The sequence below is a fragment of the Sphingomonas faeni genome (genome assembly GCF_024273235.1).
In the GTDB taxonomy this organism is placed as follows: Bacteria; Pseudomonadota; Alphaproteobacteria; order Sphingomonadales; family Sphingomonadaceae; genus Sphingomonas; species Sphingomonas faeni_A.
The window spans coordinates 57672-115342 of sequence record NZ_JANBVH010000003.1 but is presented as its reverse complement, the minus strand read 5'-3'; the positions used below and the strand labels follow the sequence as shown (position 1 = coordinate 115342).

General features: G+C 67.0%; 43 protein-coding genes and 2 riboswitches (2 of these 45 cut by a window edge). Of the genes, 18 read left to right on the top strand and 25 right to left on the bottom strand.

Annotated elements, in window-relative coordinates; translation table 11 throughout:
* The 5 genes in view from cobA to cbiE are tightly spaced (each overlapping or abutting the next) and all read right to left on the bottom strand, a layout consistent with a single transcriptional unit that may run on beyond the window.
* On the bottom strand, positions 1-584 hold the 5' portion of the coding sequence (gene cobA / locus NLI89_RS02350; RefSeq protein ID WP_254685542.1) for a uroporphyrinogen-III C-methyltransferase. 136 nt of this gene lie to the left of the window's left edge; the window shows 584 of its 720 coding nt (coding positions 1-584); it begins with the start codon at positions 582-584; its stop codon lies off the left edge, out of view.
* Positions 581-1888, bottom strand: a complete 1308-nt coding sequence (locus NLI89_RS02345) for a cobyrinate a,c-diamide synthase (protein ID WP_254685541.1) — start codon at positions 1886-1888, stop codon at positions 581-583. The genes cobA and NLI89_RS02345 overlap by 4 nt, the downstream gene beginning before the upstream one ends.
* The gene (cobM, locus tag NLI89_RS02340) at positions 1885-2670 is read right to left on the bottom strand and encodes a precorrin-4 C(11)-methyltransferase (protein ID WP_254685540.1); all 786 of its coding nucleotides are present in this window, start codon (positions 2668-2670) and stop codon (positions 1885-1887) included. The genes NLI89_RS02345 and cobM overlap by 4 nt, the downstream gene beginning before the upstream one ends.
* Entirely contained in the window at positions 2667-3059 is a 393-nt protein-coding gene (locus tag NLI89_RS02335) for a cobalamin biosynthesis protein (RefSeq protein WP_254685539.1), read from the bottom strand. Before NLI89_RS02335 ends, cobM begins: the two co-directional genes overlap by 4 nt.
* Positions 3041-4240 carry a precorrin-6y C5,15-methyltransferase (decarboxylating) subunit CbiE gene (gene cbiE / locus NLI89_RS02330; RefSeq protein WP_439144460.1) on the bottom strand — a complete coding sequence of 400 codons (1200 nt, stop codon included), beginning with the start codon at positions 4238-4240 and terminating at the stop codon, positions 3041-3043. Before cbiE ends, NLI89_RS02335 begins: the two co-directional genes overlap by 19 nt.
* On the opposite strand from cbiE, the gene NLI89_RS02325 reads away from it, so the two are divergent.
* Positions 4239-4988 carry a cobalt-precorrin-6A reductase gene (locus NLI89_RS02325; protein WP_254685537.1) on the top strand — a complete coding sequence of 250 codons (750 nt, stop codon included), beginning with the start codon at positions 4239-4241 and terminating at the stop codon, positions 4986-4988. The genes cbiE and NLI89_RS02325 overlap by 2 nt on opposite strands.
* Here NLI89_RS02325 and cobJ read toward each other — a convergent pair.
* The 10 genes from cobJ to NLI89_RS02275 form a co-directional block, all read right to left on the bottom strand.
* On the bottom strand, positions 4964-5713 hold the full coding sequence (cobJ, locus tag NLI89_RS02320) for a precorrin-3B C(17)-methyltransferase (protein WP_254685536.1): 750 nt from the start codon (positions 5711-5713) through the stop codon (positions 4964-4966). The genes NLI89_RS02325 and cobJ overlap by 25 nt on opposite strands.
* The gene (gene cobI, locus NLI89_RS02315; RefSeq protein ID WP_254685535.1) at positions 5710-6447 is read right to left on the bottom strand and encodes a precorrin-2 C(20)-methyltransferase; all 738 of its coding nucleotides are present in this window, start codon (positions 6445-6447) and stop codon (positions 5710-5712) included. The genes cobJ and cobI overlap by 4 nt, the downstream gene beginning before the upstream one ends.
* Complete coding sequence (locus tag NLI89_RS02310) at positions 6444-7073, bottom strand: precorrin-8X methylmutase (RefSeq protein WP_254685534.1); 630 nt, start codon at positions 7071-7073, stop codon at positions 6444-6446. Before NLI89_RS02310 ends, cobI begins: the two co-directional genes overlap by 4 nt.
* The gene (locus tag NLI89_RS02305; protein WP_254685533.1) at positions 7074-8219 is read right to left on the bottom strand and encodes a cobalamin biosynthesis protein CobG; all 1146 of its coding nucleotides are present in this window, start codon (positions 8217-8219) and stop codon (positions 7074-7076) included.
* A complete protein-coding gene (gene cobN, locus NLI89_RS02300; RefSeq protein WP_254685532.1) occupies positions 8216-11461 on the bottom strand; it encodes a cobaltochelatase subunit CobN in 3246 nt (1081 codons plus the stop codon). The genes NLI89_RS02305 and cobN overlap by 4 nt, the downstream gene beginning before the upstream one ends.
* Positions 11462-11467: 6 nt before the next feature.
* Positions 11468-12517, bottom strand: coding sequence for a cobalamin biosynthesis protein CobW (gene cobW / locus NLI89_RS02295; RefSeq protein ID WP_254685531.1), 1050 nt, complete (start codon positions 12515-12517; stop codon positions 11468-11470).
* 99 nt (positions 12518-12616) lie between these two features.
* Positions 12617-12830: riboswitch (cobalamin riboswitch) on the bottom strand.
* Positions 12831-13043: 213 nt separating this feature from the next.
* On the bottom strand, positions 13044-14093 hold the full coding sequence (locus NLI89_RS02290) for a HoxN/HupN/NixA family nickel/cobalt transporter (RefSeq protein WP_254685530.1): 1050 nt from the start codon (positions 14091-14093) through the stop codon (positions 13044-13046).
* Positions 14094-14275: 182 nt separating this feature from the next.
* Positions 14276-14492: riboswitch (cobalamin riboswitch) on the bottom strand.
* Between the two features lie 250 nt (positions 14493-14742).
* Positions 14743-16851 carry a S9 family peptidase gene (locus NLI89_RS02285; RefSeq protein WP_254685529.1) on the bottom strand — a complete coding sequence of 703 codons (2109 nt, stop codon included), beginning with the start codon at positions 16849-16851 and terminating at the stop codon, positions 14743-14745.
* Positions 16848-18923 carry an alpha/beta hydrolase family protein gene (locus NLI89_RS02280; RefSeq protein ID WP_254685528.1) on the bottom strand — a complete coding sequence of 692 codons (2076 nt, stop codon included), beginning with the start codon at positions 18921-18923 and terminating at the stop codon, positions 16848-16850. The genes NLI89_RS02285 and NLI89_RS02280 overlap by 4 nt, the downstream gene beginning before the upstream one ends.
* Positions 18924-18965: 42 nt before the next feature.
* A complete protein-coding gene (locus NLI89_RS02275; RefSeq protein WP_254685527.1) occupies positions 18966-20336 on the bottom strand; it encodes a cytochrome P450 in 1371 nt (456 codons plus the stop codon).
* A 105-nt stretch (positions 20337-20441) separates the two neighbouring features.
* Here NLI89_RS02275 and NLI89_RS02270 point away from each other — a divergent pair, with 105 nt between their 5' ends.
* A complete protein-coding gene (locus tag NLI89_RS02270) occupies positions 20442-21221 on the top strand; it encodes an SDR family NAD(P)-dependent oxidoreductase (protein WP_254685526.1) in 780 nt (259 codons plus the stop codon).
* 276 nt (positions 21222-21497) lie between these two features.
* Here NLI89_RS02270 and NLI89_RS02265 read toward each other — a convergent pair whose 3' ends face one another.
* Together NLI89_RS02265 and NLI89_RS02260 are read right to left on the bottom strand one after the other, a co-directional pair.
* Complete coding sequence (locus tag NLI89_RS02265) at positions 21498-23117, bottom strand: choline dehydrogenase (protein WP_254685525.1); 1620 nt, start codon at positions 23115-23117, stop codon at positions 21498-21500.
* A 57-nt stretch (positions 23118-23174) separates the two neighbouring features.
* A complete protein-coding gene (locus NLI89_RS02260) occupies positions 23175-23747 on the bottom strand; it encodes a TetR/AcrR family transcriptional regulator (protein WP_254685524.1) in 573 nt (190 codons plus the stop codon).
* Between the two features lie 101 nt (positions 23748-23848).
* Between NLI89_RS02260 and NLI89_RS02255 the strand changes: the two genes are divergently transcribed.
* The 7 genes from NLI89_RS02255 (at position 23849) to NLI89_RS02225 (ending at position 33832) form a co-directional block, all read left to right on the top strand.
* The gene (locus NLI89_RS02255) at positions 23849-25102 is read left to right on the top strand and encodes an acetyl-CoA C-acetyltransferase (protein ID WP_254685523.1); all 1254 of its coding nucleotides are present in this window, start codon (positions 23849-23851) and stop codon (positions 25100-25102) included.
* Complete coding sequence (locus NLI89_RS02250) at positions 25102-26640, top strand: acyl-CoA synthetase (RefSeq protein ID WP_254685522.1); 1539 nt, start codon at positions 25102-25104, stop codon at positions 26638-26640. The genes NLI89_RS02255 and NLI89_RS02250 overlap by 1 nt, the downstream gene beginning before the upstream one ends.
* The gene (locus NLI89_RS02245) at positions 26637-27734 is read left to right on the top strand and encodes an acyl-CoA dehydrogenase family protein (protein WP_254685521.1); all 1098 of its coding nucleotides are present in this window, start codon (positions 26637-26639) and stop codon (positions 27732-27734) included. The genes NLI89_RS02250 and NLI89_RS02245 overlap by 4 nt, the downstream gene beginning before the upstream one ends.
* Before the next feature lie 23 nt (positions 27735-27757).
* Positions 27758-28963 (top strand): acyl-CoA dehydrogenase family protein, encoded by a 1206-nt coding sequence (locus tag NLI89_RS02240; RefSeq protein WP_254685520.1) that lies wholly within the window; start codon positions 27758-27760, stop codon positions 28961-28963.
* Between the two features lie 104 nt (positions 28964-29067).
* Complete coding sequence (locus NLI89_RS02235) at positions 29068-29679, top strand: hypothetical protein (protein ID WP_254685519.1); 612 nt, start codon at positions 29068-29070, stop codon at positions 29677-29679.
* A gap of 142 nt (positions 29680-29821) precedes the next feature.
* Positions 29822-31231, top strand: a complete 1410-nt coding sequence (locus tag NLI89_RS02230; RefSeq protein ID WP_439144462.1) for a coniferyl aldehyde dehydrogenase — start codon at positions 29822-29824, stop codon at positions 31229-31231.
* Positions 31232-31423: 192 nt separating this feature from the next.
* Entirely contained in the window at positions 31424-33832 is a 2409-nt protein-coding gene (locus NLI89_RS02225) for a TonB-dependent receptor (protein WP_254685517.1), read from the top strand.
* A gap of 45 nt (positions 33833-33877) precedes the next feature.
* Here the strand turns inward: NLI89_RS02225 and NLI89_RS02220 are convergent, their stop codons facing one another.
* Positions 33878-35857: a PAS domain-containing hybrid sensor histidine kinase/response regulator gene (locus tag NLI89_RS02220; protein ID WP_254685516.1), complete on the bottom strand. Its 1980-nt coding sequence runs from the start codon at positions 35855-35857 to the stop codon at positions 33878-33880.
* A 1-nt stretch (position 35858) separates the two neighbouring features.
* The gene (locus tag NLI89_RS02215; protein WP_302675569.1) at positions 35859-37370 is read right to left on the bottom strand and encodes an ATPase domain-containing protein; all 1512 of its coding nucleotides are present in this window, start codon (positions 37368-37370) and stop codon (positions 35859-35861) included.
* A 137-nt stretch (positions 37371-37507) separates the two neighbouring features.
* On the opposite strand from NLI89_RS02215, the gene NLI89_RS02210 reads away from it, so the two are divergent.
* Positions 37508-38074 carry a DNA-deoxyinosine glycosylase gene (locus tag NLI89_RS02210; protein ID WP_254685515.1) on the top strand — a complete coding sequence of 189 codons (567 nt, stop codon included), beginning with the start codon at positions 37508-37510 and terminating at the stop codon, positions 38072-38074.
* Positions 38075-38152: 78 nt separating this feature from the next.
* Positions 38153-38785 (top strand): DedA family protein, encoded by a 633-nt coding sequence (locus NLI89_RS02205; RefSeq protein ID WP_254685514.1) that lies wholly within the window; start codon positions 38153-38155, stop codon positions 38783-38785.
* Between the two features lie 3 nt (positions 38786-38788).
* Here the strand turns inward: NLI89_RS02205 and NLI89_RS02200 are convergent, their stop codons facing one another.
* Positions 38789-40468: an alkaline phosphatase D family protein gene (locus NLI89_RS02200; protein ID WP_254685513.1), complete on the bottom strand. Its 1680-nt coding sequence runs from the start codon at positions 40466-40468 to the stop codon at positions 38789-38791.
* Positions 40469-40637: 169 nt separating this feature from the next.
* Between NLI89_RS02200 and NLI89_RS02195 the strand changes: the two genes are divergently transcribed.
* Positions 40638-43022, top strand: a complete 2385-nt coding sequence (locus NLI89_RS02195) for a TonB-dependent receptor (RefSeq protein ID WP_254685512.1) — start codon at positions 40638-40640, stop codon at positions 43020-43022.
* Positions 43023-43071: 49 nt separating this feature from the next.
* Positions 43072-45546 carry a PhoX family protein gene (locus NLI89_RS02190; RefSeq protein WP_254685511.1) on the top strand — a complete coding sequence of 825 codons (2475 nt, stop codon included), beginning with the start codon at positions 43072-43074 and terminating at the stop codon, positions 45544-45546.
* Positions 45547-45853: 307 nt separating this feature from the next.
* Here NLI89_RS02190 and NLI89_RS02185 read toward each other — a convergent pair whose 3' ends face one another.
* Together NLI89_RS02185 and NLI89_RS02180 are read right to left on the bottom strand one after the other, a co-directional pair.
* The gene (locus NLI89_RS02185) at positions 45854-46246 is read right to left on the bottom strand and encodes a MerR family transcriptional regulator (protein ID WP_254685510.1); all 393 of its coding nucleotides are present in this window, start codon (positions 46244-46246) and stop codon (positions 45854-45856) included.
* The gene (locus NLI89_RS02180; protein ID WP_254685509.1) at positions 46243-47928 is read right to left on the bottom strand and encodes a long-chain-fatty-acid--CoA ligase; all 1686 of its coding nucleotides are present in this window, start codon (positions 47926-47928) and stop codon (positions 46243-46245) included. The genes NLI89_RS02185 and NLI89_RS02180 overlap by 4 nt, the downstream gene beginning before the upstream one ends.
* A 131-nt stretch (positions 47929-48059) precedes the next feature.
* On the opposite strand from NLI89_RS02180, the gene NLI89_RS02175 reads away from it, so the two are divergent.
* The 4 genes from NLI89_RS02175 to NLI89_RS02160 all read left to right on the top strand — a co-directional run bounded on the left by NLI89_RS02175 (position 48060) and on the right by NLI89_RS02160 (position 53616).
* A complete protein-coding gene (locus NLI89_RS02175) occupies positions 48060-49196 on the top strand; it encodes a thiolase family protein (RefSeq protein ID WP_254685508.1) in 1137 nt (378 codons plus the stop codon).
* Positions 49196-51514, top strand: a complete 2319-nt coding sequence (locus NLI89_RS02170; protein WP_254685622.1) for a 3-hydroxyacyl-CoA dehydrogenase/enoyl-CoA hydratase family protein — start codon at positions 49196-49198, stop codon at positions 51512-51514. Before NLI89_RS02175 ends, NLI89_RS02170 begins: the two co-directional genes overlap by 1 nt.
* Positions 51515-51838: 324 nt before the next feature.
* Positions 51839-52249: a DUF2147 domain-containing protein gene (locus NLI89_RS02165; protein ID WP_254685507.1), complete on the top strand. Its 411-nt coding sequence runs from the start codon at positions 51839-51841 to the stop codon at positions 52247-52249.
* Between the two features lie 62 nt (positions 52250-52311).
* Positions 52312-53616: an OmpP1/FadL family transporter gene (locus NLI89_RS02160; RefSeq protein ID WP_254685506.1), complete on the top strand. Its 1305-nt coding sequence runs from the start codon at positions 52312-52314 to the stop codon at positions 53614-53616.
* A gap of 133 nt (positions 53617-53749) precedes the next feature.
* On the opposite strand, the gene NLI89_RS02155 is transcribed toward NLI89_RS02160, so the two are convergent.
* Both NLI89_RS02155 and NLI89_RS02150 read right to left on the bottom strand, forming a co-directional pair.
* Positions 53750-54277: a gamma carbonic anhydrase family protein gene (locus tag NLI89_RS02155; RefSeq protein ID WP_254685505.1), complete on the bottom strand. Its 528-nt coding sequence runs from the start codon at positions 54275-54277 to the stop codon at positions 53750-53752.
* Positions 54277-56397: a malate synthase G gene (locus tag NLI89_RS02150; RefSeq protein ID WP_254685504.1), complete on the bottom strand. Its 2121-nt coding sequence runs from the start codon at positions 56395-56397 to the stop codon at positions 54277-54279. The genes NLI89_RS02155 and NLI89_RS02150 overlap by 1 nt, the downstream gene beginning before the upstream one ends.
* Positions 56398-56490: 93 nt before the next feature.
* Here NLI89_RS02150 and NLI89_RS02145 point away from each other — a divergent pair, with 93 nt between their 5' ends.
* The gene (locus NLI89_RS02145) at positions 56491-57366 is read left to right on the top strand and encodes a LysR family transcriptional regulator (protein ID WP_254685503.1); all 876 of its coding nucleotides are present in this window, start codon (positions 56491-56493) and stop codon (positions 57364-57366) included.
* Here the strand turns inward: NLI89_RS02145 and NLI89_RS02140 are convergent.
* Positions 57321-57671: the 3' portion of a MarR family winged helix-turn-helix transcriptional regulator gene (locus NLI89_RS02140; RefSeq protein ID WP_254685502.1), read on the bottom strand. Its footprint extends 138 nt past the window's final position; the window shows 351 of its 489 coding nt (coding positions 139-489); its start codon lies off the right edge, out of view; its stop codon occupies positions 57321-57323. The genes NLI89_RS02145 and NLI89_RS02140 overlap by 46 nt on opposite strands.

The following is a 57671-nucleotide window of genomic DNA, read 5'->3' as shown; positions in this document are numbered from 1 at the left end:
AGAGCGGGCGTGTCCGGGGACAGGCCGTGCTCGATCAGCGAAGCGGCCAGCGCCGGGAAGGTGCGCTTGGGCATGAAGACCACCGTCGTCGCCTCGGGATCGGCGAGCGCGGCCATGTTGCGCTGTTCGGGGAGGTCGCCGGTGACGTCGTGGCCGGTGACGAACTGGACGCGGCGGGCACTGAGCCGGCGGGTGAGCGGGATCTGCGCGGCGGCGGCGGCGGCGCTGGCGGCGCTGATGCCGGGGATGATCTCGAACGGGATGCCGGCGGTCCTCAGCGCGACGATCTCTTCCTCGAGGCGGCCGAACATCCCCGCGTCGCCGGACTTGAGGCGGACCACGCGGCTGCCGGTCCGGGCGTATTCGACCAGCAGTTGCGAGACGTGCGCCTGGGTCGGCGACGGACGACCGGCGCGCTTGCCGACCGCGACGAGGTCGGCCCCCGGTCGGGCGTGGCCGAGGACCGCGGAGGACAGGTCGTCGAACAGCACGGCGTCGGCGGATTGCAACCGCGCGACGGCTTTCAGCGTCAGCAGTTCGGGATCGCCGGGGCCCGAGCCGACGAACGAGACGAAACCGGTCATGATGGGCTCGCGATCATGTGGAAGAAGCTACCGGTGACGTGGCCGCGATGCGAGCCGGTTTCGGCGACCGGATTGCCCTCGGCATCGGTGACGTGCGCGAGCGGTGCGTCCGGCTGGTCGATGATCGTCGAGTAATGGAACTCGTGTCCGGTGAGCGCGGCGCCTACCGCGAAGCCGCCCATCGGCGCGTGGAGCGTCGCACTGCGGTAGCCAAGGTGCATTTTCCGCTGGGCGTAGCTGGTGACGAGGCCGAGCAGTCCTGCCATCCGGTGACGCGTGCCGTCGGCGTCGATCAGCGCTTCGCCGAGTGCCATATAGCCGCCGCACTCGCCGTGAACGGCGCGCGTGCGTGCATGTTCGCCAAGAGATGTATGGAAGTTGCGCGCGTCCGCGAGCTTGCCCGCTTGAAGTTCGGGATAGCCGCCGGGCAGCCAGACCAGATCGGCATGCGCGGCCGGGGCTTCGTCGGCGAGCGGCGAGAACGGCAGGATCTCGGCGCCCGCCCGCCGCCAGCCTTCGAGCACGTGCGCGTAGGTGAACGAGAAGGCTGCGTCCTGAGCGAGCGCGATACGCTGGGCGGGTGGCCGGATCCAGCTTTGCGCGCCTGCCGCCCGGGCGCCGGCCGAAGCGGCGTCGCGGATTGCGGGAATGTCGACATGCGCGCGGAGGAACGTCGCATAGTCGTCGATGCGCGCGTCGAGGTCCGGGTGCTCGGCGGCCTGCACCAGCCCGAGGTGGCGCTCCGGCAGTTTCAGATCGCCGCGCCTTGGCAGTGATCCGAACACGCGGATGCCGACCGCGTCCATACCGCTGCGCGCCAGACGTTCGTGGCGGGGGCTGGCGACGCGGTTGAGGATGACGCCGGCGATCGGCACGCTGGGATCGTAGCGGCTGAAGCCGAGCGCAGTGGCGGCCGCGGACTGTGCTTGGCCCGACACGTCGATGACCAACACGACCGGCCAGCCCATCCTGCGGGCGATGTCGGCACTGGCGCCGTTGCCGGTTGCGCCCGGCTTCGCGACGCCGTCGAAGAGCCCCATCGAGCCCTCAGCGAGCGCGAAGTCGGCGTCGTCGGCATTGGCCGCCAGTGTATCGAGCATCGCGGCGGGCATCGACCAGCTGTCGAGGTTGAACGACGCGCGGCCGCTGGCGGCGCGGTGGAAGGCTGGGTCGATATAGTCGGGGCCGCTCTTGAACGGCTGGACCGCGAGGCCATCGTCGCGGAGCGCGCGAAGGAGGCCGAGCATGACGGTAGTCTTGCCGGTGCCCGAGGCGGGTGCGGCGATGAGCAGGCCGGGGGTCATGCGAGGTCTTCGGCGAACTTCGAGTCCGCGGATTGGGGACGGAAGCGGCGGTCATAGCCCTTCGCGTAGAGGCTGCTTTCGACGAAATTCTCTGCGGCCAGGGCTTTGCCGACGAGGATCAGCGCGGTGCGATCGGGTTTGCCTTCGATAGCCTGCGCGATCGTCGCGAGCGTGGCGCGCTCGATCTGCTGGTCGGGCCAACTCGCGCGCCACACGATCGCCACCGGGCATTCCGGGCCATGGGACGGCGTGAGGTCCGCGACGACCTGCGCCAGGTTGTGGACCGAGAGATGGATCGCGAGCGTCGCGCCGGTTGCCGCGAACGCGGTCAGGGTCTCGGCGGCGGGCATCGTGCTGGCGCGACCGGGCGTGCGGGTCAGCACCACCGATTGCACGAGTTCGGGGAGCGTCAATTCGACCTCCAGCGCCGCGGCGGCGGCGGCGAAGGCGGGGACGCCGGGGGTGATCGTGAACGGGATATCCAGGTCGCGAAGGCGGCGCAGTTGCTCGCCCATCGCCGACCAGATCGACAGATCGCCGGAATGGAGCCGCGCGACGTCCTGCCCGGCGTCGTGTGCGGTCTGGATCTCGCCGATGATCTGGTCGAGCGACAGCGGCGCGGTGTTGACGATGCGCGCGCCGGGGGGACAGTGATCGAGCATCGCCGTCGGGATCAGCGATCCGGCATAGAGGCAGACGGGTGATCCGGCGATCCGATCGCGGCCGCGCAAGGTCAGCAGGTCCGGCGCGCCGGGGCCTGCGCCGATGAAGTGGACGGTCATGCAGCGGGTCCTTCGACACCCGATCGGGCAATGGCGCAGGTGGCCATCAGGTCGGGCGAGATGTGGCGGGTGGCGAGAAGCTGCGCGCCGGGGCCGGCGGCCGCGAGGGCCGAGGCTTCGGCGACGCTGCCGGTCTGGCGGGCTTCGAGGCTGGCGATCGACTGAGTGTGCGTTTTCGGCACCTGCAACGCGTCGGGCGGTACGGCGATCACGGGTAGACCCAGCGCCTCCGCCAGTTCCGAAACGAGCGCCAGCTTGTCGTGGGGTGCCGCCAGGGTCGTCACAGGCGGGCACCCGTGCTGCGCCGCGGCGAGTGCGGTACGCAGCGCAGCGACGTCCGCGCCGGTGCGAAATCCGAAGCCGGCGACGATCACAGCGCGACGCTCCACTGGACGACGGGATAGCTCGCTCGCCAACCCCGGCGCGTGCCGAGCGGAGCGGCGTCGGACAGCTCTATCCGCATGAGCGTGCCGCCCTTCGCTGCGTGCCAGCCGGCCAAGAGCGCTTCGGACTCCAGCGTGACGGCGTTGGCGACGAGGCGGGTGCCGGTTGGAAGTGCTTTCCAGAGTGCGTCCAGCATCGCGTCCGAAAGCCCCCCGCCGATGAAGACGGCGTTGGGTATGGCCTGGTCTGCGAGGGCACCGGGTGCGCGGCCTTCGACGACTTGCAGCCGGTCGACCCCGAGGGCGGCGGCGTTGTTGCGGATGCGGTCGGCGCGGACGGGGTCGGCTTCGAATGCGATGGCGTTGGTGGATGGATGGGAGAGCAGCCATTCGATCCCGATCGAGCCCGAGCCTGCGCCGATATCCCACAGCATCTCGCCGGGTTTCGGCGCGAGCGCGGACAGCGTGAGCGCGCGGACCGGGCGCTTGGTGATCTGTCCATCATGCTCGAACCACGCGTCGGGCAGGCCGGAGGTTCGCGGTAGCACCGTGCCGTCGCCGGCAAACGCGATGCCGATCGCGACGGGATGCGCGATGTCGTCAAAGGCCAGCGTGGCGGCGGTCGCTTCGCGGATGCGTTCGCGGGGGCCGCCAAGGGCTTCGAGGATGTGGAGATGCGATGCGCCGAAGCCGAGATCGTCCAGATAGCAAGCGAGTTTCGCCACGGCCTCGCCGTCGCGGAGCAGGACGAGGGCGCGGCGGTCTGGTGCGATGTGCCGGCGAAGGCGTGACAGGGGCGCGGCATGGAGACCGAGACAGGCGGTGTCCTCGAGCGGCCAGCCGAGACGCGCGGCGGCAAGGCTGAACGTGGAGGGCGCGGGGTAAGCGACCCACGCGGTCGGTGCGAGGTGGCGCGTGACGGAGGTGCCTGCGCCGAACCAGAACGGATCGCCGGACACGAGCATCGTCACGCGCCGGCCGCGGTGCTCCAGCAGGCGGGGAATGCCCGCGTCGAACGGGACTGGCCAGGGCATGACCTCGCTCTTAAGGTCCGGAAGGAGGGCGAGGTGACGGGTTGCACCGGTCACCAAATCGGCCTCGGCGAGTGCTGCTTTTGCCGCCACGGACAGGCCGGCCGCGCCGTCTTCGCTCAATCCGATGATCGCCAGCCAGGGAGTGTCAGCCATGTCGAACATCCTGGTGCTGGGCGGCACGACCGAGGCCAGCGCGCTCGCCGCAATGCTGGCCGGGCGAGGCGATGCGGCCGTGTTGAGCTACGCCGGGCGCGTGGCGAACCCCAAGGTGCAGCCGATCCCGGTGCGGGTGGGCGGCTTTGGCGGTGTCGAGGGTCTGGTCGCGTATCTGCGAGCGCACGGCGTGACGCATCTCGTCGATGCGACGCATCCGTTCGCGGCGCGAATGAGCGCCAACGCCGTCGTGGCTGCGGCGCGTGCGGGGGTGGCGCACATCGCCTTGACTCGCCCCGCCTGGGTGCCCGGTCCGGATGATCGCTGGACCCGCGTGACCGATATCGAGGGTGCTGTTGCGGCGCTGGCTGGCCCTGCGCGGCGCGTGATGCTCGCGCTGGGTCGGATGCATGTCGATGCGTTCGCGGCGCAGCCTCAGCACGAGTATCTGTTGCGGTTCGTCGACGCGCCGGAGCAGACGCCCGGGTTGCCGCGGCATCATCTGGTGATCGATCGCGGACCGTTCGATGTCGACGGCGACCGGCGGTTGATGGCGGCGCACGGGATCGAGCTGGTGGTCTGCAAGAACGCTGGCGGCACGGGCGCGCAGGCTAAGCTGGGCGCGGCGCGTGCGCTCGGACTCCGCGTGATCATGATCGATCGGCCGGCCCTGCCCGCTCGGTTGGAGGTGCATGCGGCGGAGGACGTGCTGCACTGGCTCGATCATGGTGCCGACCGGGGCGTGTAGAGGATCGGGCCTGCCGGGCGGTCGATGATCCGGGTGAGGCTGGAGCCGATGATGATCATCGTCCGCATGTCGGCCATGTCCGCGCGGGCTTCGGTGAGGGGCAAGATGCGGAGGGTTTCCTCGGGCGTGGAGACGGCGCGGGCGAACAGCACCGGGCGGTCGTCGCGGCAGGTCTCGCGGAGGATCTCGAAGATGCGGATCAGGGCGTCGGGGCGCGCCTTCGATCGGGGGTTGTAGAAGGCGATCGCGAAATCGGCCTCGGCGGCGAGGCGCACGCGGCGTTCGATCAGCAGCCAGGGCTTCAGATTGTCGGACAGGTTGATCGCGCAGAAATCATGGCCGAGCGGAGCGCCAGCGCGGGCGCTTGCGGCGAGCATCGCGGTGATGCCGGGGAGTACGCGGACGTCGAGATCGCGCCATTCCTGCGGGCCGGCTTCGAGCGCTTCGAACACCGCCGCGGCCATGGCGAACACGCCGGGATCGCCCGAGGATACGACCACGACGCGGTGGCCTTGGGCTGCGAGCTGGAGGGCGTGTGTGGCCCGGTCGAGTTCGACGCGGTTGTCGGTCGGGTGGAGCGTGAGGCCATCGCGGGAGGCGACGCGCGCGACGTAGGGGATGTAGCCGATGACGTCGGTCGCTTCGCCGAGCGCGGCGGTGACTTCGGGCGTCACGAGGTTTGGATCGCCCGGGCCGAGGCCTGCGATCGCGAGCCAGCCAGTCATGGACGGCGCCCCTGGCCATGGATCAGCAGGATCGAGAAATAGGGCGTGATGGCGTCCGCCTCGCAGAGCCGCGTGACACGCTGATCGGCCATCGCGGCATATTCGACCAGCCATGCCTCGCTCTCGCGTCCGGCGGCGGCGACGGCGCGGCGGAGCTTGGCGAGGTGACGGCCGATCTTCATCACTACCAGCGCATCGGTGTCGCGGATGCGGCGGACCAGATCCTCCTCGGGGAGCGTGCCCATCAGCACCGTCAGCACGTCATCGCCCCAGGTGATCGGTGCGCCGCTGGCGGTCCAGGCGCCGGACATGCCGGTGATGCCGGGCACGACCCGGACCGGTGCGATCGTCTGGAGGCGGGTGTAGAGGTGCATGAACGAGCCGTAGAAGAACGGGTCGCCTTCGCAGAGCACGACGACGTCTTCGCCGGCGTTGGCTAGCGCCGCGAGGTGATCGATACAGGTTTCGTAGAACGCCGACAGGCAGTCGTTGTAGCGCGGGTCCGAGACGGGGATTTCGGTGGTGACGGGGTATTCCATCGGGAATTCGATCACGTCGGCGCGGAGCATGCCGTCGACTATCTTCCGCGCCTGCCCGGGCCGGCCCGCCTTGCGGAAATAGGCGATATGACGCGCGCCGCGGACGAGGCGATCCGAGCGGACGCTCATGAGGTCCTGCGCGCCCGGCCCCAAGCCTACGCCGTGGATCGTGCCGCCAGTTCGCAACGGTGTCATTCGGTGCCGCTCGCCAGCGCGTTGATCGCCGCGACGGTGATCGCGCTGCCGCCCATGCGGCCTTCGACGACCACGCACGGCACGGGTTGGTCGGTCCAGAGCGCGGCCTTCGATTCGACCGCGCCGACAAAGCCTACGGGGCAGCCGATGATCGCCGCCGGGCGCGGACAAGCGGGGTCTTCGAGCATGTTGAGCAGGTGGAACAGCGCGGTGGGCGCATTGCCGATCGCGACGACGGCGCCGGCGAGATGCGGGCGCCAGAGTTCGAGTGCGGCGGCCGATCGCGTGTTGCCCATCGTCCGGGCGAGCTCCGGCGTTTCGGCGGCGTGGAGCGTGCAGATGATGCGGTTGTCGGCGGGCAATCTGGCGCGGGTAATGCCTTCGGTGACCATGCGGGCGTCGCACAGGATCGGCGCGCCGGCCTGCAGCGCGCGGCGTGCTTCGACCGCGAAGTTGGGCGAGAAGCGGAGGTGCTGGGCGAGGCCGACGAGCCCGGCGGCGTGGATCATGCGGACGGCTACCGGCTCTTCCTCGGGCGAGAACCGGGCGAGGTCGGCCTCCGCGCGGATCATCGCGAAGGACTGGCGGTAGATCGCCGCGCCGTCGGTTTCGTAGGCGTACGGCATTCAGGCGGCTCCGAACTGAGCGAGGATCTGCGCGGCGTCGAGGCCCGCGCGGGAAGGTGGCGCGCCGGCGCGCGCGTCGAAGGCGAGGTCGTAGCGGCCGTCGCGACCGGTCAGCGTCACGTCGGCGGGGGCGGCGCGCGCGCATCCCTTGGCGCATCCGGAGACGTGGAGCCGGCCGGCGATGTGGGGGGTCAGGCGGTGTGCGAGGCTGCGGGTTTCGACGGTAGCTTGCGGACAGGCCGGTGCGCCTACGCAGGCGTCCGTGCGAAGTAACGGCGAGGATGGATCGGTGATGAACTGGGCGGGGTCCGGCTGCACCGCGAGCTTGGCATCCGTTTCGCAGATCGCGATGTGCCAGGGTGTCAGGCGGATCGCCTCGACGGCAGTTTCGGCTTCGAGGAAGCGGGTCAGTGCCGTCGCCGAGACCCGACCGAATGGCAGGCCGAGCGCGACGCCGAGAGGGTGCCGGCCGGGTTGGAGCCTGTACGCCGCTGGCGCGGATGACGTGATGCCGGCAGCCCAGTCCGGAAGCGGCGCGTCGTGTCTTGCCATGCGACCGCTCGCGGCGCCGCCGCTCTCCACGAACCATCGAGCAAGCGCGATCAGGTGGTCGACTTCGGTGCCGGGCGACAGCGGCGTGCCGAGGTCGCGACCGTCTGCGCGCAGGATCAATTGACCGGATGCGGCGCGCTCGATGCGGAAGTCGGCGGGAGCGTCCTGCAGCGTCGGCGTGGCGCCGACGTCGATCGCGAACCCGACCTTGCCGGGAAGACCCGGCAGTTCGGACAGGCGGGCGCGTAGTTCCTCGGCGATGCGGTGGGTGTCGTCGCTTGCGCGCCAGTCGGGTGCGACGAGGATGTTGGCGCGCGCCTCTCGGGTCTGGTCCCGGTCGACCAGGCCGAGATCGAGAAGCGCGGAGATCAGCGGGCGCCAGCTTTCCTCGCGGACGCCGCGGATCTGGAGGTTGGCGCGGGTGGTGGCGTCGATCTGGCCGTTGCCGTGCTGCGTCGTGGCCTCGGCAAGGCCTAGAACCTGCGCGCGGGTCAGGCGACCGAGCGGGGGGCGGGCGCGAACGAGCAGGCCGTCGCCCGCCATCATCGGACGCCATGCGTCGGGGCACCAGCCCTTGACGACGAACCCGGTCATGCCGGCAGGTCCAGCTCAGCTAGGATCGAGTTGCGGCGGGTCGGCCAGAGGTCTGCAGCGTGGAGGGCGGCGAAGCGCGACTGCATCGCCGCGAGCGCGCCGGGGTTGGCTTCGGCGAGGAAGGCTTGGACGTCGTCACGGCCCAACGTGGCGTCGTAATACAGGTCGATCAGTTCGGGGCGGACCGCGCTGGCGAGGTGGGCGAAGGCGCCGAGATGATCGAGCGTGGCGGCGATCTCCGCGCCGCCGCGGAAGCCGTGGCGCATCATGCCGTCGACCCAGGCAGGGTTCGCCGCGCGGGCGTGGACGACGCGGGCGATCTCCTCGTTGAGCGTGCGCGCTTTGGCTTGGGTCGGGTCTCTCGCGTCGAGATGGTAGAGGGTGGCGTTACCCCCGGCGACCGATTGCGCGGCGGCGAAGCCTGCTTCATGCGCGGCATAGTCTGCGGCGAGAAGGAGGTCGGTTTCGGGCAAATCCTGGACGTGGACAAAGGCGTCGGCGGCGGCGACACGGTCGCGGATGCCGCTGGGATCGAAGTTGCCTTGGCGCCCTCCTTCACCGGCGTCGAGCGCGTGGCTGGAGGCCGACAGCCAGGCTTGGCCGGCGGTGAGGCGCGCTTCGGGGGTATAGGTTTCGGCGGCGTCGCCCATGCTCAGGCCGTAGCGGCCGGGTTCGGGGCCGTAGACGCGAGCGCTGACCGCCTTGCCGACGAACGGGTTCCAGTCCTGCGGTTCGTCGCGTGCGGTGAGCGCGCGGACGGCTTGGCCGAACATCCTGCAGAGCGTCGGGAAGGCGTCGCGGAACAGGCCGGATACGCGCAGGGTGACGTCGATGCGGGGACGGTCGAAGTTTGCCAGCGGCAGGATCTCGACGCCCGTGACGCGATCGGACTGCATGTCCCAGACCGGCTCCGCGCCGAGCAGGTGGAGCGCCATCGCGAACTCCTCGCCTGCTGTCCGCATCGTCGCAGACGCCCAGAGATCGACGACGAGGTTGCGGGGGTAGTCACCGTGGTCCTGTAGGTGACGGCGGACTAGCTCGTCGGCGAGTTTGACGCCTTGGGTGTGGGCGGCGCGGGAAGGAACTGCGCGGGGATCGGTCGTGTAGAGGTTGCGGCCGGTCGGGAGGACGTCGGCGCGGCCTCGCCACGGGGAGCCGGAGGGGCCGGGTGCGACGCGTTTGCCTTGGAGTGCGGACAGGAGTCCGGAGCGTTCGGCTTCGCCATGCTCGCCGCGGCCGTAGATGTGGAGGCCGTCGCCGTACTGGCTTTCCTTCACGTCGCAGACGAACGTGTCGATACGGGTGATGGCTTCCGACTGTGACTGTCCGTCGTCGAGGCCAAGCGTGGCGGCGAGGCCGGTGGCGGTGGCTTCGTCGCGGATGTCGCGTTGCAGGCGGTCGCGGCGCGCGGGGTCGAGGCCGTCCGCGTTGGAAAATTCGTCGAGCAGCGCTTCGAGGCGACCGAGGCCTGCGCCGGTGCGCGTGCGTTCGAGCGGCGGCGGGACGTGGCCGAGCGTAACCGCGCCGATGCGGCGTTTGGCCTGGGCCGCTTCGCCGGGGTCGTTGACGATGAACGGGTAGATGACGGGCATCGCGCCGGTGAGCGCTTCGGGCCAGCAGGCGTCGGACAGCGCGACCGACTTGCCGGGTAGCCACTCCAGCGTACCGTGCGCGCCGACATGGACGAGCGCGTCGGTGCCGCGCTCGCGTAGCCACAGGTAGAAGGCGACATAGGCGTGACTGGGGCAGCGGGAGAGGTCGTGATACTCGTCCGCGCGGTGCTCGGTTCGGCCGCGTTCGGGTTGGAGCGCGACCAGCGCACCGCCTTGATCGATCGCGGTGAAGGCGAAGTCTTCGGTGGGGTCGCCCCAGCTTTGCTGGAGGTCCTTGCGGAGGGCTTCGGAGAGGTTCGCGAGTGCCTTGCGATACTCGGCGAGCGGCCAGTGAATGCGTAACGTAGCGAGGTCGCTCGCGTCGGGGGTGATCGCGTAGCCGGCTTCGGCGAGGTCGGCGAGGATGGCTTGCGTGGAGGCAAGCGCGTCGAGACCGACGGCGTGCGCCATCTGGTAGGCCTTGCCGGGGTAGGTCGAGAGGACGATCGCGATGCGGTGGTCGGCGACGGGTTTGCCGGCGAGTTTCGTCCACGCCTTGATCCGCGCGGCGATGGCGGTGATGCGTGCGGGGTCGGCACGGTGTTCGCGGCGGGTGTATTCGAGGTCGCCGTCCCTCGCCGCGGCTTCCTTGAAGCTGGCGACGCCGGCGAAGAGGCGGCCGTCCACTTCGGGAAGGACCACGTGCATGGCGAGGTCGGCGGGCGACAGGCCGCGGGTGGCGCCCGCCCAGGCTGCGCGGTCGGACGTGGCGAGCGCGATCTGGAACACGGGGACGTTGGCGGCGTCGAGGGGCGTCGTGTCGGTCGCGCCGCGGGCGGAGAAGGCGGTGGCGTTGACGATCGCGGAGGGCTTCAGGGCCTCGACCCAGCGGCTCAGCCAGCCGGCTGCGTCAGGCGCTTTGAGGGAGGGCGCGAACAGGCCGAAGACGTCGACGCCGCGCGCGGTCAGTTCGGCGTGGAGCGCTTCGATCGGGTGGAGGTCTGCGGCGGTCAGGTAGGAGCGGTAGAAGACGATCAGGATGCGGGGGCGGTGCGCGTTGAGTGCGAATGCCGCCGGGCAGGTCACGCCGTCATGCGGTTGCCAGCCACCGACATCGGCGATCGCGCGGACGCCGGTGACGGGGCCGGCGTAGCAGCCGGCGGCCAGCGCGAACTGGGCCAGCGCCGCTTGGGCTGCGACCGCGCCGCCGGTGTCGCAGAGATGGGCCAGGCGGCGCAGCGTCGACAGCGGGATCGTCGAAGCGGCGTCGAGGCGCGTGTCGATGCGACCGTCCGCGGCGAGGACTGCCAGCGCGATGCCCTTCTCGCGTGCGAGGTTTTCGACCTGTTGCAGGCCGTAGCTCCAATAGGAGCGGCCCCCGATCAGCCGGATCAGGATGCCCTTCGCGCCGGCCAGCGTCTGCTCGACATAGGTGTCGACCGAGAGCGGGTGCTGGAGGGCGGTCAGGTTCGCGAGGCGTAGCGATGGGAGGCGGTTTCCGACGGCGTCCGCACGTCGCCAGCCCGCGGCGAACGCCCCGAGATCGCCATCGGAGAAGGACAGGACGACGAGATCCGCGGGGGATTGGGCGAGGTCCTGCGGGACCGCGCTTTCCTCCAGCCCGTGGGTCTCGCGGAAGACGACGTGCATCGGGGCTCAGGCGTCCAGCGCGGCCTTGATGCGGGCCTCGTCGATGCGGTCGTGCTCGGCGATCACCACGAGTTGCGTGCGGCGGGGTTCGCCTGCGCCCCACGGACGGTCGTATTGCGTGCGGACGCGGGCGCCGACCGCCTGGACGAGCAGGCGCATCGGCTTGCCGGTGACCGCCGCGTAACCCTTCACGCGGAGGATGTCGGCGCTGCGGGCGAGCGCTTCGATCTTCGCGGTGAGGTCGGCAGGGTCGGCGATCTCGCCCAGTTCGACGACGACGCTGTCGAAATCGTCATGCTCGTGATCGTCCTCGCCGTCATGATGCGAGGGGCGGCTGGCGATGTCGTCCTCGGCGGCGGCGTTGAGGCCGAGGATCACGCGGGGATCGATGATGCCGTCGATGAGGTCGATGACGGGGAGCGGCCGTGCGGACTCGGCGGCGATCACTGCGCGTGCCTTGGCGACGCCTTCGGGTCCGGCGAGGTCGACCTTGGTCAGGAGTACGAGATCGGCGCAGGCGAGCTGGTCCTCGAACACCTCCGACAGGGGCGTCTCGTGGTCGACGCTGGGGTCTGCGGCGCGCTGCGCGTCGAGCGCGGCGACATCGGGGGCGAAGCGACCGGCGGCGACCGCCTCGGCATCGGCGAGCGCGATGACGCCGTCGACGGTGATGCGCGAGCGGATCGCGGGCCAGTCGAATGCCTTGAGCAGCGGCTTGGGCAGCGCGAGGCCGGACGTCTCGATCAGGATGTGATCGGGGCGCGGGTCGAGCGCGAGCAGCGTCTCGACGGTCGGGATGAAGTCGTCGGCGACCGTGCAGCAGATGCAGCCATTGGCCAGCTCGACCACGTTTTCGGCCGGGCAATCGGGGATCGCGCAGCCCTTGAGGATGTCGCCGTCGATGCCGAGCGTGCCGAATTCGTTGACGACGACCGCGAGGCGGCGGCCGTTGGCGTTGCGGATCAGGTGGCTGAGGAGCGTGGTCTTGCCGGCGCCTAAGAAGCCGGTGACGATGGTAACGGGGACCTTGGCCAGATTGGTGGAAAGATCGGGCATTATATTCTCCTGCAAGCACACGCACGCACGACCAGACGGCCGCACGCGTTCGTCGCTCAGACGGAGTACCGTGCCGCGACCATCCCCTGGATCATGGCAAGAGCGACCTTTGCGCTGGCAGGTCTCCTGGCTCGCGGGTCGAGGCTCGACGTACGCCTTCCCAGGTATCCCCAGTGGCTGCCCCCCTCGCGAAGGGCGTGTGCGTCTCGCTCACCGCTTACAGTTGCAGGGACAGCCGCGGCATTGAGAGGAGATCCTCCCGCACCGCATTCCCATTCAAGCCCTTCCGGGCACCGGCGCGATCTTTGAGGTTCGGTGAAACCGAGCCTCGGGGGTGGGGTTAGAGGAATTCCGGGGGCGTGCCAATTCGCATATCAGTAGTTTTCGATCCTCCCCCGCCAGGGGGAGGTGGCACCGCAGGTGACGGAGGGGGAGGACACGGAACCTACGTGGTCGCCGTCCTCCCCCTCCGTCGCTTCGCGCCACCTCCCCCTGGCGGGGGAGGATCGAGAGGGGCGGAGCCAGTTTACCCGTGCCTCACCTCGATCTCGTCGAAGCATTTCCAGCGGTAGATGGCGAAGCTCAGGACCCAGCACAGCACGAAAAGGCCGATGATCGCGAAGCCTAGGCCGTTGAAGTTCTCGCCGAGTGCGGCTGCCAGATCCCAGATGCCACCGGTCAGGCCGAGCTTTGCGCCGAGCAGCGCGAGCGTCTCGATGCCGCCGATCGCGATCGCGACGATGGCGGAGATCAGCGTGATGGTGATGTTGTAATAGAGCTTCCGGATCGGCTTCACGAACGCCCATTCGTACGCGCCTAGCATGACGACGCCGTCCGCGGTGTCGACCAGCGCCATGCCGGTTGCGAACAGCACGGGGAGGACGAGGACGGTGCCGATCGACAGACCGTCGGCGGCCTGGCTCGCGGAGAGGCCGAGGATCGCGACCTCGGTGGCGGTGTCGAAGCCGAGGCCGAACAGGAAGCCGAGCGGGGCCATGTGCCAGCTCCGCGTGACGAGCCGGAACATCGGGCGGAACAGCCGCGCGAGCAGGCCGCGACTGCCGAGCAGCAGGTCGAGATCCTCCTCGACATAGGTGCCGCCGCCGCGGACGTGGCCGAAGGTGCGCCAGACCGAGCGGAGGATGATCAGGTTCATCGCGGCGATCGTGAACAGGAACAGGGCGGAGATCATCGTCGCGACCACGCCGCCGACCTGCTTGAACGCCTCGAACTGCGACAGCGCGCTGGCGGTGAGCGCGATCGCGACGGCGGCGATCAGCACGATCCCGGAGTGGCCGATCGCGAACCAGAAGCCGACGGCGATCGGGCGCTGGCCGTCCTGCATCAGCTTGCGGGTTACGTTGTCGATCGCGGCGATGTGGTCCGCGTCGACTGCGTGGCGCAAGCCCAATCCCCAGGCCAGCAAGGCCGTGCCGAGCATGAGGGGTTGCGCGTGGAACAGCGAGAACGCCCAGCCCCACGCAGCGATATTGGCCGCGACCAGGCCTGCGAACAGCCAGCCGATGCGCTTGCGGGTCGAAACCCGCGTCGGTCTTTCGAGTGTTGAAGTCGTCATGCACAAACCCCGCAGCGTCCGACGAGGACCGGGGCCTGCCGCGAACGGCCGGGACATACGACGACCGGACGCCATGAGCGGCCGACGCACGACGCCGATGCGGCCCCCGCCACATGGTCGTCGCTCAGCCAGTGTCACGCAGGCGGCGTTCACCGTGCCTCGGCCACCCCCTGGACCGGGACAAGAGCGACCAGACGCCGGCAGGTCTCCTGGCTCGCGGGTCTTTGCTCGATGCACGCCTTCCCAGGCGTTGTGGCCCAGTGGCTGCCCTCGCGTAGAGGGCTCGTGCGTCTCGCTCGCCGCTTACAGTTGCAGGGACAGCCGCGGCATAGGACGGCGAACCGTCCGCACCGCATTCCCAATCAAGCCCTTCCGGGCACCGACGCGATCACGGGAAACGGCTGAAAGCAGCATCCCGCGCGATCGGTACCCTGCTTTAAGCGCCATGCCAACGGGCGCCAGGACGGGCTGACATTCGGCGTTTTGCGATCGCCGCGAGTCCTGAAATCATGCCGTCACCCCGGACGTGTTCCGGGGTCCACCGTTCCGCAAGCCGAATCACCGATGTTGCGGCACGGTGGATGCCGGAACCAGTCCGGCATGACGGAAAAGAGCGGAGGTGGCGGTTAAAACTGAAAGCGGAGCAGCGCTATTTCGCCAGGCCGAGCTGTTGCAGCATGAAGGCCTGCCATTCGGAATTTTGGCGATAGCGCTCGAAGCGCCCCGACTTGCCGCCATGCCCGGCCTCCATGTTGACGCGGAACAGCAGCGGGTTCTTGTCGGTCTTCAGTTCGCGCAGTTTGGCGACCCACTTGGTTGGCTCATAATATTGCACTTGGCTGTCCCATAGCCCGGTGCCGACATACAGCGCCGGATAGGCCTTCGCCTTGACGTTGTCGTACGGCGAATAGCTCAGCATGTAATCGTACGACGCCTTCTGCGCGGGGTTGCCCCATTCGTCATATTCGAACGTCGTCAGCGGGATCGACGCGTCGAGCATCGTCGTGACGACATCGACGAACGGCACCTGCGCGATGATCAGCTTGTAGTCCGCCGGCGCCATGTTCGCGACGCCGCCCATCAGCAATCCGCCCGCGCTGCCGCCCATCGCCGCGACGCGGTCCTTGGCGGCATATCTCTGCGCGACGAGATAGCGGGTGACGTCGATGAAGTCCGTGAAGCTGTTCTTCTTGTTGAGCAGGTGGCCGTCGTCATACCAGCCGCGGCCCATCTCCTGCCCGCCGCGGATATGCGCAATCGCGTAGACGACGCCGCGATCGAGCAAGCCGATGCGACCCGGATCGACTGCCGGGTCGCTCGATATGCCGTAGCTGCCATAGGCGTATTGGAAGAGCGGCGCGGCGCCATCGCGCCTGGTGCCCTTTGCGTAGACCAGCGACACGGGGATCCGCGTGCCGTCGCGCGCGGGCGCCCAGACTCGTTCGGTAACGTATTTCGCGGGATCATAGCCCGGCACCGGCGCGACCTTCAGCACGCGGCGTTCGCGGGTCTTCGCATTGACCTCGTAGGTGGTCGTCGGCGTGACCAGCGAGCCATAGGTGTAGCGCACCCAGGGTGTCGCCGTCTCCTCGTTGACGTCGAGCGACATGCGATAGGCGGGTTCGTCGGCGGTCACCGCGGTCGACTTGCCGGCGTCGTCCAGCACGCGGATCATGCGGTTGCCGCCTTCGCGCTGGTCGATCGCGACGAAGCCGTCGAACGGCTTGAAGCCCTCGATGAAAACGGTATCGCTGGCCGGCGTCAGGTCGCGCCACGCCGCCGTGCCCTTGGCGAGATCGGCGTCGGCGACGGTGACGAGCTTGTAGTTCTTGGCGTCCTTGTTGGTGCGGATGATCCAGCGGTTGCCGATATGGTCCGCGCCATAGCGGAACTCGCGCGCCCGCGGTGCGACGATGGTGAAGCTGGTCGGCGCGGCGGCGGGAGCGCAGCGTTGCTCGTCGCTGACCGTGCTGCCGACGCCGATGCAGATAAACCTGTCGTCGGACGTGCGCGAGACCTCCATCGAATAGGTGTCGTCCTTTTCCTCGTAGAGCAGCCGATTGCTGGCGACGGGCGTGCCGAGGACATGCGCCTTCACGCGGTAGCCACGCAGCGTGACCGGGTCCTTCTCGACGTACAGCAACGTCTTGTTATCGTCCGCCCAGACGACGTTCGGCTCGATGTTCGAGAGCGTGTCGGCGATCGTCGCGCCGGTCATGAGGTCCTTCACCTTGAGCACATATTGGCGACGGCCGACGGTGTCTTCGGCCCAGGCGACGCGGGCGTTGTCGGGGCTTACCGCCCAGTCGCTGAGCGCGAAGAAGCTGTGGCCCTTCGCCATCGCCGGCTCGTCGAACAGCGTTTCGGCGGGCGCGGTGCGGGTTCCCTTGCGGCGTTCGAGGATCGGATAATCGGCGCCGGTCTGGAACCGAGAGCCGTAATAATAGCCGTTCTTCGCGTAGGGAACCGAGCTGTCGTCCTGCTTGATGTGCGAGACGGTCTCTTCGTAGAGCTTGGCCTGGAGCGGCTTCAGAGCGGCGAGTTGCGCATCGGCATAGGCGTTCTCCGCGGCGAGATAGGCGAGCATCTCCAGGTTCTTCCGCGTGTCGTCGCGCAGCCAGTAATAATCGTCCTCGCGCGCGCCGTTCGGTGAGGTCACCTGGAACGGCTTCTTCGCGACGCGGGGCGGCTGGACCTGCGCGACGGCCGCCGTCGAGACCAGCGCTACGCCGGCCAGCATCATGTACCGTATCGTCATTGTGCCGTTCCCTGTGTTGCTGCCGTTGCGACTGCCGGCTTCCGATATCGATCGAACCAGGCGATGATCGCCGACGCCTTTGCCGCCGACTGCGACGGGCGTGAGGCGATACCGCCGTGGCTCGCGCCCGGCACCTTCACCAGCGCGGTCGGCACGCCGCGGATCTGGAGCGCGGCGTAATATTGCTCGGACTCGCTCACCGGCGTCCGGTAGTCGTCGCCCCCGACCACCACCAGCGTCGGCGTCTTGACGTTGCCGACGATGCTCAGCGGCGAGCGGTTCCAATAGCTCATCGGATCCTCCCATGGCAGCTTGGTGAACCAATAGCGTGAGGTGAACAGTGTGTTGTCCATCGTCAGCGCCTCGCTGATCCAGTTGATCACCGGCTTCTGCGTCGCGGCGGCCTTGAACCGGTCGGTCTTGCCGACGATCCACGCGGTCAGCAGCCCCCCGCCCGAGCCGCCGGTCACGAACAGATTGTCGGGATCGGCGGTGCCGTCCGCGATCGCCGCATCGACCGAGGCGATCAGGTCGTCATAATCCGCCGCGGGATAGGTCTTGTCGATCAGGTTGGCGAACTCGGCACCGTAGGAGGTCGAGCCGCGCGGGTTGGTCCAGAGGACTGCATAGCCGGCCGCGGCGTAAAGCTGCATGTCGGTCGCGAAACCTGGGCCATAGGCAGCGTTCGGCCCGCCGTGGATCTCGATGATCAACGGCACGCGCTGACCCGCGACACGGCCCGGCGGGGTGGCGAGCCAAGCGTCGATCGGCCGACCATCGGGCGCTGTCACGGCGATCTTCCGCACCGACGCCAAAGTCTTCGATCCGGTCAGCACCGCGTTGAGCGTCGTCAGACGGCGAGGCTTCCCGCCCGCCAGCACCCAGACGTCGGCGGGGGCGCTCGCATCGCCGCCGGTATAGGCGATCGTGCCGCCCTTCGAGACCGAGAACTCGCCGCCGGTATAGGGCCGGTCGAGCCCGCCGCCCGCCACGTTGTCGACCAGCGGCGTGACGCGGCCGTCGACACCAACGCGGGCGACGCGACGCTGGCCGTGATCGTCATAGCTCGCATACAGGCTGCGGCCGTCGGCGGACCACACCGCGTCCTCGATTCCGCGGTCGAGCGTGGCGGTGAGCGAACGCGGCGAGGCGGCGTCGCGGTCGCCGACGTAGAGCTGCGTATTCTCGTAGCTGCGGCGCTTGTCGTCGAAGCCGAGCCACGCGATCTTCGAGCCATCCGGCGATACGCGGGGCTGGGCGTCGGGGCCGTCGCGCGTCGTCAGCGTCCGCATCGCACCGCTCGCCGTATCGACCGCGATCACGTCGGAGTTCATCACCTGGCGGTCGGCGGCGGGCCCGCGGATCGCGGCGAAGACGATGCTGCGGCCATCGGGCGTCCACGACAGCGGACCGCCATCGTCGAACTTGCCGTATGTGAGCTGCCGCGCCGCGCCCCCGTCCGCGCCGACCACGAAGAGATGGTCGTAGCCCGGCTTCACATAGCCCGGCCCGTCGTTGCGATAGTTGACGCGGTCGATGATCGTCAGCGGCTCGGCCCATTTCGCGCCCTCGGGCTTGGGTGGCTGCGTGCCGAGCTTGGTCCCCTCGCCTGCTACCGTGGCGATATAGGCGAGCTTCGTCCCGTCCGGCGACCAGGCGAGCGCCTGCGGATCGCCGGGGAAACTCGTTACGCGCGCGCTCTGCGCACCGCCGATCCAGCGGACGAACAGCTGCGATCCCTCACCGTCGCGTGCTGCGTAGGCGATGCGCGCACCGTCGGGCGACCAGCGCGGGCTGCTGCCGTCAGCGGCGAACGGCGTCTGGCGTCCGCTCGCGACATCGATCAGCCAGAGCGACGACTGCATCCTGTCGGTCATCACGTCGCCGGTGCGGCGGACATAGACGATCGTCTTGCCGTCCGGACTGATCTGCGGATCGGCGGCGATCGTCAGGCCGAACAGGTCGCTGCCGGTGAAGCTCCGCGTCGGGCCCTCCGGTATCGGTGCTGCGGGCTGTTGCTGGGCAAAGGCCGGCGTCGCCGCGAGCAGGAGTAGAGCTAGGGTCAAGCGCAACGGGCGGCTCCTTCGAATGAACCGCGTCACGATGACACATTATTACGTGGAGACAAGCGGTACGAACGTCACCGGCAAACCGTCCTTCGGGCGCGGGATCGGGAAGACCTGCCACGCATCGCCGCTGCCCGCCGCCGCCTCGATCCGGTAGCGCTTGAGCAGATGCGCGATCAGCAGCCGCATCTGCATCGTCGCGAAGTGCAGCCCGATGCACATGTGCGCGCCGCCGCCGAACGGCACCCAGGCGAACCGGTGACGGCCTTTCGACGCTTCGGGCGTGAAGCGGAGCGGATCGAACCGCTCGGGATCGGGCCAATATTCGGCCATGTGATGCGTATAGGTGATGCCGACCCCGACGCTGGTCCCGGCCGGAATGTCATACCCGCCGAAACTGAACGCCTTCAGGGCGCGGCGCGGGATCGACGGGACCGGCGGCATCATCCGCAGCGATTCCTTGAACGCATATTCGGTGAGGACGAGGCGATCGAGCTGTTCGGTCAGCGGCACGGCCGGGTCGAGAGCGGCGACTTCCTCGCGCAACCGCTCCTGCCACTCGGGGTTGCGCGCGAGCAGCATGACCAGGCTGGTCGCGGACGAGGTGATCGTGTCGTGCGCCGCCATCATCAGGAAGTTCATGTGGTCGGCGATCGCCAGCGCGGTCAGCGGCGCGCCGTCGTCATCGGTCGCTCGGCAGAATTGCGAGAAAAAATCCTGACCGTCGCCGATGCGCCGCGCGGGGATTTCGCGCTCGAAGAAGTCGACCAGATAGGCGCGCGCCTTCACGCCCTTGCGCATCTGCGTGCCGGGCAACGGGCGGCGGATCGGCGCGACGCTAGCCTGCACCTCGTCGACGAACGCCTGATTGATCCGGTCCGCTTCCGCGCCCAGCGGCACGCCGAGAAAGCTGGTCGCCGCGAGATCGAGCGTGAGTGTCTTGACCGCGTCGTAGAAGCGCAGCGTCTGGCCGCTCCAGCGTCCGACCGCGGCCTCGATCCCGGCGTCGAGTTCGGTCGCATAATGCCGCATCGGCTCGGGCTTGAACGCCACCGACAGCGCTTTGCGGTCGGCGCGATGCTTGTCGAAATCCATCAGCATCAGGCCGCGAGGAAACAGCAGGTTGAGGACGGGGCCCCACCCCTGCTCGGACGAGAAGATCTTGTCGCGGTCGAACAGGATCAGCTCGTTCGCGTCCGGGCCGAGCAGCATCAGCCCGGTTCCGCCGAGCGCGGTGTTGCGATAGACCGGGCCGAACCGCGCCACCATGCCGCGCGAAAACCCGATCGGATCGGCGAGCATCTTGAAGGTGTTGCCGAACAGCGGAAGACCGTCGTCGCCGGGAATATGATCGAGCGCGCCCTTGGGCTGGCGTGGCAACCAATGCGGGCTGGCGTTCTGCAACAGCGCTTCAGTCATCGTCGGATCCCTGTGCGACATGCCGGCTTGGCAAGCTGCGAATACGAGCATAACTAATGTTCTGCAACCGGGGCGCGGATCCCGGGGCTTTGACAGGAGAGATGCATGGACCTCGCAAACAGTGCTGCCGTGGTGACCGGCGGCGCGTCGGGATTGGGCGCGGCGACCGCGCGGGCGCTGGCTGCCAAGGGCGCGAAGGTGGCGATCTTCGACCTCCAGGTGGACAAGGGCGAAGCGCTGGCGGCGGAGATCGGCGGGGTGTTCTGCAAGGTCGACGTGACGTCGGACGACAGCGTCGATGCGGGGTTCGCGGCGGCACGCGCGGCGCATGGCCAGGAGCGGATCCTGGTCAATTGCGCGGGCACGGGGAATGCCGCGAAGACCGCGGGGCGATCGAAGCAGGACGGCTCGATCAAGCATTTCCCGCTCGATGCGTTCGATCGGATCATCCAGATCAACCTCGTTGGCACGTTCCGGTGTCTCGCCAAATCGGCGGCGGGGATGCTGACGTTGGAACCGGGTGAAGACGGCGAGCGCGGCGCGATCGTCAATACGGCGAGCGCAGCGGCGGAGGACGGCCAGATGGGGCAAGCGGCGTATTCTGCCTCGAAGGCCGGCGTGGTCGGCATGACGCTGCCGATCGCGCGCGATTTGATGAGCGAGGGGATCCGGGTGAACACGATCCTGCCGGGGATCTTCGACACGCCGTTGCTGGCTGCGGCGCCGCAGCCGGTGCGCGACGCGCTGGCGGCTTCGGTGCCGTTTCCCAAGCGCTTGGGGCGGCCGGAGGAGTTTGCGGCGCTCGCGCTGACGATGATCGAGTGCGGGTATTTCAACGGGGAAGATGTTCGACTGGATGGCGCGATCCGGATGGCGGCCCGTTGAGCTGACGACCAACGTTTTAAGACGGATCGACATTCAGGTGATCGCCCTCGGAGGGATGCAATGAGCCTTTCTCCCCTCCCTGGAAGGGAGGGGTCGGGGGTGGGTCGGTTTCCGTATTAACGAACGCCGGCGGCCCAAACGAACCGACCCACCCCCAGCCCCTCCCTTCCAGGGAGGGGAGAGAAATCAGTCGCTAACGCCTCGAATGTTGAGGCGTCCAACTACCACCACCCTGGCGAAGGCCGGGGTGGTCGTGGCTTGAGGGGTAAATTCCCCCTAAGCCGCCCGCGCCAAGTGCCGCCCCTTGATAATATCTGCCGCCTTCTCCGCGATCATGATCGTCGGGGCGTTGGTGTTCGAGCCGATCAGCGTTGGCATCACCGACGCGTCCACCACCCGCAACCCTTGCAAGCCCCGCACCGCTAGCGACGCGTCGACCACCGCAAGCGCGTCGTCAGCCGTGCCCATCTTGCACGTGCCCACCGGGTGATAGATCGTCTCGGCGGTCCGCCGTACCCACGCGTCGATCTCGTCGTCCGTCCGCACGTCCTCGCCCGGCGACAATTCCCCTGCCCGATACGGATCGAGCGCCGCCTGCCGCGCGACGTCGCGGCCGATGCCGACGCACGCCCGCATCACGCGGCGGTCCTCCGCCGTCGCGAGATAGTTCGCGACAATCACCGGATCGGCAAACGGATCGGCCGAGCGCAACCCGATCCGCCCGCGACTCTCCGGCCGCAACTGACACAGATGTAGCGTGAAGCCGTCCTCGGTAGCCTTCACCTTGCCGTGATCCTGCATGATCGCGAGCACCGCGTGGATCTGCACGTCGGGCCGCGACAGACCGTCGCGCGACGACACGAACGCGCCCGCCTCGAGGAACTGCTGCCGCCCCGCGCCCTTGCCGCGCAACAGGTAATTGAGCCCGACGCCGATCATCCCGACGCCCTTCGTCATCGCATAGCCGGTCCGCAGCCCGCGCGATTTCCAGTTCATCACCACGTCGAGATGATCCTGGAGGTTCTCGCCGACGCCGGGCAGCGCATGCACGACGCCCACCCCCGCCGCGGTCAGCCGGTCCGGATCGCCGATCCCCGATAGCTGGAGGATATGCGGCGACTGCACCGCACCCGCACACAGCAGCACTTCGCGCGCCGCCGTCACCGACTCCGCCCGTGCCCCCTTGTCGAGTACATAGTCGACGCCGGTTGCCCGCCGCTGGTCGATCCGGATCCGCGTCGTCCGCGCGCCGGTAATACATGTGAGGTTCCGCCGCGACAGGATCGGTCGCAGATACGCCGCCGCGGTGCTCCACCGCTTCCCGTCCGCGACGGTCAAGTCGTAGCGGCCAAAGCCCTCCTGGCTCGCGCCATTGAAATCCTCGGTGACGGGATACCCCGCCTGCCGCCCCGCCTCGACCAATGCGTCATAGAACGGGCTGTCGGACTCGCCGCCCGAGATCGTCAGCGGACCGCCGCCGCCATGCAAGGGGCCCTCACCGCGATGATGCCCTTCGAGCCGCTTGAAATACGGCAGCACGTCGTCGTACGACCAGCCCGGCAGCCCCATCTGGCGCCACTCGTCGTAATCCTGCGGATGCCCCCGCGTGTAGATCATGCCGTTGATCGACGAACTGCCGCCCAACCCCTTGCCGCGCGGCCACCACAAGCGGCGGTCGTCGAGATGGGGCTCGGGTTCGGTCCAGAAACCCCAGTTGCTCGGGTTCTTGCTCTTGATGAGTTCGCCGACGCCTGCGGGCATCCGCACCAGCACGCCGTCGTTGCGCCCGCCCGCCTCGAGCAGCAGCACGGACACGTCCGGATCCTCGGTCAGTCGCGCGGCGAGCACGCAGCCGGCCGAGCCCGCGCCGATAATTACGTAGTCATACGTCTGCATGCCCGCATCCTCCTCATAACGCTCCGCTTTTGTACGGAGTCGCCTAACCTCGATACGCTAGCGCTCGCACAGCAGCGTAAGCAACCCGTTGCGCAGTACGCCGCGATCCAGCCCCTCGACCGGATGCACCTCGCTCAAGCCCACCGCAAGCAGCGCATAGCCGCGGATCCCCGCCTCGACGGAATCGAACCCGTGCGCGGTCAGTTGCGCGACGAGGAACGCCATCACCTTGTCGTCATGCTCACGGATCGCCGCCGCCGCGCGCGCGTCGCTCTTTGCCCAGGCGCGCATCGCGAGCGCCAATTGCGACATGTCGTGATCGCGAACATGCTCGGCGAACGCGCGAATCCGCTCGACCGGCGCGAGGTCCGAGGCGGTCAGCGATGCCAGCAACGGATCGATCTGCGCCTCGGCAAAATACGACGCGAGCGCCGCGTGATAGCCATCGAAGTCCTTGAAATGATGATAGAAGCTGCCGGTCGACGCGCCCGCCGCCTGCGCCAGGCTGCGGAGTTTCAGCGCACGCAAGCCCCCGCTCTTGAGCAACGCCTGCCCGATCTCCAGCCAGTCGCGCGGCGCCAAATCCGCGCGGGGCTCGACCGCATTTTCAACCGATACCGTGCTTGACAAGCCACTCTCCATAACGAATGTTACGTCGGAACGAAGCCGGACGCAATCCGGCATCAGGCACCACGACCGCACCAGAGCGGCGGGTGCAACAGGAGAGAGATGTGGCCGAGGCTTTGATCATCGACGCCGTCCGTACCCCGCGCGGGATCGGCAAGACGGGCAAGGGCGCGCTCGCGCACATGCACCCGCAACACCTCGCCGCGGCCGTGCTGAAGGCGATCGCCGAGCGAAACAAGCTCGACACCGCCGACGTCGACGACATCATCTGGTCGACCTCGACTCAGCGTGGCGAGCAGAGCGGCGATCTCGGGCGGATGGCGGCGCTGGATGCGGGCTATGACGTCAAGGCGAGCGGGACGACGCTCGATCGGTTCTGCGGCGGCGGGATCACGGCGGTGAACTTCGCGGCGGCGCAGATCATGAGCGGGATGGAGGACCTCGTCATCGCCGGCGGGACAGAGATGATGTCGCTGACCACGACGATGATGCAGGACGACATGGCGGCGGGGAAGCGGCCGCTCGGGATCGGCTCGGGCAACGCTAGGCTCGATGCGGCGCATCCGCAATCGAACCAGGGCATCTGTGCCGACGCGATCGCCAGTATCGAGGGGATCGACCGAGAAACGCTCGAAGCGCTCGGGCTCGAAAGCCAGCGCCGGGCAGCAGTGGCGATCGCCGAGGGGCGGTTCGATCGCAGTCTCGTCCCCGTCACCGATGCCACAGGCGCATTGGTCCTCGAAAAGGACGAATATCCGCGCCCCGACACCACCGCCGAGGGCCTCGCCGCGCTTCGCCCCTCTTTCACCGGGATCGCCGACGTGCCGCTCGACGACAAGGGCACGACGTATCGCAAGCAGATCAACCGCCGCTATCCCGACGTCGATATCAAGCACGTCCATCACGCCGGTAATTCCTCCGGTGTGGTCGATGGCGCCGCGGCAGTGCTGCTCGCCAGCGCCGACTATGCCGCCAAGCACGGCCTCAAGCCCCGCGCGCGGATCGTCGCGATGGCGAACATGGGCGACGACCCGACGCTGATGCTCAACGCCCCCGTCCCCGCCGCGCGGAAGGTGCTGGCGAAGGCCGGGCTCACGGTCGACGACATCGACCTGTGGGAGATCAACGAGGCATTCGCGGTGGTCGCCGAGAAGTTCATCCGCGACCTGAAGCTCGACCGCGACAAGGTGAACGTCAACGGCGGCTCGATCGCGCTGGGCCATCCGATCGGCGCGACCGGCGCGATCCTGATCGGCACGATATTGGACGAACTCGAACGCCGCGGCCTGAAGCGCGGGCTCGTGACGATGTGCGCGGGCGGCGGGATGGCCCCGGCGATCATCATCGAGCGCGTCTGATGCATCCCGTCGCGCATGCGCTCACCACGCCCGACAAGCCCGCCTACATCATGGCGGCGACGGGCGAGACGGTGACGTATCGCGACCTGGATGCGCGCGCGAACCAGGGCGCGCACCTGCTCCGGTCGCTCGGGTTGAAGCGCGGCGACGGAATCGCGGTGCTGATGGACAATTCGCCGCGCTATCTTGAGGTGATGTGGGCGGCCGAGCGGACCGGCGTGTATTGCACGTGCCTGTCGTCGAAGCTGACCGCGGCAGAGGCGGCGTACATCATCCGCGACGGCGACTGTCGCGTGCTGATCGCGAGCAAGGGATGCGCAGACGTGGCGGCGGTGTTGGCATCGATGCTCGACGACGTGGCGCGCTACATGGTCGACGGCGCAATTGATGGTTACGAACCCTATGAAGCCGCGCGCAACGCGATGCCCTCCGACCTGATCGCCGATCCGTCTCCTGGCGGCATCCTGCTCTATTCCTCGGGCACCACCGGCAAGCCGAAGGGCGTCAAGCACGCGCTGTCGGAGGAGCCGTTCGGCACCAACGTCTCGCCGCTCGTGATGCTCGGCAAGGGACTGTACGGCTTCAGCCCCGAGATGGTCTATCTCTCGCCCGCGCCGCTCTATCACGCCGCGCCGCTGCGCTGGTCGATGGCGGTGCATCAGGTCGGCGGCACCGTCGTCGTGATGGAGCATTTCGACCCCGAAGCTGCGCTCGCCGCGATCGAACGGTTCCACGTAACGCACGCGCAATGGGTGCCGACGCACTTCATCCGCTTGCTGAAGCTCCCGCCGGAAATCCGCGCCCGCTACGACGTGTCGTCGCTGAAAGCGGTTTGGCACGCCGCCGCCCCCTGCCCGCTCCCGGTCAAGCAGGCGATGATCGACTGGTGGGGTCCGATCATCGGCGAATATTACGCCGGCACCGAAGGCAACGGGTTCTGCGCGATCTCCAGCGCGGAATGGCTGACGCACAAGGGCTCGGTCGGCCGCAACCTGACCGCGCAGACGATGATCTGCGACGAGGACGGCAACGCGCTGCCGCCACGCGCGGAAGGCGACGTCTACTTCGCGGGGGGCGGCGCGTTCGAATATCACAACGATCCCGCCAAGACCGCGGAAGCCGCCAACGCGCACGGCTGGACCACGCTCGGCGATGTCGGCTGGCTCGACGAGGAGGGCTATCTCTACCTCACCGACCGCAAGAGCTTCATGATCATCTCGGGCGGCGTGAACATCTATCCGGCCGAGATCGAGAACCTCCTCGTCACCCATCCGAAGGTCGCCGACGTCGCGGTGATCGGCGCGCCCGACGACGAGATGGGCGAACAGGTCGTCGCGATAATCTGCCCTGCCGATCCGTCCGAGGACCGCGCTAAACTCGCTGCCGAACTCAGCGCGTTCGCCCGTGCCAACCTCAGCCACGTCAAGGCGCCGCGCCGCATCGACTTCCGCGACACGCTGCCCCGGCACGAGACGGGGAAGCTCTACAAGCGCCTGCTCCGCGACGAATATTGGGCGCAAGCCAAGGAGTCCGCATGAACTTCGATTATTCTGACGACCAGAAATTCCTTAAGGACGAAGCGCGCAAATTCCTGGCGGCGCATTGCGGCAGCGACCGAGTCCGCGCGGTGCTCGACGACTCCGCCAAGGCTTATGACGCGGATCTCTGGAAAGCTGTGGCAGCCCAAGGCTGGCTCGGCGCAGCGATCCCCGAAGAGTTCGGTGGACTAGGCCTCGGCCATATCGAACTCTGCGCGATCGCCGAGGAACTAGGCCGCGCCTGCGCGCCGATCCCGTTCGCCTCGACCGTCTATTTCGTCGCCGAAGCGCTGATGCTGTACGGCAGTGACACCCAGAAAGTCCGATGGCTGCCGAGGATCGCGGCGGGCGACGTCATTGGCGCCCTCGCAACCTCCGAAGGCGCAGGCCCGGTCACCGCGCGCTCGATCCGAACCACCGTCTCCGGCGGCAAGCTCACCGGCGAGAAAATTCCCGTCACCGACGGCGACGTCGCCGACCTGATCGTCGTCCTCGCGCGCGACGGGCTCTACCTCGTCGAGAACGGCGTAGGCGTCACCGCGGACGTGCTCGAAACCCTCGACCCCACGCGCAGCGCCGCCCGCCTCACGTTCACTGACGCGCCTTGCGAAAGGCTTGGCACCGACGACGGCATCGCCGCGATGCAGGCCGTATTCGACCGCGCGGCCGTGCTCCTCGCGTTCGAGCAGCTTGGCGGCGCGGATCGCTGTCTCGACATGGCGAAGGGCTATGCGCTCGATCGCTACGCGTTCGGGCGGCAGATCGGCGGGTACCAGGCGATCAAGCACAAGCTCGCCGACATGTACGTGAAGAACGAACTCGCGCGCTCGAACGCCTATTACGGGGCGTGGGCGCTGAACGCGGGCGCTGCGGAATTACCGCTCGCCGCCGCCACCGCGCGCGTCGCCGCGTCCGACGCATACTGGTTCGCGTCGAAGGAGAACATCCAGACGCATGGCGGGATGGGCTTCACCTGGGAGTCCGACTGCCACCTCTATTACCGCCGCTCGCGCCAGCTCGCGCTCGTCGCGGGCGCCCCCGCGGTATGGCGCGAACGCCTCGTCGGCCAACTCGAAATGCGCAACGCCGCCTAGCTGGGCCGCCTGAAAGGACGATCATGGACTTCAAGGACAGCGACGCCGAAGCGAAGTATCGCGCCGCCGCGCGCGACTGGCTGGACGCGAACATCGCCGAGCATGACGCCGGCCATTATCCCGACGACATGGCCAAGTCGAAGGCGTGGCAGGCGCGGAAAGCGGCGGGCGGCTACGCGTGCATCACCTGGCCGCAGGAATGGGGCGGCGGCGGCGGCACCCCGATCGAAAGCGTAATCTTCGGCCAGGAAGAGGCAAAACACGCGGTCGACGGCAGCTATTTCACGATCGGGCTTGGCATGTGCGTGCCGACCGTGATGGCCTATGCCGACGACGCTACCAAGCGGCGGTTCGTCGGCCCCGCGGTGCGCGGCGACGAGATCTGGTCGCAGCTCTTCTCCGAACCCGCCGGCGGCTCCGACGTCGCCGCGATCCGCACGCGTGCCGTCCGAGATGGCGACGACTGGGTCATCAACGGCCAGAAGGTCTGGACCTCTGGCGCGCATTACAGCGACTACGGCATCGTCCTCGTCCGCACCAACCCCGACGTGCCGAAGCACCAGGGCCTGACGATGTTCTGGCTCGATCTGAAGGCGCCCGGCATCGAGATCCGGCCGATCCACCAGATGTCCGGCGGGTCGAGCTTCAACGAAGTCTGGTTCGAGGACGTCCGGATATCCGACGCGCAGCGCCTCGGACCCGTCGACGGCGGCTGGAAGGTCGCGCTGTTCACGCTGATGAACGAACGCCTCGCGATCGGCACGAGCGGCGGCGTCGGCCCCGAGGACATCCTCGCCTTCGCCGCCCAGGCCAACGGCGCAGACGGCCCGCTGCTCAAGGACGCAGCGTTCCGCCAGACGCTCGCCGACTGGTGGGTGCAATCGGAGGGCCTGCGCAACACGCGGATGCGGACGATCACCGCGCTGTCGAAGGGCCAGGTGCCCGGCCCGGAAAGCTCTATCGGCAAGATCGTCGCCGCCAACCAGCTCCAGGCGATCGGCAACACCGCGGTCGAGGCCGGCGATCAATACGGGATCATCGCCGACCCTGCGCTCACCCCGCTGAAAGGCGCGTTCCACGCCGCGACGATGTGGGCGCCGGGCTTGCGCATCGCGGGCGGCACCGACGAGATCCTCAAGAACATCATCGCCGAACGCGTCCTAGGCCTCCCCGGCGAAATCCGCGTCGACAAGGATCAGCCGTTCCGGGATTTGCCAGTCGGGGCGTGATCCAATCATCTTCCAGCGCAACAGATTGCATATATTGCCAATATCGGCACGCCATTGAAAACTCATGACTTGTGCATGAATTGGTCATTCCGTAATGCTTACCTATGAAACGGCAAGATTATTACGCATTCATTGTTATTGCTGGGCTAACGAGCGGAATGGGTGCAGCCTCAGTAAATATAGCAGCAAGATTCACTAATGACCCTGGAGACATCCTTGGTTTTTTTGGAGGAGCTATCGGCGCTGGAGCAGCGGTTATCGGCGCGGTCTATCTCGAGCGCTTTAAATCACGGGAAAGTGAGAAAATCGAACGCACGAAGCTCAAACGTGATGTGATTCGTTTCGGAAAATTATGTCGAGCTTTTTTGGAAGGCTCCAACAAGTCGCCGCTGGTTGGCCAAGCACTTTCTATTAGCCAAGCTTGGGCTTCGATAGTTAAGAGACATGGTGCGACAAGCAGTATCGACGGCCATTTTCTCTCACCCGTTGATGCCATATCCTATTGGTATGAGCCAGCATCAAAGTGCATCAACAAGCTGGTAAATGCCCATCAAAATAATACCTTGGAGTTTGCTCAGTCAAAAAAAGAGGTTGATGGTTTTATACGGCCTATGCATACCCTAATTTACTATTTACTTACTGAGGTCGATGAATGGAAATCTGACGAGGCAGCAAGCGTCGGTGAACCCGCTGCGATTTCCGAATTGAATATTTGATAAATGTAAGTGATTTTTGATTGGCAGACCTCCCGTTTTTTTCGAATTCAATAATGTAGTTCACGAGCGATCTGTCTAAGGAAAGTATGGTTGAAGATAATCTTTTACGACTATGGTGGTTGAAGGATACCCGATGACCGATATGCGCACTATCCTCACCGCCCAACGTGACGCGTTCATGGCAGAGATGCCGGTCACAAAAGCCGTGCGCCTCGACCGGCTCAAGCGCGCGGCGGCGATGGTGCGGGATAACGCGGCGCGGTTCTGCGACGCGGTGTCGGAGGATTTCGGACATCGCAGCGCTGAGCAGACGATGATGACCGATATTGGCGCGTCGCTTGCACCAATCGCGCATGCTGCCAAGCATCTCGACCGCTGGATGAAGCGCGACCGCCGCCCGGTGCAGTTTCCGCTCGGACTGCTGGGTGCGAAGGCGTGGGTCGAGTACCAGCCCAAGGGCGTGATCGGCATTATCGCGCCGTGGAATTTCCCGGTTAACCTCCTGGTTGCGCCGCTTGCGGGGGTGTTCGCGGCCGGCAACCGCGCGATGGCGAAGACGAGCGAATACACGCCCGCCACCGCCGCGCTGTTCGAGGAACTCGCCGCTCGCTATTTCGCGCAGGACGAACTCGCTATCGTCTCGGGCGATGCGGAGGTCGGCAAGGCGTTCTCCGCGCTCCCGTTCGACCATCTGATCTTCACCGGCGCGACTGCGATCGGCCGCCACATCCTCCACGCCGCGGCCGACAATCTGACGCCGGTCACGCTCGAACTCGGCGGCAAGTCGCCCGTCATCCTCGGTGCATCGGCGGATATCGCGCACGCGACCGAGCGCGTGACGCTCGGCAAGATGATGAACGCGGGGCAGATCTGCCTCGCGCCCGATTACATGCTGGTGCCCTCGGCCGACGAGGCCAAGGTGGTCGACGGCATCAAGGCGGCGGCGAGCGCGATGTACCCCACACTGCTGGCCAACGCCGACTACACCTCGGTCGTCAACGATCGCCACCACCAGCGCCTCACCGACTGGATCGCCGACGCCCGCGCGAAAGGCGCGACGGTCGAGGTCGTGAACCCCGCCAACGAGGATTTCGGCGCCGCCAATTCGCGGAAGATGCCGCTGCATATCGTCCGCGATGCGACCGACGACATGATCGTGATGCAGGAAGAGATTTTCGGCCCCGTGCTGCCGATCCGCCGCTACGACGGCATTGACGACGCGATCGCGCAGGTGAACCGCCGCGACCGGCCGCTCGGGCTGTATTATTTCGGCAGCGACGAGGCGGAGCGGCGCCGCGTGCTCGACCGGACGATCTCGGGCGGGGTGACGCTCGATGACGTGGTCTTCCACGTCTCGATGGAGGATCTCCCCTTTGGTGGCAGCGGACCTTCGGGCATGGGGGCGTATCACGGGATCGACGGTTTCCGCACGTTCAGCCATGCGCGCGCGGTCTACAAGCAATCGAAGCTCGACGTCGCCAAGCTGGCCGGGTTGAAACCGCCTTATGGGGCTGCTGCGGCGAAGACGATCGCGCGGATGATGCGGGGGTGATCCTCACGCGTACCCTCGCCCTTCGCTCGGCTAAATAGCGGCGGGCCCCTTCCCTCTCCCCGCTGGGAGAGGGAGATTGGGTCGCTGCCGTAACAATATCGCTGTCGTCGCGGAATCGTCTTCGATCTGTCGCCGACGCGTCACGAGGATCGGCAATGGGCCGCTGAGCGCCGTCGCGCTTCAGGGGACATCATGCAGACCATATCGTCGCTTTTCGCCGGTGTCGCACTCGCGGCGCTCGCCACGCCTGCCGCTTTTGCCCAGACCGTGCCGGAGTCCGCGCCGGCAACGCCGGTAGCCGCGCCAACAGAGGTCCAGGCTGATCCTGCACCCGAGACGCCCGCCGACATCGTCGTGCTCGGCTTCGGCCAGAGCCGCCAGGTGCAGAGCGTCAGCGCGGTCGATCTCGCGCGGCTCACGCCCGGTTCGAGCCCGTTGAAGGCGATCCAGAAGCTTCCCGGTGTCAATTTCCAGGCGTCAGACCCGTTCGGTGCGTATGAATGGGCGGTCCGTATTTCCTTGCGCGGGTTCAACCAGAACCAGCTCGGCTTCACGCTCGACGGCGTGCCGCTCGGCGACATGAGTTACGGCAACGTCAACGGCCTGCACATCAGCCGCGCGATCATCTCGGAGAACGTCGCACGCACCGAAGTCGCGCAGGGTGCCGGCGCGCTCGGCACCGCCTCGACCAGCAATCTCGGTGGCACGATCCAGTTCTTCAGCGACAAGCCGCGCGATACCGCCAACGTCACCGGCGGTGGCACGTACGGTTCGGACAACACCTATCGCGGCTATGCCCGGCTCGACAGCGGCGATCTCGGCGGCGGATTGAAGGGGTATCTGAGCTACGGCTACCTCACCACCGACAAGTGGAAGGGCGACGGCGTCCAGCGTCAGCATCAGGCGAATGGCAAGATCGTCAAGGATCTGGGCGCATTCGGGAGCCTGTCGGCGTTTCTGAACTTCTCCGATCGTCGCGAGCAGGATTACCAGGATCTGAGCTACGACATCATCCGTCGCCGTGGCCTGCGCAACGACAACATCGCCGGCAACTACCCGCTCGCGCTGCAGATCGGGAAAACCTACCAGAACCAGGCAGCGCTCGCGAGCTATACCAAGGCGAACAACGGCTCGTCGGTCGGCTTCGTCGCACCGTGGGCCGGGGTCGGCACGACCTTTCCGACCGGGTTCGGTACGGTCGACGACGCCTATTTCGATGCCGGCGGCGTGCGGCGCGATTACCTCGGCGGCGTCACGCTCAACGCGAACCTGACGCCCGAACTGACGATGGTCACGACCGGCTATTATCACGACAACAAGGGGCAAGGATCGTGGATCACGCCCTATTCGCAGACCCCGGCGGGTGCGCTCAACCAGGACGGCAGTGCGATCTCCGCGACCAGCCCGCTGAGCTTCCGGACGACGGAATACAGCATCAAGCGTGGCGGTGCGCTCAGCAACATCGCGTATGAGACGGGGGCGAACACCGTCGAGGTCGGCGGCTGGCTGGAGACCAACACCTTCACGCAGGCCCGGCGCTTCTACGGGATGACCGACAGTGCGACGCCGAACCGCGACGTGCTCGAGTTCCAGAAGAACCCCTATGCGACGCAGTGGGACGGCAAATACGGCACCGACACGATGCAGTATCATGTCGAGGATACGCTGAAGCTGGCGGGCGATCGGCTGATCGTCAACGCCGGGTGGAAGGGCGCCTATGTCGTCAACAGCGCGACGATGCTGCCCGATACGACCTCCCCGCTCGCAGTCGGCCGTATCTCGGCGAAGGACTGGTTCCAACCACAGGCCGGCATCCTGTTCAAGCTGACCCCCGCCGCGGAAATCTTCGCAGACTATACCGAGAACATGCGCGCATTCGTCTCGTCGGCGACGACCGGGCCGTTCGCCGCGACGCAGGCGGGCTTCAACGCCGTCCGCGGACGTCTCAAGCCCGAGCGCTCGAAGACCGCGGAAGGCGGTGTCCGCCTGCACAGCGGACCGTTCCAGGCGTCGGCTGTCGGCTATTATGTCGACTTCTCGAACCGGCTGCTGGCGTTCGCAAACGGCGTCGGCATCCTCGGCAATGCGCCGACGCTCAACAACGCGGGCAGCGTGCGGACCTACGGTGCCGAGGTCTCGGCGAACTACCGCGTGTTCCGCCCGCTCTCGCTGTTCGCGAGCTATTCCTACACCAACGCGGAATATCAGGACACCGTCACCGACGCCTCGGGCTCGGTCCAGGTCCGCAAGGGCGATACCGTCGTCGATACGCCCAAGCACATGATCAAGGGCGAGATCGTGCTCGAACAGTCGGGCTTCACCGGGCGGGTCGGCGCGGATTACATGAGCAAGCGCTACTTCACCTATCTCAACGACCAGTCGGTACCTGGGCGCGTGCTGGTCGACGCGAGCATCGGCTATCGGTTCGAGGGCGATGGCCCGCTGCACGGCGTCGCGATCGAGGGCAGCGTCACCAACCTGACCGACAAGAAATATATCGCGACGATCGGCTCGAACGGCTTCACCGCGAGCGGTGACAACCAGACGCTGCTCGCCGGGGCACCGCGGCAGTTCTTCGTGTCGTTGAAGAAGGGCTTCTGACGTCCGAAAGGATATCGGACCGGGATAAATTCGCCCGGTCCGATATCACTCGACGGCGCGAAGCCTCGGGCGGCCGGGTGGCGACTGGCGCAGCAGCTCGTCGACCCGCGCGGCAAGGTCGGTCTGGCGAAACGGCTTCGATAGTCGGCTGACCCCCTCGGGCACGTCTTCGCCCGCTGCCGCGTAGCCAGTCACGAGCAACGCCGGGATACGATTGCCTGACGACCATAATTCGGTGATGAGCTGTCCGCCGGTCATCCCCGGCATCAGATAGTCGCTGACCAGAATATCCGCATCGACGCCTGAGCGGATCGCCGACAAGGCCTGGCTGGCGGACGACACCTCGACCACGACATAGCCGATATCGCGCAGCATATCTGCGGTCGCCGCGCGCACGAGATCCTCGTCGTCGACCAGCAAAACCTTGGCGGCACGCTGCGCGATGACGGGCTCGGCGGTGTTCTCGACGGTATCGGTCGCGACTTCATCGGTGGCCGGCAGCCACAGCTCGACCGTCGTGCCTGAACCCGGTTCGCTGGTCAGGCGCAGCGTGCCGCCCGATTGCGCAGCGAGGCCGTGAACCATCGACAGGCCGAGCCCGGTGCCCTTGCCGACGCCCTTGGTGGAGAAGAACGGCTCGGTGGCGCGGGCCAGCGTCGCGCGGTCCATGCCGACGCCGGTGTCGATCGCCGCGATCCGGACATAATGGTCCGGTGCGAGGCCGACGACGTTGCGCTCGTCGACGACGACCTCGCTGACCGTCAACGTCAGCTTGCCGCCGCCCGGCATCGCATCGCGCGCGTTGATCGCCAGATTGAGCAGGGCGAGTTCGAGCTGATTGGGATCGACGCGTGCCGACGACAACTGCCGTGGAATCTCGATCGTTACCGCGATCGACGGCCCGAGCGATCGCCGCATCAGGTCGACCAGTCCGTCGATTAGCGCGCCGATATCGACCGCGCGCGGTTGCAAGGCCTGCCGCCGCGCGAACGCAAGCAGCCGTTGAGTCAACGTCGCCGCGCGCTCCGCCGCCTGCAACGCGCCACCGATCATCCGCTGCGTGCGTTCGTCATCCTTGTGACGGCGCCGCAACAGATCGAGGCTGCCGACGATCGGTGTCAGCAGATTGTTGAAATCATGCGCGACGCCGCCGGTCAGCTGGCCGATCGCATCCATCTTCTGTGCCTGCGCCAGTTGCGCATCGGCTTCCTTGCGATCGGTGACGTCGGAGACCACGCCGGTCATTCGCGCCGCCTTGCCCGCATCGTCATACTGCACCCGCCCCTTTGCGACGAGCCAGCGCGATTCGCCATCCGCCGCGTCGATGCGGTATTCGACGTCGATCACGCCGGTTTTCGTGGCTTCGGTCATCGCGCGCGTGACGATGCCGCGTTGCTTGACGTCGATATGACTGAGGAACGTTTCCAGGTTCCAGTCCGCCTTGCCCTCGGGATACCCATAAATGGCATCGTGTCGCAGCGTTCGGCGGGACTCGCCGGTCGTCAGGTCGATGTCCCAGCTGCCCATTCCCGCGGCCTCGAGCGCGATCTCCAGGCTTTCGCGTGCGGTCCGTAATTCGCTGGTCCGATCCAGCACGGCGCGTTCGAGCGTCACGGCCACGTCGCGCAACTCATACTGCCGTCGCCGCGCCGTCAGCGCCGACCGGATCGCGCCCAGCATCGCCTCGGCGTGCAGCGGCCGTTCGAGCAGCAGGACGTTGCCAAGATCGGCGAGCCGCTGCGTGGCACGCGCGGTGCGCGGCGTCCGTGTCCCGTTCGCCAGCACCACGAACTGGATATCCGCCCAATTGGGTTGCGCCGAGACCCATTCGGCGAGCGGCGCGACCTCTTCGGTCACCAGCGCTTCCTCGGTGAGCATCACTGCTGCGGCGCCCCTGGTGAGTTCGACGAGCAACTCCGCCTGGTCGTGACAGACGAATGCGACGATGTCGTTCCTGCCGAGCAGATCCGCCGCGATCGCCGAATCGCGCCCGCGCGGCGCCAGGATCAGGACCCGATCGTCCATCTCAGCCGCGCGAGTCCCGTATCCCCAACCGGCTTTCCATCAACGTCTTTCCTTCGCCGGAGAATGTCGGGACGCCGGTCAATACGCCCTGGAATTCGCGAAGGGGCTCGCCGACCAGCAATCCGTTGCTACCGATCTGAAACTCCCGGATCGTCCGTTCGTGCCGTGCGGTGCGCGTCTTGATCACCGAAATCGCCTGGCGCACCTCGCCATGCGCCTCGAAATAGCGGAGCTGGACGATGGTATCCGAGAGATAACTCAGGTCGACATCGGACCGGACGTCGCCGGTAATGCCGTGCAGGCCGAGGATCAGCAGGCTGACGATCCCCTTCTGGCCAAGATACGTCAGCATCTCGTGCATCTGCAGGATCAGGAACTGCTCGTTGGGCATCGCCTGGAGATAGGCGTTGAGGCTGTCGATCACGACGACCTTGGCACCATGTTCCTCGACAGCGGCGCGTACTGCACCCGAGAATTCCCCCGGCGACATCTCGGCGGGATCGATCGCCCGCAGTTCGAGCTGGCCGTTGTCGACATACGGCATCAGATCCATGCCCAATGACGCGCTCCGCTTCAGCAGCGTGGGGAGACGTTCGTCGAACAGGAAATACGCCGCCCGCTCGCCGCGCTTCAGGGCCGCGATCATCGACTGGACCGACGCCGTCGTCTTGCCGACGCCGGCCGGGCCGGTCAGCAACGTCGCGGTGCCGGGGATCAGGCCGCCGCCGAGCAACGTGTCGAGCTCCACCGAGCCGGTCGAGACGGCGTCGTCCGAATATTTCATGACGTGTTCGGACGCGATCAGGCGCGGATAGACGCACAGCCCGCCGCGCTCGATCTCGAAGTCGTGATAGCCGCCGCGATATCGGACGCCGCGCATCTTCACGACGTGGAGGCGGCGGCGTTGCGCGCCGAATCCGGACAAGGTCTGTTCGAGCGAGACGACGCCGTGCGCGATGCTGTGCAGCTGGAGATCGTTGCCCGAGCCGCTCTTGTCGTCGAGGAACAGCACGGTGCAGGCGCGCGTCGAGAAGAAGTGCTTGAGCGCCAGGATCTGGCGACGATAGCGGATCGGGCTCTGCGCGAGCAGGCGGAGTTCGGACAGGCTGTCGATGACGACGCGCTTGGGCCGAAGCTCGTCGACCTTTGCCATCACCGAGCGGATCGTTTCGCCGAGCTCGACCTCGCTCGGGTGGAGCAGCGTCTGTTCGTGATCCTCGCCAAAGCCGTCGGCGGGGACCATCTCGAACAGGCTGAGCGAATCCAGCGACCAGCCATGGGTTTCCGCCACCGCGCGCAGCTCGACCTCGGTCTCCGCGAGCGTGATGTACAGCCCGGCTTCGCCGACCGCCGCACCGGCCAGCAGGAAGCCCAGCCCGAGCGTGGTCTTGCCGGTGCCCGGCGTGCCTTCGATCAGATACATCCGGTCCGGCGTCAGTCCGCCGTTGAGGATATTGTCGAGACCCGCGATTCCAGTCCGGGCGAGCGCCGGCAATTGTCCGTCTTTTGCCAACGCGGCCGTCCTCTCGTGGATCGAGCGCACCCCCGCGGGATACGACCTGTTATCTGCGTCTTAGGGGATAAGCCGCCAATCGCATAGCCTTGCGCGTGAAGGCACTGCCGCGCGACCTTGCGGGGGCGTGGTGAACCGTGACACAGCACGCCACCGTCACGATCGAGGACCCCATGCCGCTCAAGCACTCGTTTCCGCCGGTCGCCGACGACGATGCGCGCGTGCTGGTCCTGGGGAGCCTGCCGGGCGACCGCTCGCTCGCCGCGCAACGCTATTACGCGCATCCCCAGAACCAGTTCTGGCAGCTGATGTCGCCGGTCGTCGGCCATGATCTCGTCGCGCTCGCTTATGACGATCGGCTCGCGGCGTTGCGGACGAGCGGGGTCGCCTTATGGGACGTGGTGGGCTCCGCGCGCCGGGCGGGCAGCAGCGATGCGGCGATCGTCGATATCGCGGGGAACGACATTGCCGGGCTGGCCAGGCGACTGCCCCGGTTGCGCGCGATCGCATTCAACGGCGGAACCGCGTTGAAGCTGGGGCTGAAACTGCTCAGGCGGGATGCCGGCCGTGCAGACGCGGCGGGGCCGGCGATCGTCGCGTTGCCGTCTAGCAGTCCGCTTCACACGGTCGGACTGGCGGCGAAGCAACCGGCTTGGGATCGTCTCGCGGCGTTCTTGTTCGACCCGCCGGGGGCGCGCCGCTAGGAGCGAAGCGAAGGCCGGACCGGCGCTTGCATTTTTACAAGACTGGCGAAGTTTGACGCGCTGCGGCAAGGGCGGTGGATGTCGATCGAAACGCTCATCGCCCAATATGGTCTTGCCGCGATCTTCGTCGGAGCGGGACTGGAGGGCGAGACCTCGGTCGTGACCGGCGGGCTGCTCGCGCACGAGGGCCTGTTGTCGCTGGGCGGTACCGCGCTGGCGGCCGTGGTCGGATCGTTCGCCGCCGACCAGATCTTCTTCTTCGCGGGCCGGCGCTACCGCGACACCGCGCGGGTCCGCAGGATCGCGGCGAAACCGGCCTTCGCCAAGGCGCTGGATACGCTCGACCGGCACCCCACGGTCTTCATCCTCAGCTTCCGCTTTCTGTACGGGCTGCGCACGATCAGCCCGATCGCGATCGGCACGTCGCACGTGCCTGCGCGGACCTTCGTCGTGCTCAACGCGATCTCCGCGGCGGTGTGGGGCGTATTGTTTACCGGCATCGGTTATCTGTTCGGCCATAGCCTGATCGAGGCGATCGACGCGGTGATGCCGCGGCACAAGCTGCTCGCCATCGTCGCGATCATCGCGCTGGTCGCGCTGGTGATGACCACGATCCGGTACTGGCGTCGGCGTCGATCGAACGCCGCCCGCCAACCCGAGGCGGAGCGGATCCGTTCGGCCGCGTCGACCGACGCCTCCGAACGGACCTGAAGCTCAGGCGATCTTTTCGAGCGGCTGGTCCGGACGATCGGCGTGCGTGCGGAAGCGGGCTGCGGTGGCCTGGGTGTAGGGCTTGGTCATCACCGTCGACACCGTGATCGAGTCCGCGGTCGCGTGTTCGGGCGTCAGCGTCAGGAGCGTGAAGCCCTTCCCGTCCTGATCGCAAAAGCGGACTTCGCCCTTGTTGGCGTCGGCGATCAGGCTGCCGATGCCGGGAAGCAACGAACCATAGGACGGGCTGGTAATCGCGGTGCAGCCGAACTCCGCCGCGACCAGCTTGCCCGACGCATCGTGCAGGTCGTTCGCCCAGGCCGCGTGGCTGTCGCCGGACAGCACGATCGGCCGCGACTTGGCGCGTTGGAACGCTGCATAAAGGCGTTCGCGGGCGGGCGGATAGCCGTCCCAACTGTCGAACCCGAACGGCAGGCCGGCGCGGTACGAGGCGATGCTCGCCATCAGTCGCTCGCGCCAAATCGCCGGGAGCTTCGCCATCGTCTCGGCGAATTTCACCGGGCCGAGCTGCCGCTCCATATCGGGGCCGGCGACCTTGGCCATCACCACCTGATTGCCGAGCACCTGCCACGGCTTGCCCGCCGCAACCGAGGTCGCCATCGTCTTCTCGACCCAGGCAAGCTGCGCCGGGCCGAGCAGTTCGCGGTCCGTCCGCGCGCGCTCCGCCAGCATCGCCGCGTATTCGGCGGGCGTGATCTCCTCACCCTTCGACACGACCTGATGACTGCGTGCGAGCAGACGCGTCTCGACCATCACCAACGTCGCGAGATCGCCGAAATCGAAGCTGCGGTTGATCGCCGCCCAGGGCTGGCCGGGCTTGGGATCGCGGATCGGCATCCATTCGAAATAGGCCTGCATCGCCGCCGCCTTGCGCGCATCCCAGTCGCCTTCGGTCTTGGGATCGTGGTTCTCGGCGCCGTGCATCCAGTCGTCGTTGGCGACCTCGTGATCGTCCCAGACGCAGATGAACGCGGCGCGGGCGTGCGCCGCCTGCATGTCGGCATCGCGCTTCACCTGCGCGTGGCGCATGCGGTAGTCGGCGAGGCTGACGATCTCGTGGCGCGGCTCGACGAGGCGGCCGATCTTCTTGGCGATGTCCGCACCATAGCCGTCGACGCCGTATTCGTAGATGTAATCGCCGAGATGCAGCACCGCGTCGAGCCGGTCGAGCTTGGCGATCGCGTCATAGGCGTTGAACAGTCCGCCCGCGTAGAGCTGGCACGAGACGACGGCCATGACGACGTCGGCGATCTTGCCCTTGGGCACGGTGCGGAACCGGCCGACCGGCGAGCGCGTGCCGTCCGCGGCGTCGAACCAATAGCGATATTCGCGGCCCGGCTGGAGCCCGGTCGCCTCGACCTTTGCGGTGAAATCGCGGGCCGCGCGGGCCTTCACACTGCCCGACCGGAGGGGCTTGCCGCCTTCCGTCTCGGCGACATGCCATGTCAGCGCGATATCGCCGGCCTGGGCGTCGTCGGCGGGCGTCGCACGGGTCCAGAGGATCGCGCCGTCGACTGCGGGATCGCCACTTGCGACGCCGTGATCGAAGCGGCTCTTGACCGCACGCGCGGCCTGCGTCGCGACCGCGGGTAGCGCCAGCGTCGCGCCCGAGCCGGCGAGTTTCAGGGCATTCTTCAGGGCGTCGCGGCGGTTGATCGTCATCGGCTGAGGCTTTCGTAGCGGTGTCGTCCGGCTGCTAGCGACGATCCAAGACAGCGCGGTGGCAACGATGTGACACCGTCGTTACGGAACCGTCATCTTCGTTTCATCATCACGACGTCGAAACGTCACGTGCCGCCCGTAGTGCCTCCGCAACGATACGGGGGACTTCATGACACACTTGTTCACGCGGCTTGCGATGACGGCGCTCGCCACGACCTGCTCTACCGCGGCACTCGCGCAAGCGACCACGCAGGCCGAACTCCAGGCCGCGACGCCCAACGACGAGATCGTCGTCACCGCGCAGAAGCGCGAACAGCGAATCGCCGACGTGCCGATCACCGTCACCGCGCTGACCGGCGCCCGGATGGCGTCGATCGGTGTTTCCGAGCTGGACGAGGTCGCCGCCTTCATCCCCGGTCTCCAGGTGCAGGAGCAGAGCGCGAACAACCCCGGCTTCGTGATCCGCGGCATTACCTCCGACAACGGATCGTCGCAGCAGGGCGCGCGCGTTACGCTCTATTACAACGGCATCGACATCAGCCGGTCGCGCGGCGCGTGGCAGGACCTGTACGACCTGGAGCGCATCGAGGTCGTGAAGGGCCCGCAGGCGACGCTGTTCGGCACCGCAGCCGCGGTCGGCGCGATCAGCCTGATCTCGAACAAGCCGCAGCCGGGCTTCTCGGGCGGGCTCGACGCATCCTATGGCAATTTCGACCGCACGCAGGTGTCGGGCTTCCTCAACGCGGGCAACGACATCCTGTCGGGCCGGATCGCCTTCGCCTACAAGTATCGCAAGGGCTATGTCCGCAACATCGCCGGCGACGCGAATGTGCCGAACCAGAACCAGGGTGGGGTTGATCAGGATGACCTGAATGGGCAGGATCAGCGTGGGGTTCGTGGTTCGCTCCGGTTCACGCCGAACGACAGCATCACCGCCGATCTCGTCCTGACCTATGACGGCCAGCGCAACCCCGGCACCGCGTTCAAGAGCCGCGCGCATGCCCCCACCGGCGGACAGACCGGAGACTATGGTTATGCCGAACTGTCGGGCTCGCCGTACAGCGCGGAGGTTCTCGGCGCGCGCAAGCTTGGCCTCGACCGCAACGTCTATGACGCGAACCTGACGATCACCGCCGACCTGTCGCCGGGGATCACCTTCACCACGGTCAACGGGTATCGCCGCTTCGACGCGCTGGAAATCTTCGACGCGGACGGTGGCCCCGCCGCGTATCTGGAGTTCGCCGAGGACGCGAAGGGCGACCAGTGGAGCCATGAGAGCCGGTTCGCGTTCGAGGGCCCGAAATACCGCGCGTCGGTCGGCTGGAACGCGTTCTTCGAGAACGGCTACCAGCGCGTGCCGTTCGCGACCGAGGAAGGCACGTATCTCGCCTGCTCGGTATCCTCGTCGTTCGCCGGGATCCGGTCCGCCCTGAACGCCCAGGGCATTCCGACCGGAACGGCGTGCGTCGCGGCCAACGGTACGGTGCCCGCAACCCGCGCGACTGCAGTCCTGACCAGCGGCCGCGCGACGTCGGTTCCCTATTCGTCGGAATTCACCAATTACGGCAACAACGACGCCTATTCGGTATTCGCCGACGCGACCTACATCCCTGTGCCGCAGCTCGAACTGACCGCCGGCGCGCGCATCCTGATCGAGGATCGCCAGTCGGGCTATTCGTCGATCCAGCCGAACTCGGTCATCCTGGCCGCGCTGGGCGTGAGGACCAGCCTGCTAGGAACGGCGAACACCAACGGCAACAAGTTCGTCGCCGAAGACAGCTTCACCGCGATCCTGCCGCGCTTCAATGCGCTGTTGAAGCTGACCGACGAGGTCAACCTGTATGCCACCGTCAGCAAGGGGCGCCGCTCGCCGGTCGTCCAGTTGTCGGCGCAGAACACCGCGTTCGGCGTTGGTCCGAACCTGTCGATCGTCGACCCCGAGAACGTCTGGAACTACGAGGGCGGCATCAAGGGGCGCGCCGGGCCCTTCAGCGGCGCGGCATCGGTGTTCTACCAGGTCTATGACAGTTTCCAGGTCACGACGCAGACGGTGCCCGCGGTCACGCTGAGCGCCGGGTCGGCGAAGAACGTCGGCGTCGAACTGGAAGGCAATCTGAAGCTCGCCCGGTATCTCTCGCTGTTCGGCACGTTTGCCTATATCGACAGCAAGATCTCCGATTCCGACGCGAACGGCAATTATGGCGGCAGCCGCTTCCGGCTCCAGCCGAAGTTCAGCGCGTCCGCCGGCGCGTTCCTGCGCGTGCCGGTGGGCGGCGCAACCGTCTACGCCACGCCGACCGTCACGTATAAGTCGAAGGTCTTCTTCGAGATCCCGAACACCGAGGCGATCAGCCAGCGCGGCTACACGCTGGTCAATCTTCGCGCGGGGCTCGAGTTTGCGCAAGGCAAGTACAGCGTCGGCGGCTTCGTCCGGAACGCGACCAACAAGCGCTATCTGATCGACGCGGGCAACACCGGCGGCAGCTTCGGCATCCCGACCTACATCGCCGGCGAGCCACGCTTCTACGGCGTCGAGCTGGGCGCGAAATTCTAACTCCACGCATCGCTATCGTACCGAGCAACCATCCCCGGGGGGACCAAGCATGACCATCGACACCATTTATACCGACGGCGACATCGACACCAATCCGACCGCCAATCCGCATCTGAACGAGCTGATCGACACGCGCTATTCGCGGCGCCAGACGTTGTTGGGCGGCATGTCGGCAACCGCCGCCGCGGTGTTCGGCGGGATGCTGCTGACCGGGTGCGACGATGACAATGACGGCAACGGCAGCAGCCCGGTCACCGTTACCGCGACCGCGGGCGGCAGTTCGTCCGCCGGGCGGGTCGCGACGCTGACCGGCGCGGCGATCGGCCAGGTCGACAGCGTGAGCTGGACGCAGACGGCGGGCCCGGCGGTGACATTGGCCGGCGCGACGACCGCGACCGCGACCTTCGTCGTGCCGGGGGCGACCGCGGGCACTGTACTGAGCTTCCAGTTCACCGCCGTCTCGGCGAGCGGATCGGTGAGCGCGACGACCAGCGTGACGGTGGGGGCGGCCTCGCTCGGGTTCACTGCGGTTGCGAAGAGCCTTGCGGACGTCGTTACGGTTCCAACCGGATATGCGGTGACGGTGCTGTACCGGCTCGGCGATCCGATCGCGGGCGGCGTCGCGGCCTATGCGAACGACGGCACCGACACGAATTTCTCGAAGCGTGCGGGCGATCATCATGACGGCATGAGCTATTTCGGGCTGTCGGCGACCGGCACGCCCGATGCCAACGGCAACACCCGCGGGCTGCTGGTGCTCAACCACGAGAATATCTCGCAGCCCTATCTGCATCCGAACGGTGCGACCAATCCCGGCGGCGTCCGTCCCGAGGCCGAGGCGCTGAAGGAGATGGAGTGCCACGGCGTGTCGGTGGTCGAGGTCAGCCGCTCCGCGAACTGGGCCTATGTTCCGGCCTCGTCGTTCAACCGGCGCATCACCCCGCTGACGCCGATGAGCTTTTCGGGGCCGGTGCGCGGCAATGACAGCCTCAAGACGCGCTATTCGCCGGACGCGACGGCCGGGCGGGGCACGATCAACAATTGTGCCAACGGTACAATGCCTTGGAACACGTACCTGACGAACGAAGAGAACTGGGTCGGCTATTTCCGCCGCGAGGTCGGCGATGGCGCGCGGCGTGCCGCGACCGGTGCTGCCGGCGTCAAGGCGAACACGTCGCTGGCGCGCTATGGCAAGGGCGAGAGCAACACCGGCGGCAATTACGGGTGGTCGACGGTCAGACCGGCCGACACGACCAGCACCGCCTATGCGCGCTGGAACATCACGGCGCAGGCCGGCGCGCCCGCCGATGGTACGGGCGATTTCCGCAACGAGATCTTCCAATATGGCTGGGTGGTCGAGATCGACCCGTTCGATCCGGCCTCGACGCCGCGCAAGCGGACCGCGCTGGGCCGCATGAACCACGAGGGCTGCGAGATCGGCCGGACGATCGCTGGCGTGAGGCCTGCGTTCTACATGGGGGACGATGCGCAGAACGAATATATCTACAAGTTCGTGTCGGCCACGCCTTGGTCGGCGGCGGATGCCACGGCCGCAAACCGGTTGGCGATTGGCGACAAGTATCTCGATACTGGAACGCTTTACGTCGCGAAGTTCGCGGCGGATGGAAGCGGTCAGTGGTTGCCGCTGGTGTTTGGTCAGGGGCCCCTCACCTCGGCCAATGCCGCCTATTCGTTTTCGAACCAGGCGGACGTGCTGATCAATACGCGACTGGCAGCGGATGCGCTGGGGGCTACGCGGATGGATCGACCGGAGTGGACCGCGGTGAACCCGGCGACCGGCGAGATGTATTGCACGCTCACCAACAACTCGTCGCGCACGGTGGCGACGGCGGACGCGGCAAACCCGCGCGCCTATGTCGATCCGAAGACCACCGGCGGGCAGACCACGGGTAACGCCAACGGGCACATCATCCGTCTGCGCGAGACGGGCGACACGTCCGAGGCGACGACGTTCGCGTGGGACATCTATGCGTTCGGCGCGGGTTCCGATCTGGACGCGACCAACATCAACCTGTCGGGCCTCGATGCGACCAACGACTTCTCGTCGCCGGACGGCCTGTGGTTCGGCCTGCCGAGCAATGCCTCGGGGACGATCGCGCCGGTGATGTGGATCGAGACCGACGACGGTGCGTATACCGACGTCACCAACTGCATGCTGCTCGCCTCGGTGCCGGGCAAGGTCAATGACGGCGGCACGCGGACGGTGACCAACACGGTCGGCGCGGCGACCGGATCGGTGACGACACGGATCGGCAAGGCGCCGGGCGCGACCCTGCGCCGCTTCCTGGTCGGGCCGAAGGAGTGCGAGATCACCGGCATCTATTCGACGCCGGACGGGCGGTCGCTGTTCGTGAACATCCAGCATCCGGGCGAAGGTGGCGGACCGACCAACATCACGAGCAGCTGGCCTGCGAACCAGGCGGGCACGGTGGCGACGCCGTCGCGGCCGCGGTCGTCGACGATCGTGATCACGAAGAACGATGGCGGTGTGGTGGGGCTTTAAGCTTCGGGTCCCTCGCGATCCTCCCCCGCAAGGGGGAGGTGGCACCGAAGGTGACGGAGGGGGAGGACACGGAACAGCGGTCGTCGCTTACCGCCCCCTCCGTCTGGCAAGTGCCAGCCACCTCCCCCTGGCGGGGGAGGATTAGCTTATCCACCGCCCCGGAGGAGGCCGGGGTCCAGTTGGGGGACGTCGCCGACTGAGTGCGGCGCTTCGTTACTGCCACCTCTCCAACTAGGCCCCGGCCTTCGCCGGGGTGGTGCAGTTTCGAGCGATTGGTGCAATTGCAGGGCGGCGGCGTCCCGTACTCCTAGGCCGACCCAGCCGGTATCCGTGCCAGCGCTTCCTGCTCGATCTTCTCCAGCTCGTCGCGCGTCTGGACGATCGCCTCGCGTTGCGCATCCAGCAGGTCGATCCGCTGGCGACAGCGTTCCGCCAGCGCGCGCATCTGCTCCACGTGCTGCGGGTCGGCATCGTAGAGGTCGAGGAACTCCTCGATGTCGCGCAGCGTGAAGCCGAGGCGCTTGCCGCGCAGGATTAACTGCATCCGCGCGACTTCGCGCCGGGTATAGACCCGTGTCGTGCCGATCCGGCAGGGCTCGATCAGCCCCTTGTCCTCGTAGAACCTTAACGTCCGCGCGCTCACGCCGAGCATGCGCGAGACCTCCTGTATGCCGGTCAGATCGTCCTGTCGGTCGTTCACGCGTTCACTCCCCTCGCCTCCGCCGCTGCGGCCTTTGCGGCCTCTTCTGCGACAAGTTCCTTTTTGGATAGCTTGCCGATCAGCGTCTTGGGGAGAGTGTCGCGGATTTCGACCTCGCGGGGAAGCTCGATCTTGCTGATCTTGTCGCGGAGAAAATCGCGCAGTTCAAGCGGGGTAGCGGCCGCACCTTCGGCCAGCACGACGAACGCCTTGGGGGCTTGGCCGCGGTATTTGTCGGGTACGCCGATGACCACCGCCTCCAGCACTGCGGGGTGTTCGTACAGCGCTTCCTCGATCACGCGCGGATACACGTTGTAGCCGCCGGCGAGGATCAGGTCCTTGATCCGGTCGACGATGAACAGATAGCCGTCTTCGTCGAGGTGCCCGACGTCGCCGGTGCGCAGTGCGCCATCCGCGAACAGCTCGGCGGTGGCGGCGGGCTTGTGCCAATAGCCCTGCGTGATCTGGGGGCCGCGGGCGCAGATCTCGCCATTTTCGCCGACCGGCAGCAGCCGCGTCGGGTCCTCGCGGTCGCGGATCTCGATCGTCGTGCCGGGGAACGGCAAGCCCGCCGAGCCCGGCTTGTTGAGCCCGCCGATCGGGTTGCAGGTGATGATCGGTGAGGCTTCGGACAGGCCGTAACCCTCGACGAGCTTGGCGCCGGTTGCCGTCTCGAACGCCACACGGACCTCGGCGGGGAGCGGTGCGCCGCCCGAGATGCACGCGTGGATCGAGGACAGGTCGATCTTCTGGGTTTCCGCGGCGGTGGTGATCGCGGCGTAGATCGTCGGTACCGCGGGGAAATAGCTCGGTTTGGTGCGATCGATCGTCTTGAGCAATTGCTGCAACTCGAAGCGCGGCAGCAGGATCATCTCCGCGCCGGTGCGGATCGAATAGGTCAGCACGGTGGTCAGCGCGAAGACGTGGAACAGCGGCAGCGCGCCGAGCACGCGGTCCTGGTGCGGTTGCTCGCCACCGACGAACGTCACCATCGCATCGGCGTTCGCGACGAGATTGGCGTGGCTGAGCATCGCCGCCTTGGGCTCGCCGGTGGTCCCGCCGGTATATTGCAGCACCGCGACTTCGGTCGGGGACACGGCGACCGGGACCGGCGCGCCCTTCGCCTTCAGCAGCGAGTCGAACGTGCAATGGCGCGCATCGCTCGGGGCGCGGCCGATCTCGGCGCGCTTGAAGAGGCGGTAGGCGATCGACTTCAGCGTCGGCAACGCGCCGGCGATCGGGCAGGTGATGACGTGCTTCACGCCCATCTGCCCGGCGACCTTGAGGACGCGCGCATGGATCTCGGCGATGTCGCAGGTGGCGATGATTGTCGCGCCCGAATCCTCGAGCAGATGCGCCAACTCGCGCTCGACATAGAGCGGGTTGACGTTGACGACGATCCCGCCGGCCTTGAGGATCGCGAAGAACAGGATAGGATAATAGGGCGTGTTCGGCAGGCAGAGCGCCACGCGCGTCCCCTTCACGACGCCCAGGTCCTGAAGCCCCTTCGCCGCCCGATCGACCGACTCGCCGAGCGCGGCATAGGTCAGCGTCCGGCCCATGAAATCGAGGACGTTGCGCGACCCGAACCGGCGGACCGACGTGTCGAGCATGTCGCCCAGCAGCCGTGGCTCGCCCTGCAACGGCACACCGATCGCTTTGCCCCCGGAAACATCCTGCATCTCGCTCTCCATAAGATGGTGTGCGTAAGCCATATTGTCGGCCGCTTCACCTTGACGTAAAGGTGAGGTATCGCACCTTAAGGGTAACCCGCAAGCGTTAACCGGGTCGACCGCAATATGAGAGGATCATCGTGACCAACGTCGTCATCGCCGGGTACGCCCGTTCGCCGTTCCACCTCGCCGGCAAGGGCGAGCTCGCCCGCGTCCGTCCGGACGATCTCGCCGCGCAGACGATTCGCGGGTTGCTCGGCAAGACCGGCGTCGATCCGGCCGAGATCGAGGACGTCATCCTCGGCTGCGCCTTCCCCGAGGGCGAGCAGGGCCTCAACGTCGCCAAGCTAATCGCGCAGATCGCCGACCTGCCGATCTCGGTCGGCGGCATGACGGTCAACCGGTTCTGTGGCTCGTCGATGAGCGCGATCCACATCGCGTTCGGCCAGATCGCGGTCGGTGCTGGCGAGGCGTTCATCTGCGCAGGGCTCGAATCGATGAGCCGCGTGCCGATGGGCGGCTACAACCCCCTCCCCAACCCCGCACTCGCGAAGAAGAGCGCCGGCGCGTACATGGGCATGGGCGAGACCGCCGAGAACGTCGCGCGGCAGTACCAGATCACGCGCGCCGAACAGGATGCGTTCGCGGTGAAGAGCCAGGACAAGGCCGCCGCGGCACGCGCCGATGGCCGCTTGTCCGACGAGATCGTGACGATCCAGACCAAGGCGGGCCCGGTCAGCCAGGACGGTACGATCCGCGCCGGCACGACGACTGAGGCGCTTGCCGGCCTGAAGCCTGCGTTCAGCGCGGACGGTTCGGTGACGGCGGGCACGTCCTCGCCGCTGACCGATGGTGCATCCGCGGTGCTGGTCACCTCGGAAGAGTTCGCCAAGAAGCACGGGCTGACGATCCTCGCGCGGATCAAATCGATCGGCGTGTCGGGTTGCGCGCCCGAGACGATGGGGCTTGGCCCGATCGGCGCGTCTAAGAAGGCGCTGGAGCGCGCCGGGATCACCGTCGCCGACCTCGACGTGGTCGAGATCAACGAGGCGTTCGCAAGCCAGGCGATCGCCTGCATCCGGGACCTCGGGCTGAAAGACGAAACGATCAACCTCGACGGCGGCGCGATCGCGATCGGCCATCCTCTCGGCGCGACCGGCGCGCGGATCGTCGGCAAGGCGGCCGCACTGCTGGCGCGCGAGGGTGGCCGTTATGCGCTCGCCACCCAGTGCATTGGCGGCGGTCAGGGCATCGCAACGGTGCTGGAGCGCGCATGATGGTCGACGCTGTGAAAAAGGTCTGCGTCATCGGCGCGGGCGTGATGGGTGCGGGTATCGCGGCGCAGGTCGCCAATGCCGGGATCCCGGTGCTGTTGCTCGACATCGTCCCCCGCGAAGGTGATGACCGCGACGCAGTGGCGAAGGGCGCGGTCGCGAAGATGCTCAAGACCGACCCTGCGCCGTTCATGTCGAAGCGCGCGGCCAAGCTGGTCGAGACGGGCAACATCGACGATCACCTCGACCGGGTCGCCGAGTGCGACTGGATCGTCGAGGCGATCGTCGAGCGGCTCGACATCAAGCAGGCGCTGTACGCCAAGCTAGAGGCGCTCAAGCGTCCCGGCACCGCGGTGTCGTCGAACACCTCGACGATCCCGCTCGGCAACCTCGTCGAGGGACGCTCGGACCAGTTCAAGGCCGACTTCCTGATCACGCACTTCTTCAACCCGCCGCGCTACATGCGGCTGGTCGAGATCGTCCGCGGGGAGCACACCGATGTCGCGGTCGCCGAGAAGGTCGAGGATTTCGTCGATCGCTTCATGGGCAAGCGGATCGTGCGCGCGAAGGACACGCCGGGGTTCATCGCCAACCGGATCGGCACCTATTGGCTGGCGATCGCGATCAACGCGGCGATGGACCAGGGGCTGACCGTGGAGGAGGCCGACCAGATCGGCGGGCGTCCGATGGGCGTGCCGAAGACCGGGATCTTCGGGCTTGTCGACCTTGTCGGCGTCGACCTAATGCCTTTGCTGTCGAAGAGCCTGTCGTCGACGCTGCCGGCTGGCGATCCGTATTTCGATACGGTGCGCGAACTGCCGCTCGTGGACAAGATGATCGCGGAAGGGTTCACCGGTCGCAAGGGCAAGGGCGGCTTCTACCGCTTCGACAAGGCGACGCGGAGCAAGCTGTCGCTCGATCTCGCGACTGGTGAGTATCGGCCTGAGGCCAAGCCCGCCGAACTCCCCGGCAAGACCGGCAAGGACCTCGCCGCGCTGATCGCGGAGCCGGGCAAGATCGGGACCTATGCGTGGACGATCCTCGGCAGCGTGCTGTCCTATGCGGCGATGCTCGTCGGCGAGGCAGCGGATGACGTCGTCGCGATCGATGACGCGATGAAGCTCGGCTACAATTGGAAATACGGGCCGTTCGAGCTGATCGACCGGATGGGACCGGGCGTGCTGGCCGCGCGCCTGGCCGACGAAGGTCGCGACGTTCCGACGATCCTGACGACCGCGGGCGATCGTCCGTTCTACCGCGTTGAAAATGGTCAGCGTCAGTATCTCACTGCGGACGGTGCGTATGCCGATGTGCCGCGTGCGGACGGCGTCGAACTGCTGGAGGACATCAAGCTCCGCTCGCAGCCGATCCTCCAGAACCTGTCGGCGTCGCTGTGGGATGTCGGTGACGGCGTTGCGGCGCTCGAATTCCACACCAAGATGAACGCGCTCGACGATCAGGTCGTGGCGCTCATCAACGAGGCGATCCCGGTCGTCCGCGAGCGTTTCAAGGCGCTGGTGGTGTATAACGAAGCGTCCAACTTCTCGGCGGGCGCGAACCTCGGCGCGGCGATGTTCGCGGTCGGGGCCGGCCTGTGGGACATGGTCGAGGCCAGCGTCGCGGGCGGGCAGCAGGCGTACAAGGCACTCAAATACGCGCCCTTCCCGGTCGTCAGCGCGCCGGCCGGGCTCGCGCTCGGCGGCGGGTGCGAGATCTTGCTCCACTCTGACGCGGTGCAGGCGCATGCCGAAACCTATGCGGGGCTCGTCGAGTGCGGCGTCGGCCTCGTCCCCGGTTGGGGCGGCAATGGCGAGATGCTCGACCGCTGGACCAAGTCGCGTACGCTGCCCAACGGGCCGATGCCGGTGCTGACCAAGGTGTTCCAGAGCATCTCGACCGCGGTCGTTGCCAAATCGGCGGCGGAGGCGAAGGAGATGATGATCCTGCGCAAGGACGACGGCATCACCATGAACCGCGACCGGTTGCTGGCGGACGCGAAGGCCAAGGCGCTGTCGCTGGTCGAGGGTTATGCGGCACCCGAGAAGCCGACCTTCCGGCTGGCGGGTGCGAGCGGCCGGACGGGCCTGAACATGGCCGTGGCGGACTTCCACAAGAAGGGCATGGCGACCGAGTACGACCTCGTCGTCGCGGATCGTCTTGCCGAAGTGCTGACCGGCGGCGAGGCCGATCTGGTCGACACCGTGACCGAGGACCAGTTGCTCGATCTGGAGCGCGCGGCGTTCATGGCGAGCGTCAAGGATCCGCGGACGCAGGCGCGGGTGGTGCACATGCTGCAGACGGGCAAGCCGCTGCGGAACTAAGGCACAGCACTCACGCCATTCACTCCGTCACCCCGGACTGGTTCCGGGGTCCACCGTTCCGCCAACTCGATGCCGTCGGGTGTGCGGAACGGTGGATGCCGGAACGAGCCCGGCATGACGGAGTCCTCGGGACGAAGTGGTTGAATGAACACTTTTTCACCCGCTGGAATCAGTAAGAAGGCTTGACTTGTCTTCGTACAATTCTAATCGGGACCGATAGCTGCCGTATACGGCAACAAGGTCGCGGTAACGTCGACGGCCTGACGAGAAATTCGGTGACCGTACGCATGCGGCACCCCCAACGACACTAGGAGAGGATAGAAGATGTCCCTGTTGATCGCCACCGCCCTGCTCGCCGGCGCCGCCGCCACGCCCGAGACCGTGATCGGTCGCTGGAAGACCGAGACGCACAACGCCATCGTCGAGATCGCCCGCTGCGGCCCGTCGATCTGCGGCAAGATCCTCACCTCCGACGCGTTGCGCGCGAACCCTTCGATGAAGGACGCCAACAACGCCAACACGGCGCTGCGCAATCGCCCGATCCAGGGCATGCAGATGCTGAGCGGGTTCAAGCCCGACAAGGACGGCGTCTGGAGCAGCGGCCAGGTCTACAACGCCGAGGACGGCAAGACCTATAGCGGCAAGATCACGCCCGTCGGCGCGAACCAGCTGAAGCTGCGCGGCTGCGTGTTCTTCCCGCTCTGCAAGACGCAGACGTGGACGCGCGTGCGCTGAGGCGCCGCGCTTCGTCTTCGATACCTCCCGCCTAAATCAGTATAGCTTTCAGGATCTTGTTCATGTCTCTGCGTACCAAAGCCCCGCTTCTCGCGGTTTCCGCGCTCGTGTCCGCCTTCGGGTTCGCCAGCACCGCCTATGCCGACGCCTTCTATCTCCAGGCGCAGTCCGCACGCGGCGCCGGCCGGGCATTCTCGGGCGAGGCCGCCGACACCGGTGCCGCATCCCTGTGGTGGAACCCTGCGGCGATCGCCGGCATCCGCGACGGCAGTGCGACGTTGAGCGCGACCGCGATCCTGCCAAAGGGCGATGTCGTCGACACCGGCACGCGAATCTGCCGCCCGGGCCAGGCCTGCACCGGCATCAGCGGCCAGTCGAACTCGCGCGATCCGGTCAACAAGGGCATCGTGCCGTCGGGTGCGGTCGCCTATCCGCTGACCGACCGGATCGCCGTAGGTATCGCGGTGACGTCGCCGTTCAGCTTCACGACCAATTACGATTCGGACAGCTGGGCACGCTATAGCGCGGACAAGACGCGGCTGCGGACGATCGATATCCAGCCGTCGATCGGCGTCGTCGTGACCGACTGGCTGCGCGTCGGTGGTGCGCTGAACGTCGAATATACCGACGCCAGCTTGAGCAACGCGCTGCCCAACCTGTCCGCGGCGCTGCCCGATGGACAGCAGGAACTGAAGGGCGACGGCTGGGACTTCGGCTGGACCGCGGGCGTACAGCTCCACAACGACTTCGCGACGGTCGGCATCAGCTACAAGTCGAGCATCCGGCACAACCTGAAGGGCGACCTGACGGTCAGCGGACTCGTCGGTCCGCTTGCTGGCTCGAACACCACGGTGTCCGGCGCCAAAGCCGCCTTCAACACGCCGGGCCAGGTGATCGTCGCCGGCCGGTTCCGCGGGACCGACAAGCTGACGCTGAACGCGCAGGTGGTGGCGTACAGCTGGAGCAAGTTCGACACGATCGATCTCGGCGCACCGCTGAACACCGCGATCCCCGAGAACTACATGGACAGCTGGAGCCTGGCGGGTGGCCTCGACTATGACGTCACGCCGAAGCTGACCGTGCGGGCGGGCGTGCAGCGGACCAAGTCGCCGACGCAGGACACGCAGCGCGACGCACGCGTTCCCGACGCCGATCGCTGGACCTACGCGGCTGGTGGCTCGTATCAATTGTCGCCGCGCATCGCGCTCGACGCCGCCGCGCAATATGTCGACTTCGAGAATACGACGATCGACCGTGCGACGGCAGCGTATGTCGGTACGGCCGCGCAGACCAATATCATCACCTCCGGTGCGCTGCGCAATGCGTCGGCGGTGGTGCTGTCGCTCGGCGGGCGGGTGAGCTTCTAACTAATAATCCTCCCCCGCCAGGGGGAGGTGGCTGGCGCTTGCCAGACGGAGGGGGAGGAACGCGCCAACGTCGGTTGCGCGTTCCTCCCCCTCCGTCACCTTCGGTGCCACCTCCCCCTGGCGGGGGAGGATTCTATACTTCGACCAACCTCAGGCCTTCGGCATAGACGCGCTGCTTGGCCGCGTAGGCCGCCGCAGACATCTTCAGGCCGGCGATCGCCTCCGGCGACAACGCCCGCACGGCCTTGGCCGGCGAACCGACGATCAGGCTGCCCGCCGGAAACACCTTTCCCTCGGTCACCAACGCATTCGCGCCGATCAGGCAATTCTCACCGATCACAGCATTGTTGAGGATAGTCGCGCCCATCCCGACCAGCACGTTGCTGCCGATCGTGCAGCCGTGCAGGATCGCGTGATGGCCCACCGTGCAGCCCTCGCCGATCGTCAACGGCGCGCCGGGATCGGAATGCAGCATCGCGCCCTCCTGGATGTTCGTCCGCGCGCCGACGAGGATCGGCGTGTTGTCGGCGCGGATGACGGCCCCGAACCAGACGCTGGCCCCCTCCCCCAGCCGCGCGTCGCCGATCACGTCGGCGGACGGCGCGACCCAGACGTCGTCCGCCAAAGTCGGGCGTTTTCCTTCGATCGCATAGAGGGGCATCAGGCGGCGTCCTTTTCCTTCACGCGCTCCCGATACGCGTGGAGCAGCGGCTCGGTATAGCCGCTCGGCTGCGTCAGGCCATCGAACACGAGCGCTCGGGCGGCCTGGAACGCGAGGCTCTCGTCCTCATGTCCGGCCATCGGCCGGTACAGCGGATCGCCTGCGTTCTGGGCATCGACCTTGGCCGCCATCCGCCGCAGTGCCGCGTCCGCCTCGTCAGGCGTGGCGATGCCGTGGAGCAGCCAGTTCGCCATGTGCTGCGAACTGATCCGCAGCGTCGCGCGGTCCTCCATCAGGCCGATGTCGTGGATATCGGGCACCTTCGAACAGCCGACCCCCTGGTCCACCCAGCGCACGACATAGCCGAGGATGCCCTGTGCGTTGTTCTCCAGTTCCTCGCGCACCTCGTCGGGCCGCCAGTTGTGCCCGGTCGCGACGGGGATCGTCAGCAGCGCATCGAGCGAGGCGACGGGCTCGGCCTTGCGCTCCGCCTGCCGCGCGAACACGTCGACGCGGTGGTAATGCGTGGCGTGGAGCGTCGCGGCGGTCGGCGACGGCACCCACGCGGTGTTCGCGCCGGTCATCGGATGCGCGATCTTCTGGTCGAGCATGTCCGCCATCCGGTCGGGCGCGGCCCACATGCCCTTGCCGATCTGCGCCTTGCCGTTGAGCCCGCAGGCGAGCCCGATCTGGACGTTGCGATCCTCATACGCCTTGATCCATGACGAGGCCTTCATCTCGCCCTTGCGAATCATCGGCCCGGCGCGCATCGACGTGTGCATCTCGTCACCGGTCCGATCGAGGAAGCCGGTGTTGATGAATACGACCCGGTCCTTCACCGCGGCGATGCAGGCGGCGAGATTGGCGGACGTGCGCCGCTCCTCGTCCATCACGCCGACCTTGATCGTGTGGCGGGCGAGCCCGAGCAGGTCTTCGATCGCGTCGAACAGGCGGTTGGTGAACGCGGCTTCGTCGGGGCCGTGCATCTTCGGCTTGACGATGTAGATCGAGCCGGCGCGGCTGTTGCGGATCGGGCCGGTGCCGTTCAGGTCGTGCAGCGCGATCAGCGACGTGACGATGCCGTCGAGGATACCCTCGGGCGCCTCTTTGCCGTTAGCGAGCAGGATCGCGGGCGTCGTCATCAGGTGGCCGACGTTGCGCACGAACATCAGGCTGCGGCCGGGCAGCGTGAACGCGCTGCCATCGGGGGCGGTATACTGCCGGTCCGGTTCGAGCGCGCGCGTGATGGTGCGGCCGCCCTTGTCGAAGCTGGCGGTCAGGTCGCCCTTCATCAGCCCGAGCCAGTTGGCGTAGGCCGCAACCTTGTCCTCGGCATCGACCGCGGCGATCGAATCCTCGAGATCGGCGATCGTGCTGAGCGCGGATTCGAGCACCACGTCGGCGAGGTTTGCAGGATCGTCGCGCCCGATCGGATGCTGAGAATCTATCACCAGTTCGATGTGCAGGCCATTGTGACGTAACAGGATATTGTCGCCAGCATACCCGACAAGCTGGCTCGGATCGGCAAGCTCGGGCGTCCCGCCGGTCCAGTCGGTCCACGATCCGCTGGCCAATGGCACGGCGTGGTCGAGGAAGGACTTGGCCCAAGCGATCACCTGCGCGCCTCGGGCGGCGTCATACCCCTTGCCGGACGCAGCGCCCGGGATCGCATCGGTGCCGTAGAGCGCATCGTACAAGCTCCCCCAGCGCGCATTGGCCGCGTTCAGCAGGAAGCGGGCGTTGAGGATCGGCACCACCAACTGCGCACCGGCGAGCGACGCGACCTCCGCATCGACGTTGGTTGGGGCGACCGCGAACGGCGCAGGCTCGTCGACCAGATAGCCGATCTCGCGCAGGAACGCCTGATACTCGGGCTGGTCGATCGGCTTGCCGGCGCGGGCTTCGTGCCAGGCATCGATCTTTGCCTGGAGGTCGTCACGGACCGCTAGCAGCGCGACGTTCTCCGGTGCGAACCTCGCATAGATGTCGGACACGCCCTGCCAGAACGCCGTGGCTTCAAGACCCGTGCCCGGCAGCGCCTGCGCCTCGATGAAGTCCACCAGCGATGCGGCGATCTTCAGACCTGCCCGATACTGATAGGTGTCGATCATCTCGGCCATGCTGCTCTCCTATGCTCTGCCAGCACGATAGACGTCCGCCACCTTCGCCACTAGACACTATAAACCGAAAGCTGTTGATCGCCTGGAGAACGAATGGATCCCGACATCGTCCTCTTCGCCGAAGTCGTTCGCACCACCAGTCTCAGCGCGGCGGGGCGGTCGATGGGCATATCGCCTGCGATGGTGTCGAAGCGGATCGCGCGGCTCGAAGCACGGCTCGGCGTGCGGTTGCTCAACCGCACCACGCGCCGGCTTGAACTCACTGCACGCGGCGCGGCGTATCACCGCGACATGGTGGAGATCCTCGCCGCGATCCGCGATGCCGAGGCGCGCGTATCGGACCGTGCCGACACGCCGTCGGGGCCGCTCCGGGTCAGCGCGCCGACCTCGTTCGGGCGTCTCCACATCGCGCCGCATTTGAAGCCGTTCCTCGACGCACACCCGGCGATCGAGCTCGACCTCGATCTGTCGGACGGCTTCTCGGACGTCATCGGCGACCGGCTCGACCTCGCCATCCGGATCGCGCCTGCCGTGCCGCCGAGCCTGACCGGCTATCGCCTCGCCGACAGCCGACGCGTGCTCTGCGCTGCGCCAAGCTACATTGCGCCGAACGATGCGGCCGACCTGACGAAGCACCGCCTGCTCGCGGCGAGGGGCCAGATGCCGTGGCGGCTCGCTGGGCCGGACGGCGACGTCACGATCGACCGCCCGAGCTACGTCGCGACCAACTCCAGCGAGGTCGTCCGCGAGCTCACGCTGGCCGGCGTCGGCATCGCACTGCGTTCGTTATGGGACGTCAGCGCGGATCTTGCGAGCGGGCGGCTCGTACGGGTCCTGCCGGAGCTGGCGGGGTCTGCGGACGTCGGTATCTACGCGGTGCATGCGCGTGGGCCGGTGTCGTCGGGCACCAGCGCGCTGCTCGATTACCTGCGCGGCCTCTGGTCGCCAACGCCGCCATGGGACTCCTGAACGAGGTCGATCGTTACCGCGTCGATCCGCCGCAGCATCGCCACGAACTGCTCGACTTCCTTGGCCGAGAACCCGGCGAAGATCCGACGCTCCAGATCGAGCGCTTTCGGCGCTACCGACGCATAGAGCGTGTGCCCGTCTTCGGTCAGCTTCAACAGATGCGAGCGACGGTCCTCCGGGTTCGCATGCCGCTGCATAAGCCCGCGCTCGACCAGCGCGATCGCCGCGCGGCTGACGGTGACCTTGTCCATGCGCGTCTGCTGGCCGATCTGTTGCTGCGTGATCCCGCCTGCTTCTGCCACCAC

What these genes read in the sequence shown, in the direction of transcription:
- NLI89_RS02150 (WP_254685504.1), bottom strand. Translation starts at nt 56,397, where the DNA reads ATGGCCGAGATGATCGACACCTATCAGTATCGGGCAGGTCTGAAGATC.
- NLI89_RS02155 (WP_254685505.1), bottom strand. Translation starts at nt 54,277, where the DNA reads ATGCCCCTCTATGCGATCGAAGGAAAACGCCCGACTTTGGCGGACGAC.
- NLI89_RS02195 (WP_254685512.1), top strand. Translation starts at nt 40,638, where the DNA reads ATGACACACTTGTTCACGCGGCTTGCGATGACGGCGCTCGCCACGACC.
- cobM (WP_254685540.1), bottom strand. Translation starts at nt 2,670, where the DNA reads ATGACCGTCCACTTCATCGGCGCAGGCCCCGGCGCGCCGGACCTGCTG.
- NLI89_RS02190 (WP_254685511.1), top strand. Translation starts at nt 43,072, where the DNA reads ATGACCATCGACACCATTTATACCGACGGCGACATCGACACCAATCCG.
- cobW (WP_254685531.1), bottom strand. Translation starts at nt 12,517, where the DNA reads ATGCCCGATCTTTCCACCAATCTGGCCAAGGTCCCCGTTACCATCGTC.
- NLI89_RS02290 (WP_254685530.1), bottom strand. Translation starts at nt 14,093, where the DNA reads ATGACGACTTCAACACTCGAAAGACCGACGCGGGTTTCGACCCGCAAG.
- NLI89_RS02165 (WP_254685507.1), top strand. Translation starts at nt 51,839, where the DNA reads ATGTCCCTGTTGATCGCCACCGCCCTGCTCGCCGGCGCCGCCGCCACG.
- NLI89_RS02310 (WP_254685534.1), bottom strand. Translation starts at nt 7,073, where the DNA reads ATGCCGTACGCCTACGAAACCGACGGCGCGGCGATCTACCGCCAGTCC.
- NLI89_RS02205 (WP_254685514.1), top strand. Translation starts at nt 38,153, where the DNA reads ATGTCGATCGAAACGCTCATCGCCCAATATGGTCTTGCCGCGATCTTC.
- NLI89_RS02235 (WP_254685519.1), top strand. Translation starts at nt 29,068, where the DNA reads ATGAAACGGCAAGATTATTACGCATTCATTGTTATTGCTGGGCTAACG.
- NLI89_RS02180 (WP_254685509.1), bottom strand. Translation starts at nt 47,928, where the DNA reads ATGCAGGATGTTTCCGGGGGCAAAGCGATCGGTGTGCCGTTGCAGGGC.
- NLI89_RS02225 (WP_254685517.1), top strand. Translation starts at nt 31,424, where the DNA reads ATGCAGACCATATCGTCGCTTTTCGCCGGTGTCGCACTCGCGGCGCTC.
- cobJ (WP_254685536.1), bottom strand. Translation starts at nt 5,713, where the DNA reads ATGACTGGCTGGCTCGCGATCGCAGGCCTCGGCCCGGGCGATCCAAAC.
- NLI89_RS02325 (WP_254685537.1), top strand. Translation starts at nt 4,239, where the DNA reads ATGTCGAACATCCTGGTGCTGGGCGGCACGACCGAGGCCAGCGCGCTC.
- NLI89_RS02240 (WP_254685520.1), top strand. Translation starts at nt 27,758, where the DNA reads ATGGACTTCAAGGACAGCGACGCCGAAGCGAAGTATCGCGCCGCCGCG.
- NLI89_RS02305 (WP_254685533.1), bottom strand. Translation starts at nt 8,219, where the DNA reads ATGACCGGGTTCGTCGTCAAGGGCTGGTGCCCCGACGCATGGCGTCCG.
- NLI89_RS02275 (WP_254685527.1), bottom strand. Translation starts at nt 20,336, where the DNA reads ATGACTGAAGCGCTGTTGCAGAACGCCAGCCCGCATTGGTTGCCACGC.
- NLI89_RS02160 (WP_254685506.1), top strand. Translation starts at nt 52,312, where the DNA reads ATGTCTCTGCGTACCAAAGCCCCGCTTCTCGCGGTTTCCGCGCTCGTG.
- cobI (WP_254685535.1), bottom strand. Translation starts at nt 6,447, where the DNA reads ATGACACCGTTGCGAACTGGCGGCACGATCCACGGCGTAGGCTTGGGG.
- NLI89_RS02145 (WP_254685503.1), top strand. Translation starts at nt 56,491, where the DNA reads ATGGATCCCGACATCGTCCTCTTCGCCGAAGTCGTTCGCACCACCAGT.
- NLI89_RS02245 (WP_254685521.1), top strand. Translation starts at nt 26,637, where the DNA reads ATGAACTTCGATTATTCTGACGACCAGAAATTCCTTAAGGACGAAGCG.
- NLI89_RS02170 (WP_254685622.1), top strand. Translation starts at nt 49,196, where the DNA reads ATGGTCGACGCTGTGAAAAAGGTCTGCGTCATCGGCGCGGGCGTGATG.
- NLI89_RS02230 (WP_439144462.1), top strand. Translation starts at nt 29,822, where the DNA reads ATGCGCACTATCCTCACCGCCCAACGTGACGCGTTCATGGCAGAGATG.
- NLI89_RS02270 (WP_254685526.1), top strand. Translation starts at nt 20,442, where the DNA reads ATGGACCTCGCAAACAGTGCTGCCGTGGTGACCGGCGGCGCGTCGGGA.
- NLI89_RS02220 (WP_254685516.1), bottom strand. Translation starts at nt 35,857, where the DNA reads ATGGACGATCGGGTCCTGATCCTGGCGCCGCGCGGGCGCGATTCGGCG.
- NLI89_RS02345 (WP_254685541.1), bottom strand. Translation starts at nt 1,888, where the DNA reads ATGACCCCCGGCCTGCTCATCGCCGCACCCGCCTCGGGCACCGGCAAG.
- NLI89_RS02200 (WP_254685513.1), bottom strand. Translation starts at nt 40,468, where the DNA reads ATGACGATCAACCGCCGCGACGCCCTGAAGAATGCCCTGAAACTCGCC.
- NLI89_RS02250 (WP_254685522.1), top strand. Translation starts at nt 25,102, where the DNA reads ATGCATCCCGTCGCGCATGCGCTCACCACGCCCGACAAGCCCGCCTAC.
- NLI89_RS02265 (WP_254685525.1), bottom strand. Translation starts at nt 23,117, where the DNA reads ATGCAGACGTATGACTACGTAATTATCGGCGCGGGCTCGGCCGGCTGC.
- NLI89_RS02285 (WP_254685529.1), bottom strand. Translation starts at nt 16,851, where the DNA reads ATGACGATACGGTACATGATGCTGGCCGGCGTAGCGCTGGTCTCGACG.
- cbiE (WP_439144460.1), bottom strand. Translation starts at nt 4,240, where the DNA reads ATGGCTGACACTCCCTGGCTGGCGATCATCGGATTGAGCGAAGACGGC.
- cobN (WP_254685532.1), bottom strand. Translation starts at nt 11,461, where the DNA reads ATGCACGTCGTCTTCCGCGAGACCCACGGGCTGGAGGAAAGCGCGGTC.